Below are 57,671 nucleotides of genomic sequence, written 5' to 3' on the forward strand. Positions count from 1 at the left end.
ATCTCTAGCTTGATAGTTTTTCTTAATTCAAGGCAAATTTCGCGTCAATAGCTGGTCTATTGCAAGTAAATTTAACGTAGAAGTAAGGAAAAATAGCTGCTAGAGAAGCATTTGTTAAGCCGAGCTCAGGTTAGTTAATTATTTGATAGAGTCATCCCGTTGTTAAATGGATGCTCTGTTAAAGCATCCATTTATTTTTTTACTATCTTTATTTTTGTGATAGGTTAAGTTTCTTAGGTATTTGTGTTTTTAGGAAAGCTTTTATCATAAGGAACAGAAAGTTTTGGAACGCTGTTACGTGCTTTCTCTTCATTTAAAACGCCTTCTATCGTTGGTGCTTTAGCAATACGATCCCCCAGTCCCCATGTGCCAGGGGCAATACCATACCAATTTAATAAAGTCGCAGCAAAAGACGTTGAGTCAAATCCTTGGCCGTTACTCGCTCTCATTACTGTGTTGGATTTGATCCATGGTGATGCAAATATTGCCGGTACACGGGGGCCTTTTATATCAAACTCAAAACCATCGCTGGAATCGTTTGGCCAAGGTTTATTGGCATAAGGCGGTGGCACATGATCGAACAGGCCACCATTTTTATCGAAAGTTACCACAAGCAATGTTTTTGACCAAATGTCTGGATTACTGCTTAACGCTTCATAAATATCATTAAGGGCACGTTCAGCAGGTACTACGGAAGCGATACCAGAGGATGAAGATCCCGGATGATAGGAGGTGCAGCTTTCTCCTACCCAAGCGGGTTCAATATAACTAAAACGGGGCAGTTTGTTATATTTTATATCATCATAGAATTGTTCCATTGGTGATATCCACTGTGAGTTTGGTAGGTTATTAGTTCCTTTTTCTTGCAGTACTGCTTTAGCCCATGCTGCATCTACCGCTTGAATTTGGCCTTTTAAATAGAGTTGGTAAGTAAAAACAGCCTTATCCCAAATAACATTATAATAGATTTTCCAATCTTCCTGTCCGTGGTTCCACAGTGTTTTCCAGAAAGACTGACGATGGGCTTGATCAGGCCAGTCTTGATAAGCCTTCCCTCCTTCCCATGTACCTAGTCGATCATAAGCAGAACCGCTAACCGAAAAGCCTCGATTAACATCAGTGCCACCAGGCAATGAACTGAACCAATCGTCACTTACGGCAAAGTTTTTCGCGAGGCCATTTAATACGGGGAGCTGTTCAGGACTGAAATTCGTCATTACGGCTGCGCTATTTTGGTTCCAAGCGAAGCCGTCCATAGTGGGTTGAGTGCGTTCGGCATAACCGTTATAGCCATGAAACATTTGCATCAATCCGTCACTGTTGTCGTGCCACGGATCTTGTGCAGGACCACCCAGCACATAATCATTACTGAGTTTTCCTTGCTGATATTGGCTAACAAAGGCTTGTTTACCGTTAGGTAATGTATTGTTCATTGATGTATCTAAGCCGCGAAAACCATCATCAGCTTTACCTACCCAGTGTAGTCCGTCTTGTTTTCCTTTTTCGTACAACCAGCCAAGCACATTATCGAAAGAGCGGCTTTCTACCATGTAATACACAACATGTTCTATTTTATCGCGCATAAATTCGATAGTGCCAGGTGTTTTTTGTGCTGCTTGGTCAGCTGGTTGACTTGGAATAACGCCGAATAAACTGGTGTGTTGTTCAAAGTTTTTAGGAAGTGTTGAAGTTTTTACGGCTTGACTGCCGAGAGGGTCAGTTTGGCTAGCATCAAATAACCATAACTGGCAACCTGCTGCAATATTGTTAGGTTTCCACGTTACAATATACTCACCTAATACTGCCATTGCGTCTGTTTCGTCTATATGAGTCCAGTTACCTTCTTGAATTGTGGGTAAGGCAAGTGGTGGGGTTGATTGCGGATCAAAACTCCATACTCGGTAATTAGCACCTTTCCGGTCTAATACATAATTACCTATGGGGTATAATTCTCTATCTGCGCTTATATCACGGAAACCACCTGTTTGAAATTCGCCAGCAGACAGACAATCATCTTCGGCCAAGGGATCAAAGCTCCATAATTGATAACTTCGTCTTCCTTCTGCGGGAATTATACTAAGCACATAGCCTGGGAAACCGAGTAATTCAATTTGTGCATAGGTTGCGCCATAATTGGGTCTATAATTACTAAAAAACTTATCTTTGGGCCATTTTCCGTATGCCACGACTTTTTCAGCAAGTGGATTACTGCTATTTCGGTCATATTTTAATACGCGGTAATCGATAACCTCATCGTCTGAGGTGGCGGGTTTCCAGTCGATGAGGTAACCGCCTACTTGCATTAATTGGTGTGTTTTATCAAAAGTGGCCTGTTTAGCCATTGCGACTTCAGAGAAAATATTTTTGGCTGTAATATCTATAGCGTAGGTTGCATAGTTATCTGCTGTGCCATTACGTTGTATAGCAAATGTGTTGGCTGCGGTTTGTTCAGGAGTGGGAGTAAAGCTGTTATTATCTAGGTTAAAAGCTTGATTTTGTTCTTTCATAATAGCTAACAAATCATCAATTTTATCGGTTTTGACCTTGTTAGTTTTTGGATCCCAGCCCCAACGGTTTTCCATCATTGTCAGGGTTTTGTAGGGATCATCACCCGGATTCTCAGACATATGCGCTTGCCAACCTGCCGCAATTAAATCCTGACACATCACTTCAATAGGAGCAGGGTATTCTCCGTTAGGTTTGTTGGCATCTTTTAATGGAATATCAGTATCATACAGATATTCACTTGGGTGATTAGCACATAAAACCCAAGTACAGGGCGCACTACCAGTACCTTTGCTATCTAAGACCGTTAATTTAATGATGTCGAGTGTTTGCGGTGTAGTTTTCAGTGAAAAGGCTTGTTGTAGCCATTCATGCACAGGGCCACCGTAGGCAACAACAGGTTGCGTTAGTTCGTTATTAGTGGCTTCTAGCGGGCGTAGAAAATTGTTTAATTGCGCTTTAACATAAGGAATAAAATCTTGATTATAGTCAGTGAGTTCTTTACCTGCGCCACCTGGAGCCGCGATTGGCGCTACATCAATAATACGTTCAACTGGCGTATTATTTATCCCATTGAAACTACTTTGTGCTAATAAACATTCCCATCGTCGATTGGTAGGGGAATATAGGTAATCTTTGTAGGTAAAGGTTTCTAATGGCGGAAAATGGAGTAATTGGATAGACTTTATATTTGCCATTGCTAGGCCAAAGGGCAGTAGAAATTCCCAGCCTTTTCGTACAGAATAGGGCACATTTTCGTAATAACTTGCCATGGCCTGTTTACCCGCGTCAATGTATTTAGGAACTAATTCTTGGTATGCCGATACATCGTTGTTAGGGCTGGTGATCTTGAGTCTGTATTCGCCATTACCATTACGATAAGCTTGAGCCCACGACCCGAAAAACATATCTCTTTGTAGCGTTTGACTAAAAACAAAGGTGATTGCATCTATTAAACTTGGTCCGTTTTCCCCAAATTGAAATAAGCCCGCTATCTCTTGTTCATACCCTAGGCCAATATCTACACTTATGTGTTTGGTGTTTATGTTGTTGTCTTCCAATGTAATCTCCATTTATTAATAAATAGTATTTATAAAGATAAGTCGTAAGCCACTATATAATAGTGGCTCAAACATAGGAAGATTAAGAAGAAAGTAAAGCTAGTTCGATGAATTATTTGGCTTTATTAACGGTTACTTTTATCATTATTTATTAATGGGGCTATTTACTGGAATTATTTAACTCATTGAATTTAGCAAGTTGCTCTTCTGTTGCAGGGAGTTGGTGTTTTTCTTTCCATTCGCTATAAGGCATGCCATAAACTTGTTCGCGAGCGCTATCAATGTCTATAGCTACACCTAGTTTTTCAGCTTCAGCCACTGTCCACTTACTAAAACAATTACGGCAAAACCCTGCTAAATTCATGAGTTCTATATTTTGTACGTCTTTTCGATTATCTAAATGTGCTAGTAAACGTCGAAATACAGCGGCTTGAATTTCAGTTTCTTTATTCATGGTGTTCCTTGCTAATTTTTATCTGATTGCTTGACTTACGCGCTCACCTTCGGGTTTGCTAGGATCAAAGCGTCTTATTTGTATAACCATCCCAATGTAGGGGTGATCAAAGTAATGAATCTCACCTGTGATTACCCGTCGGTTTTGACTAAAGTTAATGAGCTTAACCTCATCAGAAATGCCATTGTCAGAGATGGTTTCAATGGGGTCTTGATTATACAAATTGAAATCAGCAGTGATATAAAGGTAATGATCTAAATGTATTTTTAAAAAACCGTCTAAAAACCATGGTTGCAGTAGAGAGTGAGGTAATTTTTTCCTAGTAACTGGCAGAATACCATGAGGTATTTCATCGTTTATATCGATGTCGTTAGTTAGGTTGCTTTCACTTTGCGTTATTTGAGTTAAAAGTGTATCAAGGTTTTGTTTATCAATTTGATTTACAATATTATTAATTATCTCGTTATCTATTGCGTCACTTGAGGTGCTTTGTTCTAAAGCGTCAAGGCGAGAAAATAGTTGTGTTTGAGTTAACACTTGTGGCTTTTGTGCTTGAGCTATTTTGAATTCATTATCAACACTCGTTTGATTTTGGGATAATTTTTCAAGTAAGTTTTTTTCTATCGCGTTAGCTTCTTCAACTTCAGCTTGATAGATATTAAGTGCTTTTTGATATTGATATTCAATATGATCGCCGGCAAACAGTTTAAGTGGAATGGCATCTTTTTCTGTGATACCCACTTGTCGCCAGCCAAAATGTAGTAAAGGTTGGAATTCTTTACTCCAGCGTAAGCCTTGATAGATATCTTTTAATAATAAAGACTCATCAGCAATTAAATAAGGTTTCTCACTATCATGTAACCCCATGGCATTTAATTTACTTGGTAAAGCATCCACCCCAAATGAGTCAATATTGAAATGGTCAAGTTGTTCTTTATCAAGTATGTTTGCCATTTCTGTTTGCGTAATAATACAAAGCGATTTAGTTGAGAAAATTGCTTTAGCTAAATCTTCTTTCTGTAAGTCTAAAGTGATAGGGGTTGTGCTTGATTGTTCATTTATTTGATCGTTTATTTGGGGCCTTGTTTGGTTTAATTCAGTTTCTATCAAGTTAAATTGGCTATCAACTTGCACTTGACCTACATTTTGAAGTGGCTCAGCTAAGAATTGGAATTGCTGTGGTTTTGATTCACCGCAGTGAGGCATCAATTGTTTGATATTTGTTAAATTTGGCTGTAGATATGAACCTAGTAGATCAAAAGAGTGCTTATACTTAGGCAATGTTGAGGCATTAATACCTTTTGGAAATTTTTCTTTTAAGTTAGCTTTATCAGCTAATTGCTTGAATAATATAACTTCAATTTCAAACCATCGGTCAGTGTCCGCATTTTTTTGATTTTGCGCCCAAACGTCTGTATTCATTGTAAGCTGAGAAAGGCTAAGCGTAAGCAGTGAATAGAAGAAAGCTGAATTTAATTTCATTAATAGTCCGCGTTTGATATCTGATATTAGTTTTAAGTTAATTACGTTTGTTATTTTGATTTTGTTGCCGTTAACTCATTTAATAAGTTACTGATTAAGTTAAATCTTGCTTGTTCATTGTCACTTTTGTGAGTAAATTTTAATTTGTTAGGTGGTACCATCTTATACATTGTTGGTTGTTTTTGCACTAAAGCAATGATCAACATATGATCAACACTGGTATCATCATTGAATTCAATTGAACCACTTTTTTCACTTACTTCAATACGTGATATACCAATAGTTTGGGCTTTTAAACGGATTTTCGCAATATGAATTAAATTTTTTGTTGCTTGTGGCAATAAACCAAAACGGTCGATTAATTCTACTTGAATATCATCCAATTGATTTTTATTTTTACAACTAGCGATTCGTTTGTATAAGCTCAATCGTATGCTGACATCAAAAATATAACTTTCTGGAATCAAGGCTGGCAAACGTAATTCTATTTCTGTTTGTTTAGCGGTAACTTGATTAAGTGATAATTGTTTACCGTCTTTCAATGCTTCTACCGCGTGGTCAAGCATTTCCATATATAAGCTAAAACCTACTTGGCTCATAGAGCCTGATTGATCTTCGCCTAATAATTCACCCGCACCTCGTATTTCTAAATCGTGTGTTGCTAGTGTAAAACCTGCCCCTAAATCTTCTAGCGAAGCGATTGCTTCAAGACGCTTTTTAGCGTCTTTTGTCATGCGTTTTTCATGGGGGGTTAACAGATAAGCATAAGCTTGGTGATGAGAACGACCAACACGACCACGTAATTGATGTAACTGTGCTAAACCTAAATGATCAGCTCTGTCCATGATAATTGTGTTGGCGCTGGGAACGTCAATGCCTGTTTCTATGATGGTTGTACACACAATTACGTTAAATCGTTGATGATAGAAATCACTCATAATACGTTCAAGTTCACGTTCACGCATTTGTCCGTGCGCTGTGACAACACGTGCTTCGGGCACAAGTGCTTGAATGTCACTGGCAGTTTTCTCTATCGTGTCGACATGATTATGTAAAAAATATACTTGGCCACCCCGTAAAGTTTCTCGCAGAATCGCTTCTCTAATGAGTGCATCATCACGTTGACGCACAAAGGTTTTAACGGCTAATCTTTTAGCTGGTGGCGTTGCAATAATGGATAAATCTCGCATGCCGCCCATGGCCATATTCAATGTGCGTGGAATTGGGGTAGCAGTTAAGGTAAGAATGTCGACATTACTGCGCAGTTGTTTAATTTTTTCTTTTTGTTTTACGCCAAATCGATGTTCTTCATCGACAACTAATAAGCCTAAGTCTTTATACTTAATACTGTTTTGTAATAGTTTGTGAGTGCCAATTAATATGTCTATTTGACCCGATTCAACTTGCTTGATTATTTCGGTTTGTTGTTTGGCTGTTTTAAAACGTGATAGTACTTCGATTGAGATTGGCCAGTTGGCGAAGCGATCACGAAAATTGTCATAATGTTGCTGGGCAAGTAAGGTGGTCGGTACGAGTATTGCGACTTGTTTGTTATCATTTACGGCAACAAAAGCCGCACGCATGGCGACTTCGGTTTTACCAAAGCCAACATCACCACAAACGAGTCTGTCCATCGATTTAGGCGATAACATATCGCTTATCACTGCATTGATAGCTTGTTGTTGATCGAACGTTTCTTCGAAACCAAAGCTATCGCTAAAAGCTAAGTATTCTTCTTTATCACGTTTAAAAGTATAGCCTGTGTTACTTGCGCGGTTGGCATAAATATCGAGTAATTCAGCTGCAACATCACGTACTTTTTCAGCCGCTTTTTGTTTAGCTTTACTCCATGTGTCTGTACCTAACTTATGTAATGGTGCATGTTCAGGATCACTGCCTGAATAACGGCTAATTAAATGCAAAGACGCAACAGGTACATATAATTTTGCATCATTAGCATAGCTAAGCATTAAAAATTCTGTCGTAATTCCGCCTGTTTCTAACGTTTGTAAGCCTAAATAGCGTCCAATACCATGTTCTATATGAACAACCGCCTGACCAATAGAAAGTTCGGCTAAATTTTTGAAGATAGCATCGGTTTCAATATCTTGAGTTTTATTTCGTCGTCTTGATTGACGAACATGATCACCTAATAATTCTGCTTCTGTTACTAGAGCGATGGCATTATTTTTAGTACTGGCTTTGGTTCGTTTTTTTGTTTGGAAAGTAAAACCTTGGCTGAGTGCATTAACACTAATCCCAAGTTGTTCTGGGGAGTCAATAAAATCTTCAATTGTGTTGAATATAGTTGGTTTGATGTTATCGCGAGCGAGTAACTCTAAAACACTTTCTCGTCGACCTTGGCTTTCTGCAATAAATAATATTTTATTGGGGGTTTCTTTATCACTGATAAAATTGTTTATTAATTCAAAAGGGTGTTTAAGTTTATGGTCTATGGTTAAGTCTGGTAATGTTTCAACATCAAAATGAATGGCACTCGATTTTTGTTTTTTCTCAACTTCGCTAGTTTGTGCTATTGGCGTACACGCTTCAATTGTAATGCGAGCAAACGGTTTTAACTCGGTATAAAGTAATTCTTCATTTAAAAATAATTGCTCTGGCGGTAATAACGGACGCGTTGGATCGTAACGTCGGTTTTCATACCGATAATGAATATCTTGCCAATATTGTTGGAGTGATTTATCAATGTCTCCCGATACAACAATGAGCGTATCAGGCGATAAATAGTCGCATAAGCTACTACTGCTTGCATCAGTGTTATTTTGGTTGTTGAAAAACAGCGGTAAGTAGTATTCAATACCTGGCGGTAGAATGCCATTACTTACTTGATGATAAATTGACTCTTTGTCTATCGAGCTTGTAAATAACTCACGAAATTGGCTACGAAATAAATTTATTGCTTCTTTATCAGTTGGAAATTCATGTGCAGGTAATAAGTTTATATTGTCTACTTTTTCACTTGAACGCTGATTTTCTGGGTCAAATAAGCGAATTTCATCAATTTCATCGTCAAAAAAATCTAAACGAAATGGGATATTACTACCCATGGGAAAAACATCTAAAATTGCACCACGTGCAGAAAATTCGCCATGTTCCATTACTTGGTCAACACTGCGATAACCACAGGACTCTAACGTTTGTCTAAGCTGGTGTAAGTCTTTTTTATCCCCTTTGTTAATAATGAAACTATTTGATTCTATATATTTTTTTGGGGCTAACCTTTGTACCAAGGTGGTCACGGGCACGATGACGATGCCTTTCTTCATACGTGATAATTGGTAAAGTGTTGCTAGACGTTGAGAAATAATATCTTGATGGGGAGAGAAAGTATCGTAAGGTAATGTTTCCCAATCAGGAAATAAGCATAGGGCTAAGTCATCAGCATCTTGCTTTAAACTACGTAATTCATGTTCTAGTTTGAGTGCTGTTGGTGTGTCGTGCGTAACCAATAATATTGGCGCATCACTGACTAATGCGCTGTGATATAACGCAATGCTATCACTAGAGCCTTGCAGATTATGCCAGGTTTTTTTATCAACTCTGGTTAGGGTATTTTTGGCTAAAGTGGGCGTTAGTAAGCAGCTTTTTTTGATCATAGCGTAATTTTAATAGGGGTACGAAAATTATGACTGCATATTCTAACGAGTTTTGTGTGATTTGAAATGTATTTGACAAAAATTTATTTTATAACTAAAACTATAAGTAGCATTTTGTTGTTTATCTAATGCTTTAACTTTTAATGGATATCTTTACAAGGATTTAATATGAACGTTTTATCGCTGAAAGCACTTACCTGTGCGCTACTAACCTCAATCTTACTTTTAAATAGCAACTTGGTGTTTGCAGACGCCACTGTGTCAAATGATACTGTGGTAGTTGAACAAGTTATTCATTTAAATAAGTCAACGGTCGATGATTTAGTAACGTTAAAAGGAATTGGTCAGAAAAAAGCGCAAGCTATTGTTGCTTATCGTGATCAGGTTGGTGGTTTTAAATCAGTTAATGATTTAATTAAGGTGAAAGGGATAGGTGAAAAAGTATTATCGGATAATATTGGCCGATTGAAGATCTAAAATTCACTTATTATATGTATTAAAAAGTCAGCTTATTGCTGACTTTTTTATAAATAATTTAAAGTGTAAAAATAACTTTTATATTCTATTTTGTTATAGAAGGCGTGTTTGATATATAGAATTATTAATCTGAATGTGGCATTCTTTCGTTATTAATTTTATCAACGTTTGTATTGGCAATGAATTTAACTCATTTAAAAAAATTAGAAGCGGAATCTATTCATATTTTCCGTGAAGTGGCGGCAGAATTTGACAATCCAGTAATGCTTTATTCGGTTGGAAAAGACTCAGCCGTGTTATTACATCTTGCACGCAAAGCGTTTGCTCCGGGCAAAATTCCTTTTCCACTATTACATGTTGATACCAATTGGAAATTCAAAGAAATGATCGCTTTTCGTGATCAAATGGCTAAAGACTATGGCTTTGAATTACTTGTGCATCAAAATCCAGATGGTATTGCCATGGGCATGGGACCCTTTACTCATGGTAGTGCACAACACACTGACGTAATGAAAACTCAAGGCTTAAAACAAGCACTAGATAAATACGGTTTTGATGCTGCCTTTGGGGGCGCTCGCCGTGATGAAGAAAAATCACGTGCTAAAGAACGTGTTTACTCTTTCCGCGATAAAAACCATCGTTGGGATCCTAAAAGTCAGCGTCCAGAATTATGGAATGTGTATAACGGTAAAGTCAATAAAGGTGAGAGTATTCGTGTATTTCCTTTATCAAATTGGACAGAGCTTGATATTTGGCAATATATTTACTTGGAAAGCATTCCAATTGTACCTTTGTATTTGTCTGAAAAACGTCCTGTTGTTGAGCGCGACGGTACGTTAATTATGGTTGATGATGATCGTATGCCTATTGGTCCTGATGACGAAATTCAAATGAAAGATGTGCGTTTTAGAACATTAGGTTGTTACCCATTAACAGGTGCTGTTGAATCAACAGCGACAACACTACCTGAAATTATTCAAGAAATGTTATTAACCAAAACATCTGAACGCCAAGGTCGTGTCATTGATCATGATAGTGCGGGCTCTATGGAAAAGAAAAAAATGGAAGGGTACTTTTAAGCGCGTTGTTATTTTAGTTAAAACGAGCTAACGAACCTAGACAAATACATTTTAGTAAATAAATTATAAATTTTGAGAGAACGTGATGAGTCACCAATCAGACTTAATTGAAGATGATATTCAAGCTTATTTAAAGCAACATGAAAATAAAGAATTAGTACGTTTTTTAACTTGCGGTAGCGTTGATGACGGTAAAAGTACCTTAATTGGTCGTTTGTTGCATGATTCAAAAATGATCTTTGAAGATCAACTGGCTGCCATTGAAAAAGATTCTAAAAAATCAGGTACAACAGGCGAAGCTATTGATTTGGCTTTATTAGTTGATGGCTTACAATCTGAGCGTGAGCAAGGGATTACCATTGATGTTGCTTACCGTTATTTCTCTACGGAACAACGTAAATTTATTATTGCGGACACCCCAGGCCATGAGCAATACACTCGAAATATGGCAACAGGTGCTTCAACTTGTGATTTAGCTATCATTTTGATTGATGCGCGTTATGGCGTGCAAGTTCAAACGCGTCGTCATTCATTTATTTGTTCATTATTAGGCCTTAAGCACATTATTGTGGCTGTGAATAAAATGGATTTAGTGGATTTTTCACAAGCTCGTTATCAAGAAATTAAAAAAGAATATCGCGACTTTGCTGAGTCGCTTGATTTTGATGATGTTCGCTTTGTGCCTTTATCAGCACTTAATGGTGATAATGTTGTTGAAGAAAGTGTAAACATGCCTTGGTATCCAGGGGCAACGTTGATGAAGTTGCTTAATACGATTGATGTTGTACCAAAAAATGAATTTACGCCATTTCGTTTTCAAGTACAGTATGTTAACCGACCTAACCTAGATTTTCGCGGTTTTGCAGGGACTATTGCATCAGGTCATGTTTTAGTAGGCGATACTATTGTTGCTTTGCCTTCAGGTAAAGAAAGCGTTGTGAAAGAGATTGTTACCTTTGATGGCAACCTTGAGCGTGCTGATAAAGGTATGGCGATAACATTAACACTTGAAGATGAAATTGATATAAGCCGTGGTGAGATGATTGTTAAAAAAGGCAATCTACCACATTCAACTAAAGAATTTAATGCAACCGTTGTTTGGATGCATGAAAATGAATTAGAACCAGGCCGTGAATATTTTATTAAGCATGGCAGCAAAATGACCACCGGGCATGCGGAAAGTATTGAAAGTAAATATGACGTAAATACGATGGAAAAACTGCCAAGTGCACAGTTAGCTGTTAATGAAATTGGCTCAGTTAATTTAGTGATTGATGAAGTTTTACATTTTGATCCATATAAAGAAAATAAAGGCACAGGTGCTTTTATTGTTATTGATAGACTGAGTAATATTACCGTGGGTGCTGGTATGATTAACAATGCACTTGATCAGAAAACCCATGAATATTCAGCTTTTGAGTTAGAATTTAATACTTTAGTTCGTAAACATTTCCCTCATTGGGGCGCAAGGGATATTGCTAAGCTTTAATTAGCATTTTTAGCAATAATAATTTTATAATGACTATACAACAGTGGCTGATGATAGCGGTTTTTGTCACCACTTTTGTTGGTCTTCTCAAATTTCAACAAGTACCTGAACGTATTTTTTCAATTACGGTACTTGTGTGTTTAGCGTTTTCTTTTGTTACAGTAGATGACATTCTTGCTAATGCTGTAAATCCAGGTTTAGTGACTTTAATTTTGCTAGTGCTTTGTTCATTTTCTTTTGAACGCACTAGTATTTTACGTCGTCTGAGTAACAGTGTTTTTAGTGGTTCTAAAATAAGGTCAATGCTACGACTTTTTATTGGTACTGCCTTTGCCTCGGCCTTAATGAGCAACACTGCTGTAGTCGCAACCCTCATTAATAGCGTTAAAAGTAATAAGCTGATCAATGCGGGTAAATTATTACTACCTTTATCTTATGCGGCAATTTTAGGAGGCACTCTCACTTTAGTTGGCACTTCAACTAACCTTATTGTTAATAGTTTATTACTTGAACAAGGCGCGGAAGGTTTTAGCTTTTTTGATTTTACGGCCATTGGCAGTGTGGCGTTTGCTGTTTGTTTAATTATTGTTGTATTGCGAGCAAGAACGTTACCCAATATGTTGCAAGGGGAATTATCTACACAAGATTATTTACTTGAAGCTGAGGTATCAACAGACTCTAAATTAATCGGTAAAAGTGTTGAGGAAAACGGCTTACGTAATTTAGATGCTTTATTTTTGGTTGAAATAGTGCGCAGAGGGCGTTTGATTTCACCTGTAACACCAGAAGAAAACTTACAAGCTGGTGATAAACTCATCTTTAGTGGCGATATTTCTAAAGTATTAACCTTACAGCAGTTTGACGGCTTAACATTATTCGCTGAGCAAGATGATTTGTTGAGAAACAACTTAACTGAAGTACTAATAAAAAACGATTCGGCAATTGCAGGTAAAACCTTAAAAAAAGCAGGTTTTAGAGCGCGATTTGATGCAGCAGTGGTAGCTGTTCGTCGCGAAGGTTGTGCCTTGTCGGGTAAGTTAGGTGATATTGTTCTGCAATCAGGTGACTTTCTTGTATTAGCCGTAGGGAAGGATTTTTCTAGTAGAACTAACTTATCAAAAAACTTCTTTATTTTATCAGGTCATCAAGCAGTAAATATGTTAAGTGGCTGGCGTGATTATGGCACAATATGGGGGTTCTTGTTGGCTATTTTAACCTCTGTATTAACGCCAGTATCTTTATTAAGTTGTTTATTTGTGTATGTAGCAGCACTTATTTTTAGTGGTGCACTTACCGTAAATGAAGTTAAGCGTAGATTTCCTTTAGAGATTTGGATGATAGTATTAGGCGCATTAACTTTAGCTACAGCGGTTGAGAATACAGGACTGGCGGGTGTTATTGCAGATAGCATTGAGAAATTACTCAATGGAAGTAACCCTTATTTTGCTTTTATTGCTATTTTTGTTTTAACTTTATTATTAACTGAATTAATCACTAATAGTGCAGCGGCGGCATTGATATTTCCTATCGCCTATAATATTGCATTAGGTTTGGGTGTTGACCCTATTCCTTTTGTGATGGCTGTGGCGTTTGCGGCAAGTGGAAGTTTTATTAGCCCTTATGGTTATCAAACCAATATTATGGTCTATAACGCAGGTAATTATCAATTAGCTGATTTTGTTAAATTTGGCCTACCTATATCCATTATTTATAGCACTACGGTATTATTGATGATTCCTTTAGTGTTCCCATTTTAGATTGAAATTATTAAAGAGTATAAAATGAAAACAGAAAATACTGTTTGGCATGAACAACATATTTCCAAAGAACAACGAGCTAAATTGAAAAATCAAACGCCTTGTTTGCTTTGGTATACAGGGTTAAGCGGATCAGGAAAATCTACGGTAGCCAATGCTGTTGATGCTTTGTTATTTAAGTTAGGATGCCATAGTTACTTGCTTGATGGTGACAATGTTCGTCATGGCTTAAATGGTGACTTAGGTTTTAGTGATGAAGCTCGAATTGAGAACATACGCCGAATAAGTGAAGTATCAAAACTTTTTTTAGATGCAGGCTTAATTGTATCTACGGCGTTTATTTCACCGTTTAAACAAGACAGAGCTAGTGCTAGAGCCAAATTAGCACAAGGTGAATTTATTGAGGTGTATATTGATACCCCTATTAGTATTTGCGAACAACGAGATCCTAAAGGGCTTTATAAAAAAGCGCGTGCAGGTGAAATAAAAGATTTTACTGGGATTGATTCTAATTATGATGCGCCAGAAAATCCAGAAATTCACGTTAAAACAGCAGAGCAGTCAATTCAAGCTTGTGCTGAGCAAGTTGTGGATTATTTGGTTAAACAAGGTTTTGTTTCTACAGATAAAAATTTAAACAATCACTTTAGTACTAAAAAATAAGGTTAGCATATGCACTATGATGTGTTTAATGGTGATGCCGATGGCATTATTGCTTTATTACAGCTTCATTTATCTCGAGCCAAACCACATTCTAAAGACTCGATTTTAATCACTGGAGTAAAACGCGATATTAGTTTGCTGAAAAATGTTGATGTAGAGCAGGCAACTTCAGTTACTGTGTTAGATATTTCTTTAGAGAAGAATGCTGATGCTTTAATCAAGTTACTAAACAGAGACATTGCTGTTTTTTATGTTGATCATCATAGGCCAGGTGATATTCCAAAATCTAACTTTTTAACAACGCTGATAAATACTGATGCTAATATTTGTACGAGCTTGTTAGTTAATAAATATTTGAATAATGAATTTGTTTATTGGGCAATCGCTGCTGCATTTGGTGACAACATGCATGCTGCTGCACAAGTACTTGCAGATAAGCACGATGTTTCAATTGAACAACAAGCGTTATTAAGCGAGCTGGGTGTTTATATCAATTACAATGGTTACGGGCGCAGTATTGATGATTTGCATTTTCATCCAGCAAGATTATTTGAAATATTGTTAAATTATCCGAACCCTTTCGATTTGATTAATGATACGAATTCAGTATTTTATCAACTGAAAGCCGCTTATCTAGCTGATATGACCCAAGCTAAACAATCAATATTATTGATAGATAATGAACAACTCTCCGCTGTTCAATTAGCCGATGAGCCTTGGGCAAGACGTGTAAGTGGTGTTTTTGGTAATGAATTAGCAAATGCGTCACCAAACAAAGCGCATGTAGTTGTTACTCTAAATGCAACTACTATAAAAGAAATGCCATCCTATACCATTAGTTTAAGAGCGCCCTTAAATAATAAACAAGGTGCTGGTGAGATATGTGCTAATTTTCCTACGGGAGGAGGGAGAGCTGCCGCGGCTGGGATTAATGCTCTGCCAGCAGAAATGCTTGGTGATTTTTTTGATAGCGTGGCAAAATACTACCAATAAAGTTCTATAAGCGTAATAAAGCATAGAATAAATGTATTGAATTTAGCTAAGGAAATATCATGAGTTTATTGATAACGGGCGGCACAGGATATATAGGTAGTCATACAGTTGTAGAGTTACAAACATTAGCTTCCTCGCATGCAGAAGAGCAAGATATTGTTATTGTGGATGACTTATCTAATTCGTCTACTAAAGTACTTGATAGAATTAAAAAAATTACTAATAAAGCAGTGACTTTTATCAAAGCCGATGTATGTGATTATGACGCCATGAATACAGTGTTTAAGCAACATAATATTCAGGCGGTTATACATTTTGCAGGTCATAAAGCGGTTGGTGAATCAAATGAAAAGCCACTAAGTTATTATCATAATAATGTATCAGGTACGGTTAATTTACTTAGGGTAATGGAACAACATAACGTTAAAAAGTTGGTGTTTAGTTCTTCTGCTACAGTATACGGCGATAATGTTTCCCCGTTAAATGAAAGCATGTCTACCTCGGCGACGAACCCTTACGGACAAACGAAGTTGATGGTTGAACATATTTTGTTTGATTTAGCGAAAAGTGACAGTAGTTGGTCTATTGCTTGTTTACGATATTTTAATCCGATTGGCGCCCATAATTCAGGCTTAATTGGTGAAAACCCTAATGGTATTCCTAATAATTTATTACCCTACGTAGCACAAGTTGCTGTTGGCAGGTTAGCGCAATTACAAGTGTTTGGCGATGATTATGATACCGTAGATGGCACAGGAGTTCGTGATTATATTCATGTGGTTGATTTAGCCCAAGGCCATGTTAAAGCATTACAAAACTTGGACAAAATATCCGGCTGTAAAGCGATTAATTTAGGCACGGGTAACGGTACTTCTGTACTTGAAATTGTGAATACATTTAAAGAAATTAGCCAACAAGATATTCCGTATAAAATAGTACCAAGGCGTGCTGGCGATCTAGCGATGGTGTATGCCAATGCAGATTTAGCGAATGAACTATTGGGCTGGAAAGCAACCAGAAATCTATATACTATGATTGAAGATACTTGGCGCTGGCAGTCAGAAAATCCACACGGTTTTTAATCTTATCGTTTTTTAATCTTATCTTAGTATTGGCCACTTCAAAAAGCATTAAGCCTTTATATTGAAGTGGCTTTTGAATTTTTGTGATATATCAACATTTGTTATAGTTTATTAGCTATAATTGTTTGGTTAAACTAAAAGCGCCTCTTATTTCACCCAAAGCATAACCTGTTGCTTGATCTTCTGGATAGTATTGCGCTAGTGCTGCCTTTGCTTCATCACTGAGTTTAGTGCCATGACAAGTTAAGCAAAGTGGTTCAACCCCTTGCGCTTTCATAAATCTAAATTCATTATTAACTATTTCAGCTTTAGCGATTGTTTGTGCTTTTTCTCCTTGTTGTTGACGTTGGCTAAATGACTTTAATGTTGCTTCTTCCCAAGTATCAGGTGTGGCACTTTGCTTATTTCTTGCTCTTAAGCTGACTCTTTTTACTTGCCATTGGGTAGTTAAACTTAATTCTTTAGCAATATTGGGGGCTTGTACTGAGCATACTTCAATAGCGTGTTTAACTCCGCCCTCGTTAAGCGCTTTTTTTAGTTGTGGTTTTAATGTTCCACCAAACTGTTTAACAATGGTGATGGCTTGAGCTTTAAGTGCTTTTGTATCAGTTGTTTGTGCTAATGTGGAATAAGAGCACATTAGCAGGGCGGTACTTAACGTAACCATAGAGCCTTTTTTTATGAAAGTTAACATAGTAAGTCCTATAAATGTTAAAAATAGAGATAAGAAAATTATTAATTAGACAATTGACTTTGTTCATCAGCCCAAGCAAGTGCATCGTTATAGTGCTTAACCGCTTGCTCTTTATTTAGTTTTAGTTTTTCCATTACTATATTTGTTTTCTCCCATTGAGCATGTTCAATAAATTCTACTAATTTAATAATTGCAGCCATAATGCCTTTTCGAGTAAGTAATGGGTCTTTTATTTCTGCAGCCAAGGGGAGTTTAGCTAAGACAACATCAAGTTCTTCATCTAAAATCGCGTCTATCATAGATAATAAACCGATTAAAAATGCAGTTGATTCATCGACTTTAGACTTAATATCGTGTGCAATAAGCTCGCAAAATTTTGCGCGTGTCATTGCTAATTTTATCAGTTCGGTAGGTTTACCTGGGTTCGCTGTGATAGCAAACATTAGTCCTAGAAAACGTTTAAGTTCACTTGAACCAAGCATGACTAATGCTTGTTTAATTGTAGATATTTCACTTTGACGTCTAAATATAGCAGAGTTTGCATAACGAAGTAATTTATAAGATAAGGTCACATCGCGTTCAAAAACACCAGTAATATTTGTAAGATCTAATTCTGGTTTTGATGTTTCATATAATAATTCTGCCATGGCAAGCTGAGAAGGTGATAAGTTTTTAGTTTTTATCATTTCAGGTTTGGCAAAAAAGAAGCCTTGAAAATATTTAAATCCTAGTTGTAAAGCTTGTTCATATTCTTCGTAGGTTTCTACTTTTTCTGCTAATAAGTCAATATGTGGAAAATCTTTAATTGCCTCAATGATTGTTTTTATTTCATTGAAGTCTGTTTGTTGAATATCTACTTTAATTATTTTGATGTAAGGGTAAAAATGTACCCAAACGGCTTGATGTTCGTAATCATCTAATGCAATTATGTAGCTTTTGCTATGTAAATCTTTACATAAAGAGAGTAGTTTTTTTCCTGGTTTTATTGTCTCTAAAATTTCAACTACGACTTCTTCATTGGTTAACATTTCAGGGTAACCTGCTGACAATGTATCTAAAGTGAAATTAATAAAGGCGAGTTTATTGCTAGTAAAGTCACTTATGCCCATATTAAATTTACTTGCCTCAATCATTTTACTGGTGGCTTCATCGCCATCTATATCGGGGAAAACATTATCTATACTGTCGCGAAAAAGTAACTCATAAGCGTAGAGTTTTTTGTTTATATCCAAAATAGGCTGTCTGGCGGCGTAAAAGTACATAGTTTGAGCATTTTAATTTTTATAAAAACAGTTATTAATCAATATACCTGTTCTATTGGAAGTTGCAAGATTGTGAGGAAATTTATTGTTTTTAAAAGGGTAACGTTTTAATAATATTTTTTTAATGTTTTTTAATACGAAGATTGTAATACTAAGGTTTATTTTTGGTTGTTTTCTTGATAGCGTAGCAGGGCACTTTATAAATCGTAATTTAAATTAGAATAATAATAAATTAAGGGGAATCACTTGGAATTTGGAACGTTAGTTTCTTTGGCATTGTATTTTATTGTCATGTTAGGTATTGGTTTGTATGCGTATAAAAAATCAACGGATGATGTGTCGGGCTTTATGCTTGGGGGAAGAAGTTTAAGTCCTAGTGTTGCTGCACTTTCAGCTGGTGCGTCAGATATGAGTGGTTGGATGCTGATGGGGTTACCTGGTGCTATGTATATTACAGGGGTGAGCAGTTTATGGATTGCTATAGGATTAGTTATTGGTGCCTTTTTTAATTACCTCATTGTTGCACCGCGTCTTAGAACTTACACCGAGGTTGCTAGCGATTCTATTACCCTTCCAGATTTCTTTGAAAACCGCTTTAATGATAAATCACGTATGTTAAGAGTTGTTTCTTCTGTTGTTATTGTTGTGTTTTTTACACTTTATACTTCAAGCGGCATTGTTGCTGGTGGTAAGTTGTTTGAAAGTTCTTTTGGTTTAAATTATGAACTAGGTTTATATGTTACTGCTGGAGTCGTAGTGGCCTATACTTTTTTTGGTGGTTTTTTAGCGGTGAGCTTAACTGATTTTGTTCAAGGTTGTATTATGTTTATTGCCTTGGTACTTGTGCCTGTTGTTGCTATAAGTGAAGTGGGGGGGATCAATGAAGTAAGCTCAACTGTTAGTCAGATTAATCCTGAATTACTTAATATTTTCAGTGGTGTTAGCTTTATTGGTATACTGTCAGCAATGGCATGGGGGTTGGGGTATTTTGGGCAACCTCATATTATTGTACGATTTATGGCTATTCGTAGTGTTAAAGATATGCCAACAGCTTGTCGAGTTGGTATGAGTTGGATGATAGTTGCTATTATAGGCGCTATGGCAACAGGTTTTGCTGGTATTGCGTATGTTGCTAAAACAGGTATGCAGTTGGATGATGCAGAAACAATCTTTATTGTGTTATCGCAAATTTTATTTAGTCCACTGATCGCTGGTTTTTTATTAGCAGCAATTCTAGCGGCAATTATGAGTACCATTTCTTCTCAACTTCTTGTGACATCAAGCTCTTTAACAGAAGATTTTTATAAAACCTTTTTACACCAAGAAGCAAGTGATAAACAGCAAGTGTTAGTGGGTCGAATATCTGTCTGTATAGTAGCTTTAGTTGCTGTTTACTTTGCTTATGATCGCGATAGTACTATTTTAACACTAGTGAGTAATGCTTGGGCAGGGTTTGGTGCCGCTTTTGGGCCTGTTATAATTGGTAGTTTGTATTGGAAGAAAATGACCCGTAATGCTGCTTTGGCAGGTATGATTACCGGTGCTGTTACTGTGTTATTATGGATATACCTACCTTTTACTATTAATGGTCAATCATTAAGCTCGGTAATGTATGAAATAGTACCAGGTTTTATTCTGTGTTCTTTGGTGATTTTTATTGTTAGTAATATGTCACCACAAGAAGATAGTGCTATTTTAGCGCAGCATGATGAAATGCTAACACATCATTAGTCGTTTGATTTATCGTTAACGGGTGTCGTTGAGTACAACTTGGTATGAACATAAAAAATGGATCAATCATTGAAATTTTCTAATAGTTATATAGCTTTGGGTGAACACTTTTTTCAGCGTGTATTACCCCAAAAAGTACCTGCAGCTAATTTACTGTTATGGAACAATGAACTCGCCAATAGTTTGTTGATTGCACCAGCACTACAAAAAGATGATACGTTATTATCTCAGTATTTTTCAGGCAATCAATTGCCTGAGGGAGCAGATGTTATTGCGTTAGCTTATTCTGGTCATCAGTTTGGTCATTTTAATCCTAACTTAGGCGATGGCCGTGCTCATTTGTTGGGGGAGTTGGTTGATGAAAGTGGTATACGTCGAGATGTTCAACTAAAAGGTTCTGGTCAAACAGCGTTTTCTAGACGAGGTGATGGAAAGTGTGCCTTAGGGCCAGCTTTACGCGAGTATATAATGAGCGAAGCGCTTTATGCGCTTGGTGTACCAACATCACGTTGTTTAGCTGTTGTGGCTACGGGAGAACTAATTAATCGTGGTTTGGCTAAACCTGGCGCTGTAGTTACCCGCGTTGCTACTAGCCATATTCGTGTAGGTAGTTTTCAATATTTCGCAGCCCGTGGCGATTTACTGTCGTTAAAAAAATTGCTTGATTACAGCATAGAACGTCATTTTCCTGAAATAAATAATGATGAGAGTTTGTCAGAAGAGCAACGCGTTTTATGCTTTTTAGAGCGCGTGATGGATAAACAAATCACCTTGATTACTCAATGGTTACGTATTGGCTTTATCCATGGCGTGATGAATACCGATAATACTGCTATTTGTGGTGAAACTATTGATTTTGGGCCTTGTGCAATGATGGGGCTATATCATGAAAAAGCGGTCTTTAGTTCAATTGATGAATATGGGCGTTATGCTTTTGGTAGCCAAGGAAAAATAGGGCAGTGGAATATGGCTAGGTTAGCAGATTGCTTGTTGCTGTTATTAACTGAATCTCAAGACAGTGAAGAAATTAAACACAGTGATAATGCAGCTGATCTAAAACATAAACAACAAGCATTGAAAAAAATGGAATTTATTATTCATCAATACCCTGACAAATTTGAGCAGGCTTATTATGCAATGTTTGCAGCAAAACTTGGTATGAATGATATAAAGGTTGCTGATAGAACATTAATTGATGAGCTATTGGCAATAATGCAGTCTAATAATTTAGATTATACGCAAACGTTTTATTTTTTAACATTATCATTATCAAACCACAACCAAAAGGATATGTTACATAACGCACTGCATCATTGGTATGATATATGGTCGACACAACTTAAAACGTTAAAAATATCTATACAAGAGGCTGAAGCATTAATGGTAAAGAATAACCCCGTGGTTATTCCTCGCAATCACCATGTAGAAGCAATATTAGAGCGTTGTGAGTCATCGTTAAACGCGCTAAGTAATGAAAGCTCAGCGAATAAAAGAAATGTGATTGCAGAGCTTGTTAATGAGTTTCTTCATGTTTTACGCTCTCCTTATCAAGAAATAGCAGCGACAAAAAACTATCAAGATACCCCAAAAGATAATGATAAATATTATCAAACTTTTTGTGGAACATAGTTTCTCTTAGCCATTTTCTCTTCCAATTACTGTTTTTCTTAAGCTTTTGCTTCCCTCTGACTCTAAATAATTTAGTTAACTTGATATCTGTCATGTGATATTTGTCACTCATTGCGGCTGTGTTTTGATGGCCTGATGATAATAACCTTGTTTTCTGTCATATAAGTCAATATTTTCTAACTTAATTGTTGACTTGGTACATAGGTACGGAGTCTATTATATACAAGTAATTTGTCTTTATTTCAAAAGAGTTAGCTTCACTTACTTTAATTAGCCAGAGGGATGTATATGGGCAAAACTATGACAATTGGTAAATTAGCCAATGCAGTAGGAATAAGTGTTGAAACCATCAGGTTTTACGAACGAAAAGGGTTGGTTATTCAACCTGAAAAACCGTTAAATGGATTTAGACAATACCCCGCAAGTACGATATCACGACTTAAATTTATTATTAATGCGAAAGGCTTAGGCTTTACATCGAATGAAATCCGAACACTTGATGATTTATCCTATGGTTGCAAGATGTTTCATGATTTGGCGTCTACGAAGTTAGACGAGATTAGAAATGAAATATCGCATTTACAAACGATTGAAAATAATTTAACGAAAATTATTGACCACTGCAATTCTGATTGCAATGACAAACACTGTGGAATTATAGAAAACATGCATAGTTAGGCTAAAATTTAGCTGCTGTAATAGCAAATAGAGTATGGGTAATAAGTGTAATTAATGCTATTGAAAAGTACTAATATAAATCTATTTATCATAAATTTAATACGAATGTAGGCGCTTATGATAATTGTAAAAAAAGAAAAAATTGAAGTTGATCTAGAGTTGTGCCAACTCGTTTTAAATTGTTTTGGCGCTTATGTATCGATTAAAGATCGCAATAAAAAGTATGTTTATGCTAATAGAAAATTAGCAACATTGGTAGGGATTCAATTAGATTCAATAGTTGGCTGTATTGATAGGCAACTATTTGATTATACTACTTTTCAAGATAGCGATAATTGTGTATTAGATTATGGCGACTACGTTGAAGATAAAGAAGTTGTTATTATTAAAAGTACAGGTGAGCAACGAGTATTTTTATCATCAAAACAGCCTATTTTTAATGTTAATAAGCTCATTGTCGGGGTACTTTGCGTATCGACAGATATAACTGAAATGTATTTTCAACAAAAAAAGTTGGAAGTGGAGGCAACAACTGACCCGTTAACAGGTTTATTTAACCGCCGTTTCTTGTTTACTTTAGGTCATAAGTACCTATCAAACTCTATACGTTTTAATAAATCTTTGTCTTTGATTATGTTAGATATAGATTTATTTAAAGACATTAATGATAAGTATGGGCATCCAGTTGGTGATTTAGTCATTAAATTTGTTGCTTCTGCCATCAAAGGTTTATTGCGTAAGGAAGATATACTTGCGCGGGTGGGGGGCGAAGAGTATTTGGTATTACTACCCTATACCAATGTGAAATTGGCTGGAGTAATTGCTGAAAAAATTAGAGCTTATATGGATAAACAATCAATTTCTGGTGATTGGACAGGTGAAATATTGCCAAAGCTAAGTCTAGGTGTGTCTTCTTATGAAGCAGGGGATGTTGAGTTTGATCAAATCTATGCGCGGGCTGATAAGGCACTTTATCAAGCAAAGAGTAGTGGGCGAAATAAAGTTTGTATGTTTAGTAGTGTGATTACCGTGAATAAGGGTTATAGCAATACTATTTAATTTATTCCCCCTCAGTGCTTTTAATTCTGTCTGTGGGGGGGAATAGTATTAGATAACCTGAGCTCGGCTTAACAAATGTTTCTCTAGCAGCTATTTTTCATTATTTTTGCGTTAAATTTACTTGCAATAGACCAGCTATTGACGCGAAATTTGCCTTACTAATCTTTGGGACGAAAGTAGAAAAACTATCAAGCTAGAGATATATTAAAATAATTTTTACTGGTATTTCAATTTGTTAACTATCTCTTAAACCGAGTTCAGGTTAGATAGTTTGATGATACATAATAAATTAACTAAGACTATATTAACCAAGTAATATTGTTTTTAATAATGCTTTCCCATTTGCTTAATGATTCATTTTTATCTGAAACGACAATAATATTAGCATGTTGAAAACTGAGGGATTCTCCCTGCAATGTGTTATCACTAAATTTATCAGTAAAGGTAAGGTGGTCTTCTTTAGGGACAACAAAAACAGTAACAACATCAGTTAATCCTTTGAATACTAAGTGTAGACTTTTCATACCATCAAACCGACAATAATCAGCAGCAATTAGCTCGCCCATTGACTCGTTAAAATTACCGTTAAACGTCGTCATTTTTTTGTTTAATGAGGTTAAACTAACTCGGGTGTTATCACCATTAGAAAACGCATTTTGTTCATGGTAAACATGGGCAAGGGCATAATCACCTAAATTACTATAGCTATAAGAAAATTGTAAATAATTCACGACTAATCCAGCGATAATTGCAATAGACGCTGCTAAAGCTAAATGAATTCGAGTTTTACGTTTTTCTTGGTGATGACTTACAAGTGTTTGACGTAATAGTAATTTATTACATAAGTCGTCGGGCACAGGAATTTTCATTGCTTGTTTGATTTGTTCATCAAACTGACAAAGTTCTTGTGCTAATCTTTTTTTAGCAGGATCATTTTTTTGTGCCTCAATAACATCTTTGTCTTGAGTTGTAGGATCTGCAAATAGACTGCGTCTAAAATGTAAATCATCCATGGCACTGGTTGCTGCAGAGGTTGCATTGTCATTAATAGAATTATCTTTCATAGATAAGCCTCGTTCTATCAGGTTCTTTTTCTAATGCATCTTTTAATTGATGACGCGCTCTAAACAAACGTGTCATTACTGTGTTTTTATTTAAATTTAACATGTTGGCAATATCATCTCCGCTATAACCGCCAAGTACTTGTAATACTAGTGGTTCAGAATATTCTGGCGGTAATTTCGCTATTTTATCTCTAAGCCAATTATCATCTATTTTCTGTTCAGCACTAGTGGATTGTGTATCCAAAATGCTTGCTTCTTCGTATTCGCTCATCTCAAAACGTTTTCGTTCAAAACGTCTTGCATTTTCTCGTCGTAAAATTGTAATTAACCATGACTTTGCTGCCTTTTCATCTTGTAATGAATCAAGCGCTCGCCATGCCCTTAAGAATGTTTCTTGCACTAAGTCTTCGGCCACTTGCTTATCGTGAGTTAACCAATAACCATATCGGTATAAATCGCCGTGCAGAGCCTTAACTAGAGCTTCGTATCTAACTTGTTTAGTCGCCATATTAGTAGAGACCTGCACAGTTGATTTTTTATTTCCAAATATTTTCATTTTATAGGGTTAATTTGGATTTAATACGAATTGAGTTTTGTTTTGGCTACACATGCCTGATGAGTTAATTTGTTGTATGGCCTTTAATAAATGTTCACCGTTCCAATTACTTTCTATTGTTCTTTTCCCAAATAAATGGTGTTGAATATCATTAATCGCTTGGGTAAATGCCTCATTATTTAATTCTTGTATTGCTTCAGATAATGTTGCTATTTCATTATTGTTAGCTTGTAATAACGAATTGTTAAGCCATGGTAAAATTAAATTAAGCGCTTTTTCAGCATTATTTTGTTTACATGCTGCCATGAGAGCAAGATAGTTGTCATTTACTTTTTTTGTTGCTTTGGTACCTGATTTTGCACTGCTTGAGCGCTTTAACATTATTACGTGTAAAGCCCATGCAATGCAAGTAAGCAACCATAACGCTAAAAATAGCCACTGTAAATTGTTAGTTCTTTCAATAATAGGTTGAGAAATGGGTGCTAACTGAGTCGTATTGATGTCATTAGTTTGGGTTAAACGGGGTTGTGCAGAGTTAGTTATTAATGGCTTTGGTGCATCAGGATTCGCTTTAATAGTAATGGTTTGCTCTGGTAATATGGCTTGTTGGTACTTGTTAGTCACAGTATTCCACCAAGCAATCGTTATTTTGGGTAAAATATAGTCACCGGCTTGGCTAGCTACCAAAGCAAAATTTTGCCTTTTTTGGCTAATTAAGCGTTTATTAGGTACGCTTGAATGTAACTCCGCTTGATCAGGGTATATTTTTAAACCTGCAGGGGCATCCATAACAATATTGGGGAGCTGAGCTTTACCGAGTCCTTCGGCTGTCAAAAGAATTGTGCGAGTGATCGGTTCGCCTACTTTAAACTCAATCGGTTCTGGTTGCCATTCTTGATGTAGAGTTAATAACTCACTGGGTAGCCATGGATTGTTTGCATTTACAGGAAAGCTATCAGGAATAGGACGTACGTTAAGAGATAGTTTTTCACCTAAAACATTGACGGGTTTAGTTTCTCCAAAACTTAAAAAACCAGAACGTCGTTGTGATTGCACCATGACATCACCTGAAAACATAGGTGTGACTAATGTGAATTCACCACTTTGTTCTGGTGTAATTGCATAGGTACGTTCAATAATTCGATAACGCTTACCATTTACTATGCCATCATTCTCTATATCTTTACCTACTTGTTCTATAACCGCGCCTTCTAAAGTAGGCTCGCTTAAACTACCTCGTTGCAATTGTACGCCAATATGAAGCTTAATTGTTAAGGTGACTAATTGTTGTACATAAATATCATTAGATGATAATTCAGTAGATATAAAAATGTCTTGTTGTTGAGTAGAACCCGTACTTCCTTGCTCGATTACTTTTATATTAATTGGTTGAGATTGGTGGCCGTCAATGGTTAATGAGGGAATAGTTAAATTACCTGTTGATCTTGGCATTAACACAATTTGCCATTGAGTTGTTTTACTCATACTTAAATTGACTATACTTGTTTGTGAGCTAACTTCGGTACGCGCCACAATAAAATTAGTGAGTAGTGGTGATGTATCAAGTGCATCGCGGTCTACACTGTCATCAGCAATTACGGTTAATACTATTGATTCATTACTCATAACTGGGTTTGAGTCAACACTCGCAGTTACATTTGTCAGCGCAAAGGCAGTGGTGCTTGTCACTAAGGTTGTTGTCAAAATTACTGTTAAGGTAAGTAAAGCCAATATTTTATTAATAATTTTTACCACTGTTTCTTAACTCCTTGACTTGTGCCATTTTGTTTGCGCTTTTGATATTCTAATTGCATTTTATTGCGTAGTAACAAATAAGGATCATCAGTTACTTTATTTAATAATTGTTGATGTTTTTGTTCTGTTTCTTTTGCTTGTTGTTCAGCGGCAATTTGCGCCGCTGTTTTTTCTTCACCTTGATCTGACTTTTTTTCTTCCTGTTCAGCAGCTTGCTGTGCTTGTTGTTCTGTTTTCTCTTTAGCCTTTTGTTCTTTATTACTCTTTTCTGATTTACCTTGTTCTTCGTTATCTTTTTGAGAATCACTTTTTGAATTTTGCTGTTGTTGTTCTGTTTTATCAGAATTTGAGTCTGAATCTGATTGTTGTTGGTTTTCTTTATCTTGTTTATTTTGCTCTTCTTGCGGTTGACTGTTTTGAGAATCTTGTTGTTGATTATCTTTACTTTGTTGCTCTTGAGACTCTTGAGATTGATCGCCTTGTTGCTGTTGTTGTTGCTGTTGTTCTTTTTGAAGTTGTTTAATTTTTTCTACGTTGTCTTTAGCATCTTGTAGATCAGGGTTGATACTAAGTGCTTTTTCATAACTTTCAATAGCTTGCTCATATTGCTGTAGTTGTGCTAATGCATTACCTTGGTTGTATAAGCTATTGGAACTATTAGCTTTTTCACCTTGTTTAAAGGCCTCTAAAGCCGCTTCATAATTACCAGCTTTATAGTGGGCGCTACCTTGCCATTGTGAGTTTTCAAATTGCTCTGCGGCCTCTTGATAGTTTTTTTGGTTATAATGTGTTTGTGCCTGTTGGTTGGTTGTTTGCCATAAGTTTTGCCATTGTTTTTTCCAAGAATGACTAGACGTTCCATCAGGTTTTAGTTCTTGTGATGGTGTTACTGTTGCTGAACTTGACTGTTCATTACTTTCTGCTGCAAAACTTGTGGGGCTTGCAAAGGAAAAAGACAGTAAAAATAGCAAAGGTATACACGATAGTGGAACGATTAATAATGTACTGCCACGTCTAAAATAACTTAACATTAAGGGAAGCACTAATACTAACAACCAAGCACCTTGTTCTTGCCATTGATCGCCTGTTTGTTGATTTTGTTGCCTTTCATTTTTATTTTTTTCTCGTATTTTATCGTTAATAATTAAACTGTTGATATCACTATCATCGTTTTTAATTGTTTGATAATTACCATTGCCACGCGATGCTAAAGACATAAGTTTTTGACTTGGTAATCTAGGTATAACAATGGCACCACTACTATCTTTGAATAACTCTCCACTTGGCAGTGTAATGGGTGCGCCATTTTCGCTACCTACACCCAATATATTCAGTTGATGACCATATTTAGATGACCATTGATAAATATCGTCTATTTCCTGATTATCAACATCATCAGTAAACCAATAAATATCGCCATTTAGATGTCCTGCGTTAAGTAACATTTCATGGGCAAGTGTTAATGCAGCTAGGGGATTAGCACCAGGTACAGGCATTATTTCAGGTGTTAGCGAAGGCAACAATAATGCGATATTTTTAACGTCTTGTGTTAAAGGGCTAATAACAAAAGCGTCGCCCGCATAAGCAATTAAGCCAGTGTCGCCCTCATTAATTTTATTAAGTAAGTCAATGGCTTTAAATCTTGCACGTGTGAGTCTGTTCGGTTTTATGTCAGTTGCGAACATTGAATATGACATGTCCATGATCAGTACTGAACCACGCTCTGTTTGGTAAACTGGTTGTGGCAGTTTTTCCCAAACAGGGCCTGCAAGGGCAATAATACTTAATAAACCGATAATAAAAGGCTTTAATAAAAAATTTTTGGCTGTAAATAAGTTTTTATTACCGTGAGGACTTGAAGTGCCTTCAACAAGAACTTGACTTAAGTGTTGTGGTAAAAACTGTTGCCACGGTGATTGATAAAAGCGGTGTTTTTGTAGTCGCCATAGTACTACTAATAAAGCGAAAATAGCCAATAACCAATAAGGTCTGACGAAGTGAAAATTAGATATGAATAAATCGTATGAGATCATTGCTGTATTATAAACCTAGGTTATTTACGAGTAAAACTGGGTAAATTAAGCGCTAAAAAATAAAGCATGCTGATTAATAGTGCCATTGCTAAAGGCCAATAAAATAATGCGGTTAAAGGGCGCATTTGTTGTTGCTCTTGTTCTATAGGCTCAAGTTGGTCGAGTAATTGGTAAATTTGACTCATACTTTCACTGTCTCTTGCGCGAAAGTACTTACCACCTGTTGCCTGTGCTAATTTAGTTAAAGTACGCTCATCTAATTCACTTGATGGATTAACACGGCGGGTGCCAAACAGAGACTCTTGCAACATAACGTCTGCGCCAATGCCTATAGAATAGATAGTGATATTTTTGGCAACAGCAAGCTCTAGTGCTTGTTCAGGGCTTATTTTACCTGCTGTATTTTGTCCATCGGTTAATAATACTAAAACTTTATTAGATTTTTGCTTGGCATCAAAACGTTTTACCGCAAGACCTATAGCGTCTCCTATGGCTGTTTTTCTACCGACTAAACCTAGCACACTCTCATCTAGCATTTGTTTTACGTTTTTTCTGTCAAAAGTCATGGGTGTTTGCATGTAAGCATCATCACCAAAGAGTATTAAACCTAATCTATCGCCAATACGACGTTCAATAAAGTCACCTAACACTACTTTAAGCATATCAAGGCGGTTAACCGTGCGACCATTTAGGCTCATGTCTTCAATTTGCATACTGCCTGATAAGTCTACGGCTATCATCATTTCTCTTCCTTCAGTAGGAATGTCTATAGCGTCGCCTAACCATTGTGGTTGGCTCAATGCTAAAATAGTTAATAGCCAACATAAAGATAAAATAAGCAAAGGTGCTTTTTTATTCGCTTGGTGAGTTGCCTTATGAGAAGAATTTTCCATTAGCTGCGGTATAATTAAAGCAGCACTCGTTTGATTATTGTTTTTTTTAGGTAACCAATAAATGAATAGTGGTAATGGTAGTAATAATAGCAACCAAGGCCAAGCAAATGTGATCATGTATTTGCTCCTTGTACGGCATTTCTACTAGTAGTTGCTTGTATATTTACCGTTTTTGATTCAGATACTTTATGTGGTTTGGGTGGCAGGGCGTGGGTTAGCCAAATTTTTGCTGCTTCAGATAATTGTTCACTTATATGTGTATCATTAGTATCATAAATGGGTGTTTTATATTGCATTGAAAAAGCTTTTTTACTTAACTTAGTGAAGTTTTCTTGATATTTAATTGGCAATGTTGAAATTAAAAATTGCTGTAATGAATCACCAAATAATTTTGCCACTTCAATACGCGAAAAATAATGCATTGCGGCCCATTTGAGCAATGCAATGGTGTTGTTTATTGATTGCTCTGGTGAGCTTTTTAACTTTTTTAATGCTTGTTTTTTAATCGCATTACGCTTGATGTGTTTTCGTATGTTAATAATACTTATGATTATTAATACAATAAATAAGGCAGCTAATATCCACCATCCGTAGGCAATTGGAAAGCTTGAAATTTGCTCTGGAATATGGATATCTTTTAGCTCTATTGTTTGTGCAGGTAGAGCGTTTACATTTTGCAAAATTGTGCTCCAGATTTTAATTGTTGTTCTAAGGTTTGTCCCGCGCTGAAATGCAGTACACGAGCACCTACTTTTGTTAATAATTCTGAACATCTTTCGTTAAGTTTTTGCGCTTGTTCTTGGTATTGCTTTGCTGTTTTTTTATCGCCTAATGTTAGTTGCTGACGATTTTTACCGTCAGTTAAGGTGACATTTAGCTTAATTTTACTTGTTGGTAACTCGCGCTCTAAAGGATCATCAATTAAACAAATAACTAATTCACAATGTTGACTTAATTGAGTTAAATGGCGCAATACATCTTTTTGAAAAGAGATAGATGCTTTTGTTAAAGCTTGTGCATCCGTAATTAAATACACTAAAGCACCAGGCTTAGCAACTTGTCTGATTCGAGCGCAATTATCACTAAAATAATGATGACTATGCTCATCATCAGCATTAATTGAGCTAGTAGTATCGTATTGTGCTTGATGTTGAGATTGGTGAATAGCCGTTAATGCATGTAAATAATGCAATACCCCTTCTTTACGGCTGCGTGGTTTTAATTCTAAGTGTTCATGCTGATTAAACACTATACCACCTAAACGATCACCACGGTTTTTGGCATGCCATGCGACTAATGATGCTAAATGAGCAGCCTGAACAGATTTAAATAACAATTGACTACCAAAATGCATACTGGCACTTAAATCAGTAGCAATAAGTACGGGGCGCTCTAATTCTTCACGGAATAGCTTTGTATGGGTTTTACCTGTTCTTGCGGTAACGCGCCAATCAATCGCACGAATATCGTCACCCGTTTGGTAATGACGTACTTCATCAAACTCCATTCCTCGGCCTTTGCTACGAGATAAGTAGTTTCCCGACATTTGACCATGAATGTTTTTACGTGCAGATAAATCAATTAACGCTGTTTTATTTTGGTAATAAAGCAGTTCCTTTATGTCAAGATCGACGCCATTGCTCTGAATACTAGCAAGTTGATTCTGACAACTGTCGGTAGAAAACTTTTGTTTGTTATTAGTTGTTTTTTGTTTAAACCACATTGTTATACTAACTTAATAGATTTGTTATCTTGGTCGATTAAACTCTCGACTATATTAATTCCTGATTTATTTGAGGGCATTAGGCCACAGCAACTAAACTTAATAGGTGATCGAGTAAGTGATTTGCTGTGATACCTTCTGCTTCTGCCTGATAGCTAAGAATAATTCTGTGTCTTAAAACATTATGTAAAACGGCTTGGATGTCTTCAGGACTTACGAAGTCTCGGTTGTGCAACCACGCGCGGGCACGAGCGCATCTATCTAAGGCAATAGTCGCACGCGGACTAGCACCAAATGCCAACCATGATTTTAGTTTATCATCGTATTTTTCTGGTTGACGTGTTGCCATAATTAAATCAACCATATATGTTTCAAGCGTAGGTGCCATATGAATATTAAGCACTGCTTTACGGGCAGTAAATATTTCGGCCTGGCTTAAAACTCGCAATTGTGTTTTTTCTTGATTTGAATTATTAAGTGCTTCACCGCGATTGAGTTTTAGTATTTCTAATTCACTTGCTGCATCGGGGTAATCAATTTCTAAATGCATTAAAAATCGGTCTAATTGTGCTTCTGGTAATGGATAAGTACCTTCTTGTTCAATAGGGTTTTGAGTTGCCATAACTAAAAATAATTCAGGTAATTGATAGGTTTTTCTACCCACAGTTACCTGGCCTTCAGCCATAGCTTCTAGTAAGGCTGACTGAACCTTAGCTGGCGCACGGTTAATTTCATCCGCTAGCACTAGGTTTTGAAATAATGGTCCCGCTTGAAATACGAAGCTGCCGTCTTCTGGCCTATAAATATCAGTTCCCGTTAAATCAGCAGGTAATAAGTCAGGCGTAAATTGAATACGATGAAAATCAGCTTCAAGACCATCTGCTAACGCGTTAACAGCGCGAGTTTTTGCTAAGCCTGGAGGACCTTCTACAATAAGATGACCGTTGGCTAATAATGCAATCAGTAGGTTTTCTACAAAAGCAGGCTGACCAATAATTTGTTGTGATAAATGTTGTTTTAATGCTGAAAAATGTTCAATTGCCATAATTATTTATCTTACGTTTATAATTTGTATAAGAAAGTGCATTAATATAATGCATTCTAGAAGTTGAATCTGAAATACTGCAATAGATAGTGTTTGTCTATTAAAGTGACATGAGTATATATAAGGGCAATAGTAAATAAAACAAGCAGAGTTTAACTTAGTTGTAACAAATTTTTTCGTATGAAATTCAGCTAATAAGCTATGCTTAAATAATATTGTGTTAAAAACACAATAAAAACAGGGATTGATATTTTTGTATAGTTAGTTAGAATCAAGGTAATATTCTAGAGGTCTGACCTCTTGTGCTTTTACCTTTAATGTTTTGAGCATAGGGTAAACACTTTTAATTGGAGAATACCGTACATGACGATAAAAATGACCACACGGGCAGGCGAACGTATCGCTGTCGTTGCCGGGCTTAGAACCCCTTTTGCAAAACAAGCTACTGCTTTTCATGGTGTACCTGCTGTTGATTTAGGTAAAATGGTAGTTAATGAATTATTACAAAAATACGATGTTGATCCGAAAATTATTGATCAATGTGTGTTTGGTCAAGTAGTTCAAATGCCAGAAGCGCCTAATATTGCTCGTGAAATTGTTCTAGGCACAGGGATGAACTTACATACTGATGCGTATAGTGTTTCTAGAGCTTGTGCTACTAGCTTTCAATCAACAGTGAATATTGCTGAGTCAATTATGGCTGGTTTTGTTGATGTTGGCGTTGCGGGTGGAGCTGATTCTTCTTCAGTTGCGCCTATTGGTGTTTCGAAAAAGTTTGCACGTACATTACTAGATTTAAGTAAAACAAAAACCTTAGGGCAAAAAATTGCTTTAATTAGAAAGTTAGGGTTGAAAGACATTTTACCTGTTGCGCCTGCTGTTGCTGAGTATTCTACTGGTATCTCTATGGGGCAAACGGCCGAACAAATGGCTAAAAGCTATGGTATTTCGCGTGAAGATCAAGATGCTTTAGCACATAGATCGCATACTTTGGCAACAAAAAGTTGGGCAGAGGGAAAACTTGATGGTGAAGTGATGACGGCACATAGCGAGCCCTATAATAGCTTTATCAGTAAAGATAATTGTATTCGTGAAAATTCCGAATTAGCAGGTTATGCAAAATTACGCCCTTGTTTTGATAGAAAGCACGGTACGGTTACCGCAGCGACAAGTACTGCTTTAACTGACGGTGGAGCGGCTATTTTGTTAATGCGAGAAGGCCGAGCAAAAGAACTTGGTTATAAGCCTTTAGGGTATATTCGTAGTTATGGTTTTGCAGCCATTGATGTTTGGCAAGATTTATTAATGGGACCTAGTTTTGCTACACCAATTGCCCTGAAACGTGCAGGATTAGAATTAGCTGATTTAGATCTAATTGAAATGCATGAAGCTTTTGCTGCGCAAGCATTAGCTAACATGAAAATGTTTGAAAGTGCGCAATTTGCAAAAACGCATTTAGGTCGTGATAAAGCTATTGGTGAAATAGATATGACAAAATTTAATGTAATGGGTGGTTCAATTGCTTATGGTCATCCATTTGCGGCAACGGGAGCAAGATTAATTACACAAACCTTAAATGAACTTAATCGTCGTGGCGGAGGTGTTGGTTTAACTACGGCTTGTGCGGCTGGTGGTTTAGGTGCGGCAATGGTTGTGGAGACAGATTAATGAACGATATTAAAAAAGAAGTAAACGGTGATGAGTTAAGCAGTACTGTAGCAAATACCAAAAAAGAGGGTACTTTTACACTGGTTAGACAGAAAAACGGCATTGCTCATTTAGTGATGGATGTTGTAGGCGACACAATGAACACTCTTAAGGCTGAATTTGCTGAGCAAGTTGCCGATGTTTTAACTGAAATTAAATCAGATACGGCAATAAAGGGTGTGGTGTTGTGCAGTGGTAAAAAAGATTCTTTTGTTGCGGGCGCTGATATTAATATGATCAACGATTGTAAAACAAAAGATGCTGTCATGGCGATGACTCGTCAAGGTCAAATGCTTTTTTCGCAGCTTGAACAGTTAAATGTACCTATTGTTGCTGCTATAAACGGTGCTTGTTTAGGTGGCGGTTTAGAGTTAGCTATGGCATGTCATGCACGGGTTTGTAGTGATAACCCCAAAACGGCATTAGGTTTACCTGAAGTACAGTTAGGTTTATTACCTGGTGGTGGTGGTACGCAAAGATTACCCAAACTGGTTGGTGTTCAAAAAGCATTAGATATGATGTTAACAGGTAAGCAACTTCGAGCCAGCCAAGCGTTAAAAGCAGGTTTAGTCAATGATGTTGTGCCTAACAGTATTTTAATTGAAACTGCTGAACAAATGGCATTGTCGGGTAACTTTAAACAGTCAGGTAAATCTAAATTATCATTGGTACCTTCCTTAATAAATCGTTTCCTTGAAGAATCATCTGTTGGTCGTGGTATTATTTATAAGCAAGCAACTAAATCCGTGTTAACTAAAACAAAAGGGAATTATCCTGCGCCAGTTAAAATTATTGATTGTGTTAGAACGGGCATGGAGCAGAACCCTGCAAAGGGATATCAGATTGAAGCAGAACATTTTGCTGAACTGGTAATGAGCCCTGAATCAGCCCAACTACGTAATCTTTTCTTTGCCACTACAGACATGAAAAAAGAGCAGGGCGTAGCCGATGTTTTACCTGAAAAAATAGTAAAAGCTGGTGTGCTTGGTGGTGGGTTAATGGGCGGTGGTATTGCTTTTGTTACTGCAACAAAAGCAAACATTCCTGCGCGTATAAAAGATATCAGTCATCAAGGCATTAGCCATGCGTTTAAATACAGTTATGACTTACTTAATAAGAAAGTAAAACGTCGTTTTATACGCAATAGTGAAATGCAAAAACAAATGTCGATGATTACAGGAAGTATAGATTATTCAGGTTTTAAAAATGTTGATATTGTTGTGGAAGCGGTATTTGAAAACCTAGAATTAAAACAAAATATGGTGCTTGAAGTAGAAGCTAATACAAAAGAGTCAACTATTTTTGCTAGTAATACCTCTAGTCTACCTATTGGTAATATCGCGGCTAAAGCGGCGCGTCCTGAAAATGTGATAGGTTTACATTATTTTTCGCCCGTTGATAAAATGCCTTTAGTGGAAATTATTCCGCATGATTCTGTGGCAGGTAAAACCTCAGATCAAACCATTTCTACAACAGTAGCTTTTGCTAAAAAGCAAGGCAAAACCCCCATTGTTGTTAAAGATAAAGCAGGTTTTTATGTTAATCGTATATTAGCACCGTATATGAATGAAGCCGCTTTGTTATTACTGGCAGGTGAACCTATTGATAAGGTAGATAAAGCCTTGGTTGATTTTGGTTTTCCCGTTGGGCCAATGCAATTGTTGGACGAAGTAGGTATTGATGTTGGGGCTAAAATAGGGCCAATTTTACAGGCAGAATTAGGCGACCGTTTTGCTGCACCTGCTGCTTTTTCTAAACTATTAGATGATGGGCGATTAGGCAAAAAAGCAAATAAAGGTTTCTATTTGTATGGTAAGCAAGCGAAAAAAGGCTTTAAGCAAAAAGGAAAACAAGTTGATGAAAGTATCTATACTTTATTGAACGTGACCCCCCTTGGAAGCTTGTCTAACGACCAAATAGCAAAGCGTTGTACTTACATGATGCTTAATGAAGCGGCACGTTGTGTTGATGAAGGTATAGTGCGTAATGCGCGCGATGCTGATATTGGTGCTATATTTGGTATTGGTTTTCCACCATTTTTAGGTGGGCCATTGCGTTATATTGATAAAATTGGTGCTCAAGCGTTAATTGCGCAATTAAGAGTGTGGGCTGATAAATATGGTGAGCGTTATACTCCATGTGAAGCGTTGATTGCAATGGCTGAAAATGGCACTAAGTATTATTAATGTCTAGATATGTTTAAATACTAGTTGACATGTTTTTTATTATTGATTAAGCATTGTTAAGCCCTCGTAACTACAATTATGTATTAAAAACGTTACTTCTTTTTAAGAGGTAACGTTTTTTTATTAATAGGTTTTTCATCAATAGATAAGGAGAAGACCATCACATCAACCTATTAAGATGATATACATTAAAGTGTATGTTTCTATGCGGCAAAAATTGCCACAAGTAGGGAAAAATTAATCCGTGCATTAGGCTATTTTTTTCCTGTTTTATTTAAAACAAGTTAAAACACAATGTATAGTGTTTTACGATTTACGATTTACGATTTACGTAATAAGTAATTAATTTGTTTGATATCAATTGGTTAATTGGTTTAGGTGAGTATTTAACTAGCAGTGTAGTTATGGCTTAACCGTATGATTAATAATATTGATTTTTATTTAGATGTAGTTGGTGTTGTTAATACAAGAAAAATAACAATTAAAAGTGTATTTAGGTTTGCAAAGGTAGATGAGAATAAAGTTGCTAACGTCCATGTTAGTAATCTTCAGATCGATAATGACGCTGTCATAAATGTTTGTCATAAACGATAGTAAAGTGCTTATTTTTTATAAAACTAAGACCACCAATTGTTGGCAGAAGTTTCTTTTATCTCAATACTAGCAGCGATAGGATTAACTTTTTTAGCTTTTTGGGTAAAGAAAAACATTTTAAATAAATTGGACATACACTAACCTCTTAATTCATTTGGTTTTTAAAGTCGACGAGTTCCGCGTTTAGCTCCAATCGTTTCAATGATTAAGTCATTCTCATTACTCAATCGACGGGTTCCTCGTTTAGCTCCAACCGTTTCAATGATTAAGTCATTTTCATTACTCAATCGACGGGTTCCTCGTTTAGCTCCAATCGTTTCGATATCTAAATTATTTTCATTACTTAATCGACGGGTGCCACGCTTTGCACCAATTTCTTGTATATCTAGGTTATGAACACCTGCTATTTGAGCTGGAGTAACTGACATAGCCATTGAAAGAATAATTGAACTTAACATGCATTTTTCCTTTATATTGTTGTTTATTAGAATACCAATAGGAAATATGCTTAAATCGTGCCAAATAAATTTGACATCGCGGTAGCTTGTATTATAGAGGCCGCGTTTGCTTATTAAGATAGTTTAGTTGTAGTTGATATGGATACATCGGCGTTATGTCATTTTTTTGACAAAGCGATAGATTGTTTTTCTGAAGTCGCAAAGGTGTTAACTAAATGCCGTTGATTTCTTAGCTATTTGATGAGCAAGTAGGTACTTTTGGAAATGTTCAGTAGCTAAGGGCTTACTATATAAATACCCCTGTAATTGTTCACATCGTAATCCAGACAGAAAGCTTAATTGCTGATTCGTTTCTACTCCTTCAGCCACAACATCCATACCGAGGTTATGTGCAATAGTAACAATAGTAGCAACCATATTTCTACCTTGTTCTGACTCTTCAATATCATCAACGAATGCTTTATCTATTTTTAGGGTATTGAGTGGGAATTTTTTCAAATATGCTAAAGACGAGTAGCCAGTACCGAAATCATCAAGAGATAAGTGAATACCTAAAGCTCTTAGCTGTAACATAGTATCAATTGCTTCTTGCGGCGAGTTCATTACGGTACCTTCTGTTATCTCTAACTCTAAATGCTGAGCGGGTAATTTACTTTCTTTTAAAATATTGGCGATCTGAGTGACCAAGTTTGATTGAGTAAACTGTACAGCAGATAAATTCACTGCGACTCTACCATCAAATAATCCTGCGTCTACCCATTTTTTTGTAGCGTAACAGGCTTTTCTTAAAACTATTTCGCCTATATCTATTATTTGACCTGTTTCTTCTGACACAGGAATAAATATAATTGGGCTAATAATACCTTTGCTAGGTGTTTCAAAACGAACTAAGGCTTCCATACCTGCAATTTTTCCTGTAGCAATTTCAATTTTGGGTTGGTAATAAACCGAAAATGAATCATCTTTTAAACCATGTCGAATTAAACTTTCAATTTGTAGTCGTTTAACTGCTTGTTTGTTCATGGAATCACTGAAAAATTGGTACTTATTGCCGCCACTTCCTTTGGCATGATACATGGCAGTATCGGCATTTTTAAGGAGTTCATGTCCCGTCATACCATCTTCAGGTGAAAGAACAATACCAATGCTGCTGTACAAAACTATTTCTTGATTTTTTATTCTAAAGGGTAATGCAACTGTACGTAATATGTCTTTGGCTAGTGAGGTGATGGTATGTATATCATTAGTGCCTTCAATAATAATACTAAATTCATCACCACCTAATCGATATACCGTATCTTGCTTGCGCCCTAGGGTTAACATACGTTTGGCGACTTGACATAATATTGCATCACCAACTTGATGCCCCATAGAATCATTTATTTTTTTAAAGTTATCTAAATCAAACACAAGTAAAGCATGATTAATGTTGCTTCTAACTAAGCGCGCTTGGTTCGCTTGAAAGTATGACCGATTTGGTAAACCTGTTAGTGTGTCAGAGCTAACTAATTTTCTCAGCTCTGCTTCAGTTTCTTTGCGTTTGGTAATATCTGAAAAAACACCAACAAAATGTGATATTTGGCTGTTTTCATCTTGAATAATATCTATATTCAAATCAGTTAAATATTTACTACCATCAGTACGAATATTTTCAATTTCACCATACCAACTGCCTTTCGTAAGTAAGTGTTGTTTAACATTTTGTGTGAAATTCTTGGGGTATTGATCAAATGACAGTGATCTACCGATAGTTTGTTTTCTGTTTGTCCCCGTTATTCGCTGAAAAGCCTTATTAACATCTACAGCAATAAACTGGCGATCGTAAATAATAACAGCATCAGATATATTTTGAATGCACCTAGCAAAAAGCTTTAATCGTTCTTCTGTCTTTTTTATTTGGCTAATATCTTTAAGTGTACCTGTCATACGTGAGGGCTTGTTGTTTTCATCACGTTCAACTATTTTGCCTCGATCTAAAATCCATACCCATTGATTATTTTTGTTTTTTACACGATATGTTGCTTCGAAATGATCTGTATTTTGATTAAAATGTTCATCTAGAGCTTTTTTTACTTTGCCTAAATCATGATGGTGGATATTAGTTTTTAATACACCTTCATCAGTGCTTTGTTCACTTTTGTTGCGCGTACCATCTTGAGGAAAATCTAAAATACCCCAAATATTAGAGCGGTATATTTTATCGGTAACAATATTCCAATCCCACATTTCATCGCCACTACCCCATAAGGAAAGTTTTAAACGTTCTTCGCTTTCTTTTATTTGTGAATGATAAAGCTGCTTATTTCTATATTGCTGAAAAATATAGATAAAAAACAATAAAGTAAGTAAGCCATAGAACAGTAGCATACTGGTGGATAACCACCATGGTGGTAGAATACGTACGTTTAATTGACTTGTTTTAGCTTTGTTTTGGTTATAAGTGTCATAAGCCTGTACTTCAAATACATATTTTCCAGGGCTTAAATTAGTGTAAGTTGCACGGTTGTTAGCGGCATTGGTTGCTGCATCGATCCAGTTTTTTTCTAATCCCTGTAATCTATATCGATAACGAAGTTGAGAAGGTAATTTTATATTTGGCGATATAAACTCAATGCTGATAGGGGATTGTTTATAAGCTAATTCTAAATTATCTAAAGAATTTAAATGTTTTTTCAAGGTGTAAGTATTTATTTTATTTTGGATAAGTTCTTGTTCTGGATTAATAGGCGTTTTTTTATTGGCTACATAGAGATTTGTAAACACAGGGAAAGTTATATTGTGTTTAATTTTTAATAGCTCATTTGGGGTGAATTGGTAAAAGCCGTTAGGGCTGCCGAAATACATTTTTCCTTTAGTGTCTTTAAAAGCAGAAGATATTTGAAATTCAGGAGAATTAATTGCGAAATCTATATCAAATTTAATTACTTTTGACGTTTTCAGAGATATTGAATTTAGGCCTGAATTGGTTGCTACCCAAATATTTTCATCTTCATCTATCAGTAAAGAGGCTATATAATTGTTTGTTAATCCATTGCTTTCATTGAAGGTAGTGATTTTATTATTATCAACGTTAACCACGGTTAATCCATGGGATTCTGACCCCAATAAAATATTGTTTTTATAAATCCAAATATTATTTATCGATTTGGCATTTATCGTATTGCTTAATTTAAAGAAATTCTTTTCAAAGGTATTACTCGTAATATTAAAAGTGAGTATTTTGTTATTATTTGATAGTAAAAATAATTTATCATTATTAAATTGTAAATGAATAAAAGTATCGTTATTTGATGTTGAATATCTTTTAAATGAGTCATCATTTGTATTATATTGTTTTAGAAAACCGTCATAATCTATATACCAAAGTGAGTCTGCTGAGGCTAGAATCGAGTTGTCAGCAGGATAATTTGATTCATTTAACCATGTTTCTTTTTCTACTAATTTTTTTTTGATAATATTGTATTCAAAGAGTTTACCTGTTTTAGTTATTATGAAAAGTACACCTTGATTTGAAGATATGATTCGCCAGATATCCTCTTTAAAATTCAGTTTGATTTTTGTTAATGTTTTTGAATTAGATAAACTAAATAAACCATTTTGCTCTGTTGATAACCAAATAGTACCTTGAGGACTTTCAACAAAAGATTCTACCCTATATTTTTTTTCATTATTATCAGTTAAACCATGAAAAATAAGTTCTGTTAAGGGAGAGTATTGATTTAGCCCCCCTCCATAACTTGCTAACCACATATTGTCGTTATTATCACGGTGTATATCCATGAGCCAGTTTTCACTCAAAGATGTTGACTTGTTATTGTTTTGATAGCTTTTAATGTCGTTATTTAATAAGTTGATCGTATTTAAACCATTGTGAGTAGCTAGCCAAACATGATTTTCGTCAAATTGTTCTATATTCCTAATTTTATTCGATAATAAAACTTGGCTTTTATCGTTTTCTTTAGGTTTTTCCGTGAGGTGTGAAACGAGTTGATAGCGATCATCAACAATATATAACCCATTGTCAGTCGCTAACCAATATTGATTATCGATTATTTTCATGTCAAATAATGCGTTAGCTTTAATAGTGAGATTGAATTTATTTGCTTGTGTTAGTGAGCCTATATAGTTAAGACTTTTACTGAGAAGGTGAATGCCGTTGTCAAAGGTTCCTAGCCAGTAGTTCTGTTGTTTATCTTGAAAAATAGTTTTTATTTCTCGAATTTTATCATTATGGTCACGTATATTTATTCTATTGAACTTAATATTATTAACATTACTTGTGGGAGAAAGAGTATGTAATCCTTCGGATGTAGATATCCATAATGGCGATTTTTCTTGTTTGCTGGTTGAACTATCGGTTTTATTTTGAAAAATATCCCAAATTACATTATCTTTTAAAGATGAGTCATTATTTGCGACATGTTTGAAGTTATCAAAATTATCAAGTTCAACATTGTAACGGCTTAAACCATTTTCGGTGCCAACCCAAAGCGTGTTTTCGCTGTCTATAAAAATTTTACGAATTACATTATCAGTGATTGAATTTTTATTATTAATATTGTGTCGGTAAGTAACAAAGTTATTACCATCAAAACGGTTTAAACCATCTTCAGTGGCAAACCAAATAAAACCTTGGTGATCTTGTGTGATACCAAATACATTTGAGTTGGATAAACCTTGTAAAGTAGATAATTGCGTAAATTTTAATTGTGTGCTTGTAGACTCGATGTTGGTGTTTTCTGTTATTTCTGATACATCACTCGATAGTTCATTTGTAATAGCATGAGAAGAAAAAGAGGCATAGAAAATAAATATTATGAGCTGTTTGAGAGCGTTAAGAGAAAATAATTTATCAACAATAAGATTTAATACATAAATAGTAATAACCTTAAAAAAATATGAAAACACAGTTTAACCTAGCTTAGCTATAGTAGTGAAAAAATTGTTTATAAACATAAATAGCGTTAGACAAAAAAAAGCATGTGGCAGACCATTAAAAATGATGTACTGCCTTAAGTCAACTTTTGTTACATTTGAATTGATTTTTATTCGTGTTTAATTGCTTTTTATTTGGCAGGGCTAATATTTTATTCGACCTTTTTTAGTAAATGCAGTTGTATCAACTAGGTTGATATTATTTTTTAATGTGTGTTTTATTTTTTGAAACAATGCAGGCTCTTCTGTTGGCATTGACATAAGAATGATTCTATCGGGAATTGCTATTGACCTCAGCTGCTTTGTAATGAATGTTATAACGTCTTGAAACTTTAAAGACAATATGGATTCAACCAGTTGTGCTTTATGGGTGAAGTGAACATCCTTATTGCATATTGCTGACCAAAAGCGTTGGCTTTTAATTCTTAGATTATTATCTTTTTCTTGTAACTGCCCAGCCAAACCATGGATAAGGTGAGACCAGTCATCATTACTCAAATCTTTTAAGGTGTCTAAGCTATTGTTTATAAAGTCATCAATAGCTTTAGTTAAGGTGATGGCATCGGTATGAGGAGATTGAATATAAAAAGCAATGCCAGGATATCTGTTTATTGGCACATAACCTACCCCCACTAAGTAGCCATATTGTTTGTTGGTGCGCATTTCTTGAAAGAATAAAGGCGATAAAAGGTGACTTGTTACCATAGCTAAGGCTACTAAATTTTCATCTCTGGTACGCAGTGGATTATAAATAACGGTAGCATGATCATGCTCTGGTATTGTTAGAGGGTGAACCAGTGTTTTTTTATTCATAATATCAATAACAGGGCATTGCACAGCATATTCATCATGATATTTATTTTTGAAGGCTAATTTTATATTCTCTACTATGTCATTGGCATGCTCTATTAACCAGTTACCATGAATTAATACTTCTAAGGTGACTTTTTCAAAGAGTTGTTTACTGTATTTTTGAAATTGTGAAAAGTTAACCGTTGTTAATGCTTTTGCTAAGTCGTCAGCACAAGGGTTATTTGGTTGCATTAGGGAACTTAGCGTAGAAAAAAGCTGTGAAATAGACTTGCTTTTATCACTGTTTTTCCATTGATTGACTAATTGTTGTTTGAATAACTTGAAGTCTCTTTCGTTTATTCCGTGGTGAATTAAGCTATGTAAAAGTTTTTGTAATAACTTAGGTTGATTTTCACTGATGCCAGAGATTTGTAATGTAATACCACCTTGATGAGCGTATAAATGGTAATGAATACAAGCAAGCTCGGCGTCGTAGTTTTCTTCAACGATAGTATTTGTATACAAATCTACAAATAAGCGTGTCATTGCAATATTAGCAACGCTTTGTATTGCAAGAGGAGAGTCTATGCCAATATAAATATAGCCTTTGGGTACTTTGAATGTAGTGTCTTGTTTGTACCATACGGCTAAGCCATTGCTTGATTCTATTTTTGTTGGCAAGGTATTTTTATCTATATTATCAAAAATATGTGGATTACCTGTAATGTACGGATTTTCTTTTGGTAAAAAAAGATCGTTGTTTTTTTTATAGTTTTTATGGTTTGGAGTAGATAATGTTCGCCAGTAGTTTAGTGTTTCTTTTGGTATTTTATTTATATGATAAGGTACCTGATACCAAAAACTGGTTCTTGAAAAATTATTATTTTGGCTAATATGAATAACACGAAGATTGTCAGCATTTAAATAGCTTAATAGGTGATTAATATTATTATCATTCATGCCTGACATAATATAATCACCAAATATATAATCTTCGCAGGGATAATGCTGCATATTAATGGCAAGTTGGCTAACATTGTCTAACGGGCTACATTTTTCTTGGTACATAAATGATAGATCAGCAATGATTTGCTTTTCATGATAAAAATAAACAGGAATTTTTTGATATTTTAATAAACCAATGTAAGAAAAAACGATGCTAATAATATCATCAATATGTGCTTCGCCTAACTCGGTTAAACTAATATTAATATTGAAATCTTTAAAATTAGAACCGTTGATACCTGACCCAGCCGTTAAGCTCATTGCCCATTGCTCTTGCTTCAGTTTTGCTAAAATACTACCTTCACCTTCATGGCCAATTAAATAAGTGAGTATAGATTCAGGCTTATCTTGGTAATATTTATCAATGCTTTCCATCGCAAAACTGATAATTAATTGATGTTCGTTTTTTACAGGTTGTACATTTATTTGTATTCCTTGATGCTCAGGCAAATATAAAGGTTGGGTAACGTTAGCTAATGCAATATTATTATTTTTAATTTCACTAAACATGCACTCAGCTAAACTTTGCAGTTCGGCTAATGGCTGTGGTCCTTCAATAGCAAGTGTCATATAACTTGCTTGGTAGTACTGTTCAAAAAAGTCATTAACCTCATTGCTAATACTCAGACCATCTCTATCGGCAAGCGTGTCAGTGTTACCAACGGAAAATTGGGAAAAAGGATGTAGTTGATTAATTGTTTCTTTATGAACATCATATAAACGACGAACATCGTCTTTAAGTTTTAACTTAAACTCAGCTTCAATATTTTTACGTTCTTTATGAATAAACTCTTCAGATAATAACGGGGAAATAAAAAACTGACTAAAACGATCTAGTGCTTCTTTAAAGTGTAGATAATGAATGTCAAAGTAAAAGCAGGTATGCTCTGTTGCTGTCCAAGCATTATTACTACCGCCATGTTGATTAATAAATTTTTGATATTCACTGCCATCAGGGTATTTAGTTGTGCCTAAAAAAAGCATATGTTCTAGAAAATGTGCTAATCCCTCTCTTTCTGATGGATCATTAAAGTGACCGACATTAACAGCTAATGCCGCCGCACTTTTGTCGGTATCTTCGTTATGAATCAATAAAACCCGCAAACCATTGTTTAAGGTAAGAGATTGATATTTTTTTAAATCATTCGGGCTTTTCTTCAACTCACGGCTCCTAATTATTATTGCTTTATTTAGTCTAAATTACCTTATGATATAATTAGAGTCTATTTTATTCTTAACAGTTAATATATATTTCCATTACTATAGCCAAAAAAACGACAACCGCGTAAGTTTATCTACTCGATAAGCGGGAGAAAACATGTATATTTTTATTATGCGCCATGGAGAGGCAGCAAATATTGAAGGTAAAGATTCACTAAGACCTCTGACAAAGCTAGGGGCTATTCAAGCTCAAAGAATGGGGAGGTGGATAGCAAAATATGAATTAGCAAAATTGATGAAAATTTTTGTAAGTCCTTATGTTAGAGCACAACAAAGTTGTGCCAATGTGTTGCTGGCAATAAACAAGTTGGTAGGGGCAAATGATATTATTCCAGAAACATTTGATTTAATTACTCCCGCTGGCAATACTAAACAAGTTCACAATTTTATTGATGGGCTGACCGTCAATAATATTTCTGATCAAAATCAAGCTATTTTATTTATTTCTCATATGCCTTTTGTTAGTTACTTAGTGGGCGAATTAACTAACTCAACGAATATGCCCATTTTCGCAACGGGTTCAATTGCTGTAATTGATTATGATACTGAAAAGATGCAAGGACAATTAGTTGAAATAGTACAGCTAGAAAATGTAGACGTTTAAATGTAGACGTTGAATAGGGCTATGACTTGTTAAATTTATCTTTTAGCTCTATTAATGCTAACAGAGCGCCATTCCCCCCCCATTCTAATGGGGCTTGGTGAAATGCCATAACATCTGGATGTTGTACTAACCAATGAGGGACTTTGTTTTTTAATACCTTTGAGCCAAGGCCATGAACAATACAAATGCATTGGGCATGCTCTTTTTGGCAGGCATAAAGTAAAGCTGCAATTTCTTGCTTGGCTTGTCTTTGATCTAAACCATGTAGATCTAATATTAAATCAGGGGTGTAAACACCACGACGTAAATTTTTAGCCTCAAAACTATCCACATCACTGCGGATATATTTCATTGGGCCTTGTGTGTTTAAGTTTGGTTCAAATTCGTCAGAAAAATAAAACTGTGCTAGAGACTTGTTTTTATCTTGTTGTGAGTTTTCCTGATATTTTTTTAACTGAGAATTGTTTTTAGGCTTGCTGAGTTTTTTATCAAAGTGTATGGTGTCGGCTTTTAATCGTTTTACCTTACCTATTGCTTGTTGAAAAATATTTTCATCAATGGGGTCAATTGATTTTTTAAGATTACTTGATATTTTAAGTATATGTTTCATTTTCATCATAACAGTTTAAAAATATCTGTTAATCTTTACAAGAAATGAATGCAATGATTTATACTTCAACCTATTTTAAGGGTATTGTTAAATGCTTAGCGTGAATATCTTGATTGAGTCTAGATAATAAATAGACGAACTATATTGCTAAAGAGCTATAGGATTTTTTTAATGATGAAGTACATTGAAGTCACAAGCCAGTTGCAAACCATTGCGGATTATTGTCGTTATGGTGCGACATTATTTAATCAAGCTGAATTATTTTATGGTCATGGAAGTGATAACGCCTTTAATGATGCGTATATTTTAGTTATGTATGCTTTATCATTACCCAATGAACTTGATGACAGTATAATGACATGCCGTTTGGTTGAATCAGAGAAATTACATGTTTTAGCCTTGTTTTCTCGTCGAGTAGAAGAACAAATTCCCGTTGCTTATATCACTAATGTTACTTATTTTGCTCAATTGCCTTTTTATGTTGATGAGCGGGTATTGATACCTCGTTCACCTATTGCCGAATTAATTGAAAACCACTTTTTTCCTTATATTACCGCAAACAATTCGCCAAAACGTATTTTAGATTTATGTACTGGCAGTGGATGTATCGCTATCGCGTGTGCTAGTTATTTTAGTGAGGCAGACGTAGATGCAGTGGATTTATCCATTGATGCACTCAATGTTGCGCAAATAAATATAGAAAACCACGGTCTTTGTGAACAAGTTATTCCAATTCAGTCTGATGTTTTCTCTGGGGTTGAAGGGCAAAATTATGATTTAATTGTCAGCAATCCTCCTTATGTTGATCAACAAGATATAAATAGTTTGCCGCAGGAATACCAGCATGAACCTGAAATGGGATTAGGTTGTGGTGAAGATGGCTTAGATATTGTACGGATTATTCTGGCTGAAAGTGCCAAGCACCTTAATGAAGGTGGTTTGCTATTTTGTGAAGTGGGGAACTCTGAAGTACATGTTAAAGCCTTATATAAAGAAGTTCCGTTTACTTGGCTTAATTTTGAGCGTGGAGGCCATGGAGTTTTCATGTTAACTAAGGCTCAATTGGTTGAGTTTTCAGCTGTGTTTACTGCGGCTTTAGAAAATCATTAAAAATATTAAATAAATTAATTAGACGTTGGAGTTAGAATGTCAGGCAATACCTTTGGAAAATTATTTAGTGTGACTTCATTTGGTGAGAGCCATGGTTTAGGCCTTGGTGCTATTATTGATGGTTGCCCACCAGGAATTGAGTTATCTGAAGAAGATTTACAAGGTGATCTTGATAGGCGACGTCCTGGGAAATCTCGTTTTACTACGGCAAGAAATGAAGCCGATAAAGTTAAAATTATGTCAGGTGTTTTTGAAGGTAAAACAACGGGCACACCGATTGGTTTAATAATTGAAAATACTGACCAACGTTCAAAAGATTACGGTAATATTGCACAAAGTTTTCGCCCAGGTCATGCTGATTATACTTACACGCAAAAATATGGTTTACGTGATTATCGCGGCGGTGGGCGTTCTTCGGCAAGAGAAACAGCCATGAGGGTTGCTGCAGGTGCTATTGCTAAAAAGTTTTTATATCAAAAATTCGGTATGAAAATACAAGCTTGTGTGACACAGATTGGTGATATTACAGCCACATCTGCTAACGGCGCCTCGCTTGATTTTACAAATATTAATTGGGCAGAAGTTGAACAAAATCAGTTCTTTTTTCCTGATAATACTAAGTTAGAACAATTAGACCAACATTTACGTGATGTAATGCGTGCTAAAGACTCTATTGGTGCTAAAGTGAGTGTTGTTGCAACGAATGTTCCTGTTGGCTTAGGAGAACCTATTTTCGACCGACTTGATGCTGAAATAGCACATGGATTAATGAGTATTAATGCGGTAAAAGGTGTTGAAATTGGTGATGGTTTTGGTGTTGTTGATCAAAAAGGTTCAGAGCATCGAGATGAATTAACACCGCAGGGGTTTAATAGTAATCATGCTGGTGGTGTATTAGGCGGGATTTCTTCTGGTCAGGATATCATTGCTCATTTAGCACTGAAACCTACGTCAAGTATTGGGGTTAGTGGTAAAACGGTTGACGCTAATGGTGTGGCAACTGATATTATTACGAAAGGTCGACATGATCCTTGTGTTGGTATTCGTGCTGTGCCAATTGCAGAGGCTATGCTAGCACTAACCTTAATGGATCACTATTTACGACACAGAGCACAAAATGCCGATGTTATTTGTAGTACGCCAGTGATCACAAAAGGCTAAATGTTTACTAGTCGTTTAGATTTTATTGTTTCATTATAATTGTTTAGCTTATTTAGGGTAAGTAGGAGTTAGTTTGTCATTATTTACCCGTTTATCTTCGAGTTACTTTTTCTACTTTGCCATTCTCGGCTTAATTTCACCTTACCTTTCTGTATTTCTAGATGGTAAAGGTTTCACCTCTCTTGAATTAGGTGAAATTTTTGCAATTCTTACCGCTACAAAAATTGTGGCTCCAAGCTTATGGGCAATATTAGCAGACAAAACAGGAAAACAATTACTTATTATTAGGCTTGGGGCGTTATTTGCCTTACTAAGCTTTGCATTATTGTTTTGGCTAGATAGTTATTGGCCTATTAGTTTTTCCTTGGCGTTATTTAGTCTATTTTGGACGGCAATATTACCGCAACTTGAAGTATTTACGTTAAATTCTGTTCGTCGAAGTAGTAAAATTTATGCACGTATTCGGTTATGGGGAAGTATCGGTTTTATTGTTTTAGCGCTTCTAGCAGGGCAACTCATGGAGCACTATAGTCAATCCGCTTTATCAACTTCATCTCAGTCTTCGTTTACATCTGCTTTTGTTATTATGGGTTGTATTATTTTATTATTTTTATTGTTGTCTACTATTGCAATTAAACCTCAGCGCGTAATAAATAAAGTGAAGGCGCACTCAATAACATTAAAACATAAATTATTGACATTAAGTTTTCTTTCTTTTTTTACCGGTGGCATGCTATTACAAATAAGCTTTGGACCATTTTATGGTTTTTTTGCTCTTTTTTTACGTGACTTATCCTATTCTGGTTTTACCGTTGGTTTACTTATTTCTATTGGCGTGGTTGCTGAAATTTTAGTGTTTGTTTTTGCAAGTAGCTTCTTTAAATACTTTTCGTTAAAGGCTTTGTTAATATTTAGTTTGGTGGTAACCGCAATTCGTTGGGGCTTGGTCGCATTATATGCCGAGTCAATTTGGATTTTGACTTTTACACAATTACTGCATGGCGCTAGTTTTGGACTTTTTCATAGTGCTTCTATGTTTTTTATTAGTAACTATTTTAGCGCTAGTCAACAATCACGAGGCCAAGCGGTGTATTTGGGAGGTGTTTATGGTGTGGGCGGAGCGATTGGTGCTTATATAGCAGGGGTATTATGGCTTGATGGATTAGGGGCGAGTTCCGCCTTTTTAACAGCAAGTACTGTGTCATTGTTAGGTGGTATAATTATGATGTTTATGCCTGCGCAAATTAAACAAAAAAAGCCCAGTCAGTGACTGGGCAAAAAATAAATAACAAATAAGGGGAATAGAAAGTTAACTTTTAAGGTTAATGGTGTTTAATTTTTGTGCAATAAACTTTTACCATTAATCGCAATCTTTCTCGGTTTTAAGGCTTCGGGGATTTCTCTTAGTAAATCAATATGTAATAAGCCATCTTTCATGAAAGCACCTATAACTCTTACGTGCTCTCCTAATTGAAATTTTCGTTCAAAGTTGCGTTCAGCAATACCTTGATGTAAAAATCTTCGGGGTGTTGGGAGTTCTTTCGTTTCGTTATTGTCATCTGCATTCGCAGATTTAGTGCCAATAACAATTAAACTATTGTCTTTTGATTCAATATCAATGTCTTGCTCACTGAACCCTGCCACCGCCATGGTGATTCTGTATTGATCTTCAGCTAAAAGCTCAATGTTGTATGGAGGGTATGATGATTGTTTATCGGCTCGAGAAGCTTTATCAATTAAACCAGCTAAGTGATCAAAACCAATAAATGAACGGTAAAGAGGGCTGAAGTCTGTTGTTGGTGTACGCATAATAAAATATCCTAATAGTTAGCAATAATAATATTATTTTAAACAAAAAGTTGTTCTGTATGGAGTTATCTATATGTTGCTACTATTACCGACTAGGTCGCATAAAAGTGTATTTACATTGCTTTATATAGTTAAACTTATCAGTACTTAGTGATAAAATAATGCTGCCTTTCTTACCTAATATAGGTGTAAACGAACAGGCAATGGGTTAATTGTAGCCCCTTATGGCGACTACAATATTAAAGATGGGACTGATGATTTATTTTTCAAGGATAAAATTAAATAAATTTATATCTATTTAATTTTTAAGTGAATGTTTTGATATTTTTTGCGGTTAACTTTCTTCATCTTCAATAACTAGTACAGGCGCAATGTTTTTTACTGCTTTTAAGGCACTTTCGTAATCAGGGTGTTGTGAAATGTTGGCGACCAATTCTTTGTACTGTATTTTTCCTTTATTATCAATAATAAAAATGGCACGTGTTAGTAGCCCCATACCTTTGATAATTAAACCATAATTTTCACCAAAATTACGCCATACGGAGTCAGATAAAACTTTTATTTGATCAACGCCTTCGACTTTGCAAAATCGTTTTTGTGCGAAAGGTAAATCATTACTGATGGTTAGTAAGGTAATGTTACTTGGTAATTTAGCCGCTTCTTCATTAAAACGTTTTGTTTGTATAGAACAGACACCTGTGTCTAGGCTAGGAACAACTGAAATTAAAATGGTTTGATCTTTAAAGTCAGTCAATTGAACGGGTAAGAAATTTTTATCCACGACTTTAAAATCTGGCGCTTTCTCACCGACGCTGACTTGCGTTCCAAGTAAAGTAATATATTTATCATTTGCTTTAACTAGGTTTTGTGTTTCAGTTAATTTTTCTTGACCAAAGGCTTGCGTATTGAAAGATAAAGTAATAAAAATTAATACAAATAAAAATTTGTTTAAGGTAGATAAATTCATTATTAGTTGGGATAATTAAATAAAAAAATAAGTTTACCGTTTTTTCGCGTTAATTTCTGCAATATTTTAAAGAATACTGTCAAATTATTAAATTATACCCTACTGTTAAAAGTGTAGGGCATGATTGTAAGACCGTATGGTTAGACTCAAATTTTTCTGATAAAAATTTATTTTTACAAGGGTAGTGTTTTCTATGTCAACTAAGTTACTTATTTGTGATGACTCAAATATGGCGCGTAAACAACTTGCTCGTTCATTACCTGAGGATTGGGATGTTGATATAAGCTTTGCTGCAGATGGCGTTGAAGGTCTAGAAGCAATAAAAGCAGGCAAAGGTGACGTGTTATTGCTTGATTTAAATATGCCCAATATGGATGGTTATCAAGTGCTTGAAGCTATTAAACAACAAGATTTACCGACATTAACCATTGTTGTTTCTGGAGATATTCAGCCTGAAGCTCATAAAAGAGTGATAAGTTTAGGAGCACTAGATTTTATTAAGAAACCCGTTAATAAAGAAAAATTAGCTGATGTTTTACTTTCATATGGTGTATTTAGCAAAGAGGATAAACTAAAAGGGTCAATAGAGACAGACTCTGAAAGTGTTAGTGCAGAATCTTCCATTGAACAGGCTAATCAAAGCATATCAGTACCTAAGCCCGAACCCTTAAAAATTACGCCAATTGAATCATCGAAACCCGTTGAGAGTATGTCAGCAACATTATCATCTGACTTACGCGATTGCTATCAAGAGATAGCCAATGTGGCCATGGGTAGGGCAGGTGATTTATTAGCACGTTTGCTTGATGTGTTTGTAGAGTTACCCATACCCAATGTCAATTTTATTGAAGTGAGCGAATTGCGAATGGCACTTAAAGATGTTGAAGCAAATGAGAGTACTTCGGGAATTTGTCAAGGGTTTATCAGTGCGGGTATTTCGGGCGAAGCCTTGCTCATTTTAAATGATTCAAGTTTTAAAGACGTTGCCTCTTTAATGAATTATCAATATAACGATGATGTTGGCACTGAATTAGAATTATTAATGGATTTAGCAAACGTATTAATAGGAGCCTGCTTAAAGGGAGTTTCTGAACAACTCGATATTGACTTTAGCCAAGGTCACCCAGTGGTTTTAGGTCAGAATAGAAAAATATCAGAGTTAATTGCGAATAATGCCGATAAATGGAAAAGAACATTAGCAATTGAGATTAGCTATAGTATTGAAAATTATCCCATTAAATGTGATTTGTTATTATTGTTCACTGAAAAATCAATGCATATTTTGAATAATAAACTTGCTTATCTATTAGAGTAATTTTATTTGTTTATACTGAAAAATGTAAACCTATAGAGTAGGATTGGCTATGTCGTTAGAAACGTCACAATTAAATGAGTTGCACTGGTTGATGGAAATGCTGCACAGTATTGATGTCGGTTTAGTGGTATTAAATACAGAGTATGAAGTTCAAATATTCAACGGGTTTATGGAAAATCATAGTGGCTATTTTCCTAGAGAAGTGAAAGATAAAGTACTATTTGACTTGTTTGATGAAATACCACAGGAATGGTTTAAACGTAAAGCAGAATCGGTTTTTCTGTTAAAAAATAAAGCGTTTACTATTTGGGAACAAAGGCCTTATTTATTTAGGTTTGACAGTTATCGACCTGTAACGGGTAGTGCTGACTTTATGTATCAAAACACAACCTTTATTCCATTACTTTCCTCAAAGGGAGATGTTACTCACTTGTGTTTGCTTGTTTATGATGTAACTGATGCTGCGGTACATAAAATGAGTTTGGAGAGTGTTAATACAGAACTTGCCATTTTAAGTCAAACAGATGGATTGACTAACTTGTTCAACCGCACTCATTGGGAAAACTGTTTACAAGCAGAATATAAACGTTGGGCTCGTAGTCAACATTCAAGCTCTTTAGTTATGTTAGATATTGACCATTTTAAACATGTTAATGATACTTATGGGCATTTAGTTGGTGATGAAGTTATTCGACATCTTTCAGCTTTGATCCGAGAGCATGTGCGTGAAACAGACATTTCAGGGAGATATGGTGGAGAAGAATTCACCATTTTACTCTCTGATACATCGTTAAAAAATGCTTATGTTTTTGCTGAACGCTTACGTAGAGAAGTAGAATCTGCAGTTGTTAAATATAATGATATTGAACTTAAATATACCATTAGTTTAGGCATTGCTGAGGTAGATCCTAGTATAAAAAATTATGAGGCTTGGATTGAGTGTGCTGATGCCGCACTTTATAATTCGAAAGAAAGTGGCCGCAACAAAATTAGCTTACATCCAAAGCAAAAGTAAATAAATAGCTTCAAAAATGTATCTTATAAACTAAATTTTTAGCTTCGTCTAAAAATAAGTATACTGGCTATCGGTGCTATTATCATTATGAATAAAATTAACCTAGGCCATTGGCTATAAGGAGTTTTACCTGATACTAACGGTACTTGTGCCTTTAGCACATTCTCTTCAAATTGAGGAATACGTGTAATGAATTTTCCTTGGTGATCAACCACTGCTGTTATACCATTATTGGTTGCGCGTAATAATGGCCGACCAAATTCTAACGCACGCATTCTAGCAATTTCCATGTGTTGGTGTGGTCCATGTGAATGACCAAACCAGGCATCATTACTAACGGTTAATAATAAATCTGTTTGGTTAGTTAAATTTGCGGCTAGTTGATGAGGAAAAGCTATTTCAAAGCAAAGTAATGGCAGTAAATGTAATCCGTTAGCTACTAAGTTGTTTTGCACATAATTACCACGGCTAAAAGAAGACATAGGTAAGTTGAAAAAAGGGGCTAATGGTCTTAACCATGTTTGAAAAGGAACAAATTCACCAATGGGTAACAAATGGTTTTTAGCATAGCGATTACTGTGATTGTAAAAATAGCCTTGTTCATCATCTACTTGCTTTTTACCTAAAGTAATTAAACTATTAAAATATTCTTTATTATCAAAGTTATAATTAATAATTCCTGTAATAATTGCACTATTGTTTAATAGTGCAGAGCTATTTACGGTAGTTAAATAGTCTTGTACTGTTGGCTCCATTGCTGGAATAGCTGATTCAGGCCAAATGATAATATCTGCATCATAGTTGACTCGTGTTAAGTCTAAATACTTGAGCATCGTTGGCCATTCTTGTTCGGGTTGCCACTTTATTGATTGTGCAATGTTACCTTGTACTAGTGCTACTTTTGTTACATTACCATTAGGTTTAACCCATGATACTTTTACCAGAAAAAAGCTAAGCAGGCTTAAAGTGAGCATTAATGTTATTGGTAATGTGATATTCGTATCAGGGGACTGTTTTATTGCATTAACAAATTTTACTAAACAAATATTAATTATAAGAACGATGGCGGTAATACCAATTTCACCAATAATCGGTGCAAAATTGGCTAGCGGGCCGTCTATTTGACTATAGCCAAGTGACAACCAAGGAAAACCAGTAAGAACGACGCTACGTAAATATTCACAGAGAAGCCAAAAAGATGGTAAAAGCCATAAATTAAGCTGTCGATTACTAGAAAATCGCGCTGCTAAATAAGCGGCAAGGGCGGGAAACAATGCCAAATAAAGGCAAAGCATGACCATTAAACTTACAGAAACAACGAGAGGTAATCCGCCAAATTGATCAATACTTACATGAACCCAACTGATGCCACTGCCAAACCAACCTAAAGCAAAAACGGCCATCAATTTAGCTGCTTTTTTGGGGGCTGAATTTTGTATTTGATAAAGAACAATTGCTGGTATTACAAGCGTTAAATACCACTGAGAAAAAGGAGCATAAGCAAATACTAAGCTTAAACCTGAAAAAAAACAAAGCCAGTAACTTGTATTGCTTAGTGTTCGTTTTAAACGAGAATAAAGCGTATTAGAGCTTGTATTAGTCACTCGTTCTGCCATTGATTTTATGCTTTTTGGCAACCGTTACTTGTAACATTTGCATGCATCGGGTGTCAGCTGCGACTACTTTAAAGTCAAAGTGCCCAATGGTTACTTGTTCACCTTTTTGTGGCATATGATGTAGCTTTTGCAAAATAATACCAGAGATTGTATCTGCTGATTTTTCGTCAAATTTACTATTGAAATAATGATTAAAGTCAGCAAGTTCAGTTAATGCTCTTACTAAGTAAACATTACCTGCAAGTACTTTAATGTCTTCTTCAATATCATCATCGGTTTCATCTTCAATTTCACCAACAATTTGTTCAAGAATGTCTTCAATTGTAATAACACCTGAAATTCCACCGTATTCATCAGCAACTAAGGCCATATGATAACGGTTTGAGCGAAATTCTTTTAATAAGGGTTCTACTTTTTTGCTTTCTGGCACAATGATAGCGGGACGGATAATATCATTTAAGCTAAATTCAGTGTTGTCTGAGTTGCTATTAGTCGTATTAAAGCCAAAAGCGAGTAAATCTTTAGCCAATAAAATACCGTCAACATGGTCAATATCTTCATTAATAACAGGGAAACGTGAATGACCTGACTCTAAAATAATAGGCAAAAATTCATCTAGGCTATGATTAATATCAATGGTCACCATCTGTGAGCGGGGGATCATAATGTCTCGCACACGCATTTCAGATACGCCTAACACGCCTTCAATCATGAGTTTTGTTTCGGTGTTAATGAGTTCGCGATGCTGGGCATCTGCTAAAACATCAACAAGGTCATTTTTATTTTTTGGCTCAGGACGAAAAAGATGAATAATTTTATTCAGCAATGATTTTTTCTTAGAGCCGTTGTCCGAATGGGGGTTGTCATCGCTCATAGAGCTTGAGTATTTCCTATGTTAATTTATATGTCATATGGGTTTGCAATAGAGAGATTTGCTAAAATTTTTATTTCCAGTGCTTCCATTTCGTTTGCGTCAGTATCGTTTATATGATCATATCCTAATAAATGCAAGCATCCATGTACTACCATATGCGCCCAGTGGTCAAATAACGCTTTATTTTGATTGTTAGCTTCTTGCTCAACAATAGAAGAACAAATTACTAAATCACCTAATAAATTTAGCTCAATCCCTTCTGGTACTTCAAATGGAAAAGATAATACATTGGTTGGCTTATCTTTTTTCCTGTATTGGTGGTTAAGTTGTTGGCTTTCATCTGAATTGACTAGGCGAATAGTTAGTTCAAATTCTTGCGTAGTAACGGCGTTTAATGCGCTATTAACCCACTGCTGAAAAAGATCATCAGAAGGCACCGTTTGCGCATCACAAGCATTTTGTATATCAACAAGATGGGTCATTATTGCTTTAATTCTGGTTGGGTATTGTTTTGTGTATTTTTATGAGCTGTTTCTTTTAATTGTGTTTTCCTGTTTACTTTTTGCTCATGTGATTCATAGGCTTCTACAATTCTCGCTACAACAGGATGACGAACGACATCTTTAGCTTGAAAAAAATTAAAACTGATGCCCTGTATATTTTGTAACACTTCAATGGCATGGCGTAATCCAGAGCTTTGATGACGAGGTAAATCAACTTGAGTAATATCGCCCGTGATAACCGCCCTTGAATTAAATCCTATTCTTGTTAAGAACATTTTCATTTGTTCAATTGTTGTGTTTTGACTTTCATCTAAAATGATAAAAGCATCATTTAATGTTCTACCACGCATATATGCTAATGGTGCAATTTCAATGACATTGCGCTCGATCAGCTTTTCTACACGTTCG

General features: G+C 35.6%; 43 protein-coding genes (1 of these 43 running past the window's edge). 19 read left to right on the plus strand and 24 right to left on the minus strand.

The window, feature by feature from the left end; genetic code table 11:
* Window positions 1-233: 233 nt before the first annotated feature.
* The 4 genes from ACE1OF_RS08345 to mfd form a co-directional block, all read right to left on the minus strand.
* Window positions 234-3,566: an alkaline phosphatase family protein gene (locus ACE1OF_RS08345; protein WP_448893831.1), complete on the minus strand. Its 3,333-nt coding sequence runs from the start codon at window positions 3,564-3,566 to the stop codon at window positions 234-236.
* A 160-nt stretch (window positions 3,567-3,726) separates the two neighbouring features.
* Window positions 3,727-4,020 (minus strand): DUF1244 domain-containing protein, encoded by a 294-nt coding sequence (locus tag ACE1OF_RS08350; protein ID WP_448893832.1) that lies wholly within the window; start codon window positions 4,018-4,020, stop codon window positions 3,727-3,729.
* Window positions 4,021-4,038: 18 nt separating this feature from the next.
* On the minus strand, window positions 4,039-5,502 hold the full coding sequence (locus ACE1OF_RS08355) for a CsiV family protein (RefSeq protein ID WP_448893834.1): 1,464 nt from the start codon (window positions 5,500-5,502) through the stop codon (window positions 4,039-4,041).
* Window positions 5,503-5,552: 50 nt separating this feature from the next.
* The gene (mfd, locus tag ACE1OF_RS08360) at window positions 5,553-9,119 is read right to left on the minus strand and encodes a transcription-repair coupling factor (RefSeq protein WP_448893835.1); all 3,567 of its coding nucleotides are present in this window, start codon (window positions 9,117-9,119) and stop codon (window positions 5,553-5,555) included.
* Window positions 9,120-9,287: 168 nt separating this feature from the next.
* Here mfd and ACE1OF_RS08365 point away from each other — a divergent pair, with 168 nt between their 5' ends.
* The 7 genes from ACE1OF_RS08365 (at window position 9,288) to galE (ending at window position 16,659) form a co-directional block, all read left to right on the plus strand.
* On the plus strand, window positions 9,288-9,596 hold the full coding sequence (locus tag ACE1OF_RS08365; protein WP_448893836.1) for a ComEA family DNA-binding protein: 309 nt from the start codon (window positions 9,288-9,290) through the stop codon (window positions 9,594-9,596).
* A gap of 179 nt (window positions 9,597-9,775) precedes the next feature.
* Complete coding sequence (cysD, locus tag ACE1OF_RS08370; protein ID WP_448893837.1) at window positions 9,776-10,675, plus strand: sulfate adenylyltransferase subunit CysD; 900 nt, start codon at window positions 9,776-9,778, stop codon at window positions 10,673-10,675.
* Between the two features lie 85 nt (window positions 10,676-10,760).
* Complete coding sequence (cysN, locus tag ACE1OF_RS08375) at window positions 10,761-12,164, plus strand: sulfate adenylyltransferase subunit CysN (protein ID WP_448893839.1); 1,404 nt, start codon at window positions 10,761-10,763, stop codon at window positions 12,162-12,164.
* A 29-nt stretch (window positions 12,165-12,193) separates the two neighbouring features.
* Window positions 12,194-13,921 (plus strand): SLC13 family permease, encoded by a 1,728-nt coding sequence (locus ACE1OF_RS08380; protein ID WP_448893840.1) that lies wholly within the window; start codon window positions 12,194-12,196, stop codon window positions 13,919-13,921.
* 24 nt (window positions 13,922-13,945) lie between these two features.
* Window positions 13,946-14,584, plus strand: coding sequence for an adenylyl-sulfate kinase (gene cysC, locus ACE1OF_RS08385; protein ID WP_448893841.1), 639 nt, complete (start codon window positions 13,946-13,948; stop codon window positions 14,582-14,584).
* A gap of 9 nt (window positions 14,585-14,593) precedes the next feature.
* Window positions 14,594-15,577 carry a DHH family phosphoesterase gene (locus ACE1OF_RS08390; protein ID WP_448893842.1) on the plus strand — a complete coding sequence of 328 codons (984 nt, stop codon included), beginning with the start codon at window positions 14,594-14,596 and terminating at the stop codon, window positions 15,575-15,577.
* A 59-nt stretch (window positions 15,578-15,636) separates the two neighbouring features.
* Window positions 15,637-16,659, plus strand: a complete 1,023-nt coding sequence (gene galE, locus ACE1OF_RS08395) for a UDP-glucose 4-epimerase GalE (RefSeq protein ID WP_448893843.1) — start codon at window positions 15,637-15,639, stop codon at window positions 16,657-16,659.
* Window positions 16,660-16,774: 115 nt separating this feature from the next.
* Here galE and ACE1OF_RS08400 read toward each other — a convergent pair whose 3' ends face one another.
* Together ACE1OF_RS08400 and ACE1OF_RS08405 are read right to left on the minus strand one after the other, a co-directional pair.
* A complete protein-coding gene (locus ACE1OF_RS08400) occupies window positions 16,775-17,353 on the minus strand; it encodes a Tll0287-like domain-containing protein (protein WP_448893844.1) in 579 nt (192 codons plus the stop codon).
* Between the two features lie 41 nt (window positions 17,354-17,394).
* Window positions 17,395-18,615, minus strand: a complete 1,221-nt coding sequence (locus ACE1OF_RS08405; RefSeq protein ID WP_448893845.1) for an EAL and HDOD domain-containing protein — start codon at window positions 18,613-18,615, stop codon at window positions 17,395-17,397.
* A gap of 246 nt (window positions 18,616-18,861) precedes the next feature.
* On the opposite strand from ACE1OF_RS08405, the gene putP reads away from it, so the two are divergent.
* The 4 genes from putP to ACE1OF_RS08425 all read left to right on the plus strand — a co-directional run bounded on the left by putP (window position 18,862) and on the right by ACE1OF_RS08425 (window position 23,712).
* Window positions 18,862-20,346, plus strand: a complete 1,485-nt coding sequence (putP, locus tag ACE1OF_RS08410) for a sodium/proline symporter PutP (RefSeq protein WP_448893847.1) — start codon at window positions 18,862-18,864, stop codon at window positions 20,344-20,346.
* Window positions 20,347-20,415: 69 nt separating this feature from the next.
* Window positions 20,416-21,975, plus strand: a complete 1,560-nt coding sequence (locus ACE1OF_RS08415; RefSeq protein WP_448893848.1) for a protein adenylyltransferase SelO — start codon at window positions 20,416-20,418, stop codon at window positions 21,973-21,975.
* A 288-nt stretch (window positions 21,976-22,263) separates the two neighbouring features.
* On the plus strand, window positions 22,264-22,653 hold the full coding sequence (locus tag ACE1OF_RS08420) for a MerR family transcriptional regulator (protein WP_448893849.1): 390 nt from the start codon (window positions 22,264-22,266) through the stop codon (window positions 22,651-22,653).
* A 117-nt stretch (window positions 22,654-22,770) separates the two neighbouring features.
* Window positions 22,771-23,712, plus strand: coding sequence for a diguanylate cyclase (locus ACE1OF_RS08425; protein WP_448893851.1), 942 nt, complete (start codon window positions 22,771-22,773; stop codon window positions 23,710-23,712).
* Window positions 23,713-24,011: 299 nt separating this feature from the next.
* Here the strand turns inward: ACE1OF_RS08425 and ACE1OF_RS08430 are convergent, their stop codons facing one another.
* The 8 genes from ACE1OF_RS08430 to ACE1OF_RS08465 all read right to left on the minus strand — a co-directional run bounded on the left by ACE1OF_RS08430 (window position 24,012) and on the right by ACE1OF_RS08465 (window position 32,781).
* Window positions 24,012-24,776, minus strand: a complete 765-nt coding sequence (locus ACE1OF_RS08430; RefSeq protein ID WP_448893852.1) for a DUF3379 family protein — start codon at window positions 24,774-24,776, stop codon at window positions 24,012-24,014.
* Window positions 24,766-25,284 carry a sigma-70 family RNA polymerase sigma factor gene (locus ACE1OF_RS08435; RefSeq protein ID WP_448893853.1) on the minus strand — a complete coding sequence of 173 codons (519 nt, stop codon included), beginning with the start codon at window positions 25,282-25,284 and terminating at the stop codon, window positions 24,766-24,768. The genes ACE1OF_RS08430 and ACE1OF_RS08435 overlap by 11 nt, the downstream gene beginning before the upstream one ends.
* Window positions 25,285-25,341: 57 nt before the next feature.
* The gene (locus ACE1OF_RS08440; RefSeq protein WP_448893854.1) at window positions 25,342-27,087 is read right to left on the minus strand and encodes a BatD family protein; all 1,746 of its coding nucleotides are present in this window, start codon (window positions 27,085-27,087) and stop codon (window positions 25,342-25,344) included.
* Complete coding sequence (locus ACE1OF_RS08445) at window positions 27,081-29,120, minus strand: vWA domain-containing protein (RefSeq protein ID WP_448893855.1); 2,040 nt, start codon at window positions 29,118-29,120, stop codon at window positions 27,081-27,083. Before ACE1OF_RS08445 ends, ACE1OF_RS08440 begins: the two co-directional genes overlap by 7 nt.
* A 20-nt stretch (window positions 29,121-29,140) precedes the next feature.
* Window positions 29,141-30,130, minus strand: coding sequence for a vWA domain-containing protein (locus ACE1OF_RS08450; protein ID WP_448893857.1), 990 nt, complete (start codon window positions 30,128-30,130; stop codon window positions 29,141-29,143).
* Complete coding sequence (locus ACE1OF_RS08455) at window positions 30,127-30,693, minus strand: DUF4381 domain-containing protein (RefSeq protein ID WP_448893858.1); 567 nt, start codon at window positions 30,691-30,693, stop codon at window positions 30,127-30,129. Before ACE1OF_RS08455 ends, ACE1OF_RS08450 begins: the two co-directional genes overlap by 4 nt.
* On the minus strand, window positions 30,681-31,736 hold the full coding sequence (locus ACE1OF_RS08460) for a DUF58 domain-containing protein (RefSeq protein WP_448893859.1): 1,056 nt from the start codon (window positions 31,734-31,736) through the stop codon (window positions 30,681-30,683). Before ACE1OF_RS08460 ends, ACE1OF_RS08455 begins: the two co-directional genes overlap by 13 nt.
* Before the next feature lie 79 nt (window positions 31,737-31,815).
* Window positions 31,816-32,781 (minus strand): AAA family ATPase, encoded by a 966-nt coding sequence (locus ACE1OF_RS08465; protein WP_448893860.1) that lies wholly within the window; start codon window positions 32,779-32,781, stop codon window positions 31,816-31,818.
* A gap of 363 nt (window positions 32,782-33,144) precedes the next feature.
* On the opposite strand from ACE1OF_RS08465, the gene fadI reads away from it, so the two are divergent.
* Complete coding sequence (gene fadI / locus ACE1OF_RS08470) at window positions 33,145-34,449, plus strand: acetyl-CoA C-acyltransferase FadI (protein ID WP_448893861.1); 1,305 nt, start codon at window positions 33,145-33,147, stop codon at window positions 34,447-34,449.
* Entirely contained in the window at window positions 34,449-36,674 is a 2,226-nt protein-coding gene (gene fadJ, locus ACE1OF_RS08475; protein ID WP_448893862.1) for a fatty acid oxidation complex subunit alpha FadJ, read from the plus strand. Before fadI ends, fadJ begins: the two co-directional genes overlap by 1 nt.
* 755 nt (window positions 36,675-37,429) lie before the next feature.
* Here the strand turns inward: fadJ and ACE1OF_RS08480 are convergent.
* From ACE1OF_RS08480 to ACE1OF_RS08490, 3 genes are all read right to left on the minus strand, one after another.
* Window positions 37,430-37,726: a hypothetical protein gene (locus tag ACE1OF_RS08480; RefSeq protein WP_448893864.1), complete on the minus strand. Its 297-nt coding sequence runs from the start codon at window positions 37,724-37,726 to the stop codon at window positions 37,430-37,432.
* Between the two features lie 207 nt (window positions 37,727-37,933).
* Complete coding sequence (locus tag ACE1OF_RS08485; RefSeq protein ID WP_448893866.1) at window positions 37,934-42,634, minus strand: EAL domain-containing protein; 4,701 nt, start codon at window positions 42,632-42,634, stop codon at window positions 37,934-37,936.
* Window positions 42,635-42,805: 171 nt separating this feature from the next.
* Window positions 42,806-45,619: an insulinase family protein gene (locus tag ACE1OF_RS08490; protein WP_448893867.1), complete on the minus strand. Its 2,814-nt coding sequence runs from the start codon at window positions 45,617-45,619 to the stop codon at window positions 42,806-42,808.
* A 157-nt stretch (window positions 45,620-45,776) separates the two neighbouring features.
* Here ACE1OF_RS08490 and sixA point away from each other — a divergent pair, with 157 nt between their 5' ends.
* A complete protein-coding gene (gene sixA / locus ACE1OF_RS08495; protein ID WP_448893868.1) occupies window positions 45,777-46,283 on the plus strand; it encodes a phosphohistidine phosphatase SixA in 507 nt (168 codons plus the stop codon).
* Between the two features lie 19 nt (window positions 46,284-46,302).
* On the opposite strand, the gene smrB is transcribed toward sixA, so the two are convergent.
* The gene (gene smrB, locus ACE1OF_RS08500) at window positions 46,303-46,893 is read right to left on the minus strand and encodes an endonuclease SmrB (RefSeq protein ID WP_448893869.1); all 591 of its coding nucleotides are present in this window, start codon (window positions 46,891-46,893) and stop codon (window positions 46,303-46,305) included.
* 171 nt (window positions 46,894-47,064) lie between these two features.
* On the opposite strand from smrB, the gene prmB reads away from it, so the two are divergent.
* The 3 genes from prmB (at window position 47,065) to ACE1OF_RS08515 (ending at window position 50,434) form a co-directional block, all read left to right on the plus strand.
* Window positions 47,065-48,003, plus strand: a complete 939-nt coding sequence (gene prmB, locus ACE1OF_RS08505; RefSeq protein WP_448893870.1) for a 50S ribosomal protein L3 N(5)-glutamine methyltransferase — start codon at window positions 47,065-47,067, stop codon at window positions 48,001-48,003.
* Window positions 48,004-48,039: 36 nt separating this feature from the next.
* Window positions 48,040-49,164, plus strand: a complete 1,125-nt coding sequence (aroC, locus tag ACE1OF_RS08510) for a chorismate synthase (protein ID WP_448893871.1) — start codon at window positions 48,040-48,042, stop codon at window positions 49,162-49,164.
* Between the two features lie 73 nt (window positions 49,165-49,237).
* On the plus strand, window positions 49,238-50,434 hold the full coding sequence (locus tag ACE1OF_RS08515) for an MFS transporter (RefSeq protein WP_448893872.1): 1,197 nt from the start codon (window positions 49,238-49,240) through the stop codon (window positions 50,432-50,434).
* A 62-nt stretch (window positions 50,435-50,496) separates the two neighbouring features.
* On the opposite strand, the gene ACE1OF_RS08520 is transcribed toward ACE1OF_RS08515, so the two are convergent.
* Window positions 50,497-50,973: an Hsp20 family protein gene (locus ACE1OF_RS08520; protein ID WP_448893874.1), complete on the minus strand. Its 477-nt coding sequence runs from the start codon at window positions 50,971-50,973 to the stop codon at window positions 50,497-50,499.
* Between the two features lie 334 nt (window positions 50,974-51,307).
* The gene (gene tpx, locus ACE1OF_RS08525; protein WP_448893875.1) at window positions 51,308-51,940 is read right to left on the minus strand and encodes a thiol peroxidase; all 633 of its coding nucleotides are present in this window, start codon (window positions 51,938-51,940) and stop codon (window positions 51,308-51,310) included.
* Between the two features lie 193 nt (window positions 51,941-52,133).
* Here tpx and ACE1OF_RS08530 point away from each other — a divergent pair, with 193 nt between their 5' ends.
* Window positions 52,134-53,255 (plus strand): response regulator, encoded by a 1,122-nt coding sequence (locus tag ACE1OF_RS08530; RefSeq protein WP_448893877.1) that lies wholly within the window; start codon window positions 52,134-52,136, stop codon window positions 53,253-53,255.
* A 49-nt stretch (window positions 53,256-53,304) separates the two neighbouring features.
* Window positions 53,305-54,270, plus strand: a complete 966-nt coding sequence (locus tag ACE1OF_RS08535) for a GGDEF domain-containing protein (protein ID WP_448893878.1) — start codon at window positions 53,305-53,307, stop codon at window positions 54,268-54,270.
* Window positions 54,271-54,308: 38 nt separating this feature from the next.
* Here ACE1OF_RS08535 and lnt read toward each other — a convergent pair whose 3' ends face one another.
* The 4 genes in view from lnt to ACE1OF_RS08555 are tightly spaced (at most 26 nt apart) and all read right to left on the minus strand, a layout consistent with a single transcriptional unit that may run on beyond the window.
* Window positions 54,309-55,886 (minus strand): apolipoprotein N-acyltransferase, encoded by a 1,578-nt coding sequence (gene lnt, locus ACE1OF_RS08540; protein ID WP_448893879.1) that lies wholly within the window; start codon window positions 55,884-55,886, stop codon window positions 54,309-54,311.
* Window positions 55,867-56,760 carry an HlyC/CorC family transporter gene (locus ACE1OF_RS08545; protein WP_448893880.1) on the minus strand — a complete coding sequence of 298 codons (894 nt, stop codon included), beginning with the start codon at window positions 56,758-56,760 and terminating at the stop codon, window positions 55,867-55,869. Before ACE1OF_RS08545 ends, lnt begins: the two co-directional genes overlap by 20 nt.
* Window positions 56,761-56,786: 26 nt before the next feature.
* The gene (ybeY, locus tag ACE1OF_RS08550; protein WP_448893882.1) at window positions 56,787-57,242 is read right to left on the minus strand and encodes an rRNA maturation RNase YbeY; all 456 of its coding nucleotides are present in this window, start codon (window positions 57,240-57,242) and stop codon (window positions 56,787-56,789) included.
* On the minus strand, window positions 57,242-57,671 hold the end of the coding sequence (locus ACE1OF_RS08555) for a PhoH family protein (protein WP_448893883.1). The gene runs 689 nt beyond the window's last position; only the last 430 of its 1,119 coding nucleotides appear in the window; its start codon lies off the right edge, out of view; the stop codon is at window positions 57,242-57,244. Before ACE1OF_RS08555 ends, ybeY begins: the two co-directional genes overlap by 1 nt.

The sequence above is a fragment of the Colwellia sp. E150_009 genome (assembly GCF_053543955.1).

What these genes read in the sequence shown, in the direction of transcription:
- ACE1OF_RS08390 (WP_448893842.1), top strand. Translation starts at nt 14,594, where the DNA reads ATGCACTATGATGTGTTTAATGGTGATGCCGATGGCATTATTGCTTTA.
- cysC (WP_448893841.1), top strand. Translation starts at nt 13,946, where the DNA reads ATGAAAACAGAAAATACTGTTTGGCATGAACAACATATTTCCAAAGAA.
- galE (WP_448893843.1), top strand. Translation starts at nt 15,637, where the DNA reads ATGAGTTTATTGATAACGGGCGGCACAGGATATATAGGTAGTCATACA.
- ACE1OF_RS08425 (WP_448893851.1), top strand. Translation starts at nt 22,771, where the DNA reads ATGATAATTGTAAAAAAAGAAAAAATTGAAGTTGATCTAGAGTTGTGC.
- ACE1OF_RS08365 (WP_448893836.1), top strand. Translation starts at nt 9,288, where the DNA reads ATGAACGTTTTATCGCTGAAAGCACTTACCTGTGCGCTACTAACCTCA.
- ACE1OF_RS08400 (WP_448893844.1), bottom strand. Translation starts at nt 17,353, where the DNA reads ATGTTAACTTTCATAAAAAAAGGCTCTATGGTTACGTTAAGTACCGCC.
- fadJ (WP_448893862.1), top strand. Translation starts at nt 34,449, where the DNA reads ATGAACGATATTAAAAAAGAAGTAAACGGTGATGAGTTAAGCAGTACT.
- ACE1OF_RS08435 (WP_448893853.1), bottom strand. Translation starts at nt 25,284, where the DNA reads ATGGCGACTAAACAAGTTAGATACGAAGCTCTAGTTAAGGCTCTGCAC.
- ACE1OF_RS08445 (WP_448893855.1), bottom strand. Translation starts at nt 29,120, where the DNA reads ATGATCTCATACGATTTATTCATATCTAATTTTCACTTCGTCAGACCT.
- smrB (WP_448893869.1), bottom strand. Translation starts at nt 46,893, where the DNA reads ATGAAACATATACTTAAAATATCAAGTAATCTTAAAAAATCAATTGAC.
- fadI (WP_448893861.1), top strand. Translation starts at nt 33,145, where the DNA reads ATGACGATAAAAATGACCACACGGGCAGGCGAACGTATCGCTGTCGTT.
- prmB (WP_448893870.1), top strand. Translation starts at nt 47,065, where the DNA reads ATGATGAAGTACATTGAAGTCACAAGCCAGTTGCAAACCATTGCGGAT.
- tpx (WP_448893875.1), bottom strand. Translation starts at nt 51,940, where the DNA reads ATGAATTTATCTACCTTAAACAAATTTTTATTTGTATTAATTTTTATT.
- ACE1OF_RS08430 (WP_448893852.1), bottom strand. Translation starts at nt 24,776, where the DNA reads ATGAAAGATAATTCTATTAATGACAATGCAACCTCTGCAGCAACCAGT.
- ACE1OF_RS08530 (WP_448893877.1), top strand. Translation starts at nt 52,134, where the DNA reads ATGTCAACTAAGTTACTTATTTGTGATGACTCAAATATGGCGCGTAAA.
- ACE1OF_RS08450 (WP_448893857.1), bottom strand. Translation starts at nt 30,130, where the DNA reads ATGATCACATTTGCTTGGCCTTGGTTGCTATTATTACTACCATTACCA.
- ACE1OF_RS08405 (WP_448893845.1), bottom strand. Translation starts at nt 18,615, where the DNA reads ATGTACTTTTACGCCGCCAGACAGCCTATTTTGGATATAAACAAAAAA.
- ACE1OF_RS08520 (WP_448893874.1), bottom strand. Translation starts at nt 50,973, where the DNA reads ATGCGTACACCAACAACAGACTTCAGCCCTCTTTACCGTTCATTTATT.
- ACE1OF_RS08545 (WP_448893880.1), bottom strand. Translation starts at nt 56,760, where the DNA reads ATGAGCGATGACAACCCCCATTCGGACAACGGCTCTAAGAAAAAATCA.
- ACE1OF_RS08355 (WP_448893834.1), bottom strand. Translation starts at nt 5,502, where the DNA reads ATGAAATTAAATTCAGCTTTCTTCTATTCACTGCTTACGCTTAGCCTT.
- lnt (WP_448893879.1), bottom strand. Translation starts at nt 55,886, where the DNA reads ATGGCAGAACGAGTGACTAATACAAGCTCTAATACGCTTTATTCTCGT.
- ACE1OF_RS08420 (WP_448893849.1), top strand. Translation starts at nt 22,264, where the DNA reads ATGGGCAAAACTATGACAATTGGTAAATTAGCCAATGCAGTAGGAATA.
- ACE1OF_RS08465 (WP_448893860.1), bottom strand. Translation starts at nt 32,781, where the DNA reads ATGGCAATTGAACATTTTTCAGCATTAAAACAACATTTATCACAACAA.
- aroC (WP_448893871.1), top strand. Translation starts at nt 48,040, where the DNA reads ATGTCAGGCAATACCTTTGGAAAATTATTTAGTGTGACTTCATTTGGT.
- sixA (WP_448893868.1), top strand. Translation starts at nt 45,777, where the DNA reads ATGTATATTTTTATTATGCGCCATGGAGAGGCAGCAAATATTGAAGGT.
- ACE1OF_RS08535 (WP_448893878.1), top strand. Translation starts at nt 53,305, where the DNA reads ATGTCGTTAGAAACGTCACAATTAAATGAGTTGCACTGGTTGATGGAA.
- ACE1OF_RS08480 (WP_448893864.1), bottom strand. Translation starts at nt 37,726, where the DNA reads ATGTTAAGTTCAATTATTCTTTCAATGGCTATGTCAGTTACTCCAGCT.
- cysD (WP_448893837.1), top strand. Translation starts at nt 9,776, where the DNA reads ATGAATTTAACTCATTTAAAAAAATTAGAAGCGGAATCTATTCATATT.
- ybeY (WP_448893882.1), bottom strand. Translation starts at nt 57,242, where the DNA reads ATGACCCATCTTGTTGATATACAAAATGCTTGTGATGCGCAAACGGTG.
- ACE1OF_RS08460 (WP_448893859.1), bottom strand. Translation starts at nt 31,736, where the DNA reads ATGTGGTTTAAACAAAAAACAACTAATAACAAACAAAAGTTTTCTACC.
- ACE1OF_RS08380 (WP_448893840.1), top strand. Translation starts at nt 12,194, where the DNA reads ATGACTATACAACAGTGGCTGATGATAGCGGTTTTTGTCACCACTTTT.
- mfd (WP_448893835.1), bottom strand. Translation starts at nt 9,119, where the DNA reads ATGATCAAAAAAAGCTGCTTACTAACGCCCACTTTAGCCAAAAATACC.
- ACE1OF_RS08350 (WP_448893832.1), bottom strand. Translation starts at nt 4,020, where the DNA reads ATGAATAAAGAAACTGAAATTCAAGCCGCTGTATTTCGACGTTTACTA.
- cysN (WP_448893839.1), top strand. Translation starts at nt 10,761, where the DNA reads ATGAGTCACCAATCAGACTTAATTGAAGATGATATTCAAGCTTATTTA.